The sequence below is a fragment of the Streptomyces sp. Y7 genome (assembly GCF_043195415.1).
GTDB lineage: Bacteria > Actinomycetota > Actinomycetes > Streptomycetales > Streptomycetaceae > Streptomyces.
The window spans coordinates 1-54,694 of sequence record NZ_JBIDDQ010000041.1; the positions used below are offsets into that span (position 1 = coordinate 1).

At 71.3% G+C, this 54,694-nt stretch carries 57 protein-coding genes (1 of these 57 cut by a window edge); 25 read left to right on the top strand and 32 right to left on the bottom strand.

All coding sequences use genetic code 11. From position 1 onward, the window contains the following. Positions 1–374: 374 nt before the first annotated feature. Entirely contained in the window at positions 375–1,025 is a 651-nt protein-coding gene (locus tag ACGFW6_RS43070) for a DNA-3-methyladenine glycosylase (RefSeq protein WP_393522657.1), read from the bottom strand. A 139-nt stretch (positions 1,026–1,164) separates the two neighbouring features. Here ACGFW6_RS43070 and ACGFW6_RS43075 point away from each other — a divergent pair, with 139 nt between their 5' ends. The 3 genes from ACGFW6_RS43075 to ACGFW6_RS43085 all read left to right on the top strand — a co-directional run bounded on the left by ACGFW6_RS43075 (position 1,165) and on the right by ACGFW6_RS43085 (position 3,182). Further along, a complete protein-coding gene (locus tag ACGFW6_RS43075; protein WP_393522660.1) occupies positions 1,165–1,947 on the top strand; it encodes a sporulation protein in 783 nt (260 codons plus the stop codon). A gap of 43 nt (positions 1,948–1,990) precedes the next feature. Continuing rightward, positions 1,991–2,530, top strand: a complete 540-nt coding sequence (locus ACGFW6_RS43080) for a YbhB/YbcL family Raf kinase inhibitor-like protein (RefSeq protein WP_393522663.1) — start codon at positions 1,991–1,993, stop codon at positions 2,528–2,530. A 145-nt stretch (positions 2,531–2,675) separates the two neighbouring features. Further along, entirely contained in the window at positions 2,676–3,182 is a 507-nt protein-coding gene (locus ACGFW6_RS43085) for an HNH endonuclease (protein ID WP_107907322.1), read from the top strand. Positions 3,183–3,314: 132 nt separating this feature from the next. Here the strand turns inward: ACGFW6_RS43085 and ACGFW6_RS43090 are convergent, their stop codons facing one another. The 3 genes from ACGFW6_RS43090 to ACGFW6_RS43100 all read right to left on the bottom strand — a co-directional run bounded on the left by ACGFW6_RS43090 (position 3,315) and on the right by ACGFW6_RS43100 (position 5,739). Next, positions 3,315–4,271, bottom strand: a complete 957-nt coding sequence (locus ACGFW6_RS43090; RefSeq protein WP_107907321.1) for an SPFH domain-containing protein — start codon at positions 4,269–4,271, stop codon at positions 3,315–3,317. Positions 4,272–4,403: 132 nt separating this feature from the next. Continuing rightward, positions 4,404–4,835 (bottom strand): NfeD family protein, encoded by a 432-nt coding sequence (locus ACGFW6_RS43095; RefSeq protein WP_393522666.1) that lies wholly within the window; start codon positions 4,833–4,835, stop codon positions 4,404–4,406. Positions 4,836–4,941: 106 nt separating this feature from the next. Further along, the gene (locus ACGFW6_RS43100) at positions 4,942–5,739 is read right to left on the bottom strand and encodes an ABC transporter ATP-binding protein (RefSeq protein WP_393522669.1); all 798 of its coding nucleotides are present in this window, start codon (positions 5,737–5,739) and stop codon (positions 4,942–4,944) included. Between the two features lie 138 nt (positions 5,740–5,877). Here ACGFW6_RS43100 and ACGFW6_RS43105 point away from each other — a divergent pair, with 138 nt between their 5' ends. Next, a complete protein-coding gene (locus tag ACGFW6_RS43105) occupies positions 5,878–6,666 on the top strand; it encodes a hypothetical protein (protein WP_393522671.1) in 789 nt (262 codons plus the stop codon). A gap of 177 nt (positions 6,667–6,843) precedes the next feature. Here ACGFW6_RS43105 and chpE read toward each other — a convergent pair whose 3' ends face one another. The 3 genes from chpE to ACGFW6_RS43120 all read right to left on the bottom strand — a co-directional run bounded on the left by chpE (position 6,844) and on the right by ACGFW6_RS43120 (position 9,037). Next, positions 6,844–7,089 carry a chaplin ChpE gene (gene chpE / locus ACGFW6_RS43110; RefSeq protein WP_393522674.1) on the bottom strand — a complete coding sequence of 82 codons (246 nt, stop codon included), beginning with the start codon at positions 7,087–7,089 and terminating at the stop codon, positions 6,844–6,846. A 168-nt stretch (positions 7,090–7,257) separates the two neighbouring features. Next, positions 7,258–7,899 (bottom strand): response regulator, encoded by a 642-nt coding sequence (locus ACGFW6_RS43115; RefSeq protein WP_393522677.1) that lies wholly within the window; start codon positions 7,897–7,899, stop codon positions 7,258–7,260. Next, positions 7,892–9,037 carry a GAF domain-containing sensor histidine kinase gene (locus ACGFW6_RS43120; protein ID WP_393522680.1) on the bottom strand — a complete coding sequence of 382 codons (1,146 nt, stop codon included), beginning with the start codon at positions 9,035–9,037 and terminating at the stop codon, positions 7,892–7,894. Before ACGFW6_RS43120 ends, ACGFW6_RS43115 begins: the two co-directional genes overlap by 8 nt. Positions 9,038–9,278: 241 nt before the next feature. Here ACGFW6_RS43120 and ACGFW6_RS43125 point away from each other — a divergent pair, with 241 nt between their 5' ends. From ACGFW6_RS43125 to ACGFW6_RS43135, 3 genes are all read left to right on the top strand, one after another. After that, entirely contained in the window at positions 9,279–9,980 is a 702-nt protein-coding gene (locus ACGFW6_RS43125; RefSeq protein ID WP_393522682.1) for an SDR family NAD(P)-dependent oxidoreductase, read from the top strand. Beyond that, positions 9,977–11,140 (top strand): S-adenosylmethionine:tRNA ribosyltransferase-isomerase, encoded by a 1,164-nt coding sequence (locus ACGFW6_RS43130; protein WP_393522685.1) that lies wholly within the window; start codon positions 9,977–9,979, stop codon positions 11,138–11,140. The genes ACGFW6_RS43125 and ACGFW6_RS43130 overlap by 4 nt, the downstream gene beginning before the upstream one ends. Before the next feature lie 299 nt (positions 11,141–11,439). Beyond that, positions 11,440–12,213 carry a transglycosylase SLT domain-containing protein gene (locus ACGFW6_RS43135; RefSeq protein WP_393522687.1) on the top strand — a complete coding sequence of 258 codons (774 nt, stop codon included), beginning with the start codon at positions 11,440–11,442 and terminating at the stop codon, positions 12,211–12,213. 88 nt (positions 12,214–12,301) lie between these two features. Here the strand turns inward: ACGFW6_RS43135 and ACGFW6_RS43140 are convergent, their stop codons facing one another. Continuing rightward, on the bottom strand, positions 12,302–14,824 hold the full coding sequence (locus ACGFW6_RS43140) for an FHA domain-containing protein (RefSeq protein ID WP_393522690.1): 2,523 nt from the start codon (positions 14,822–14,824) through the stop codon (positions 12,302–12,304). A 239-nt stretch (positions 14,825–15,063) separates the two neighbouring features. Between ACGFW6_RS43140 and ACGFW6_RS43145 the strand changes: the two genes are divergently transcribed. Both ACGFW6_RS43145 and serB read left to right on the top strand, forming a co-directional pair. Beyond that, the gene (locus tag ACGFW6_RS43145) at positions 15,064–17,031 is read left to right on the top strand and encodes a streptophobe family protein (protein WP_393522693.1); all 1,968 of its coding nucleotides are present in this window, start codon (positions 15,064–15,066) and stop codon (positions 17,029–17,031) included. 330 nt (positions 17,032–17,361) lie between these two features. Next, positions 17,362–18,573, top strand: a complete 1,212-nt coding sequence (gene serB / locus ACGFW6_RS43150) for a phosphoserine phosphatase SerB (RefSeq protein ID WP_393522695.1) — start codon at positions 17,362–17,364, stop codon at positions 18,571–18,573. Between the two features lie 366 nt (positions 18,574–18,939). On the opposite strand, the gene ACGFW6_RS43155 is transcribed toward serB, so the two are convergent. The 4 genes from ACGFW6_RS43155 to ACGFW6_RS43170 form a co-directional block, all read right to left on the bottom strand. Next, a complete protein-coding gene (locus ACGFW6_RS43155) occupies positions 18,940–19,458 on the bottom strand; it encodes a SixA phosphatase family protein (protein ID WP_393522698.1) in 519 nt (172 codons plus the stop codon). 65 nt (positions 19,459–19,523) lie between these two features. Then, positions 19,524–19,730: a hypothetical protein gene (locus ACGFW6_RS43160; RefSeq protein ID WP_393522701.1), complete on the bottom strand. Its 207-nt coding sequence runs from the start codon at positions 19,728–19,730 to the stop codon at positions 19,524–19,526. Between the two features lie 193 nt (positions 19,731–19,923). Next, on the bottom strand, positions 19,924–20,040 hold the full coding sequence (locus ACGFW6_RS43165) for an SGM_5486 family transporter-associated protein (protein ID WP_380852303.1): 117 nt from the start codon (positions 20,038–20,040) through the stop codon (positions 19,924–19,926). Between the two features lie 48 nt (positions 20,041–20,088). Then, complete coding sequence (locus tag ACGFW6_RS43170; RefSeq protein WP_393522703.1) at positions 20,089–21,381, bottom strand: CynX/NimT family MFS transporter; 1,293 nt, start codon at positions 21,379–21,381, stop codon at positions 20,089–20,091. A gap of 70 nt (positions 21,382–21,451) precedes the next feature. On the opposite strand from ACGFW6_RS43170, the gene ACGFW6_RS43175 reads away from it, so the two are divergent. Next, positions 21,452–22,144, top strand: coding sequence for a FadR/GntR family transcriptional regulator (locus tag ACGFW6_RS43175; protein ID WP_393522706.1), 693 nt, complete (start codon positions 21,452–21,454; stop codon positions 22,142–22,144). Here ACGFW6_RS43175 and ACGFW6_RS43180 read toward each other — a convergent pair. From ACGFW6_RS43180 to fabG, 3 genes are all read right to left on the bottom strand, one after another. Beyond that, positions 22,122–22,484: a hypothetical protein gene (locus ACGFW6_RS43180; RefSeq protein ID WP_393522709.1), complete on the bottom strand. Its 363-nt coding sequence runs from the start codon at positions 22,482–22,484 to the stop codon at positions 22,122–22,124. The genes ACGFW6_RS43175 and ACGFW6_RS43180 overlap by 23 nt on opposite strands. A gap of 162 nt (positions 22,485–22,646) precedes the next feature. Then, positions 22,647–23,414, bottom strand: coding sequence for an enoyl-ACP reductase FabI (gene fabI, locus ACGFW6_RS43185; protein ID WP_030946156.1), 768 nt, complete (start codon positions 23,412–23,414; stop codon positions 22,647–22,649). A gap of 5 nt (positions 23,415–23,419) precedes the next feature. Continuing rightward, positions 23,420–24,124 carry a 3-oxoacyl-[acyl-carrier-protein] reductase gene (gene fabG, locus ACGFW6_RS43190; protein ID WP_093907345.1) on the bottom strand — a complete coding sequence of 235 codons (705 nt, stop codon included), beginning with the start codon at positions 24,122–24,124 and terminating at the stop codon, positions 23,420–23,422. Positions 24,125–24,365: 241 nt separating this feature from the next. Between fabG and ACGFW6_RS43195 the strand changes: the two genes are divergently transcribed. Genes ACGFW6_RS43195 through tyrS form a run of 3 tightly spaced genes read left to right on the top strand, consistent with a single transcriptional unit; the run spans position 24,366 to position 28,604 of the window. After that, positions 24,366–25,889, top strand: a complete 1,524-nt coding sequence (locus ACGFW6_RS43195) for a TldD/PmbA family protein (RefSeq protein ID WP_393522713.1) — start codon at positions 24,366–24,368, stop codon at positions 25,887–25,889. Further along, positions 25,886–27,280, top strand: coding sequence for a metallopeptidase TldD-related protein (locus tag ACGFW6_RS43200; protein ID WP_393522715.1), 1,395 nt, complete (start codon positions 25,886–25,888; stop codon positions 27,278–27,280). Before ACGFW6_RS43195 ends, ACGFW6_RS43200 begins: the two co-directional genes overlap by 4 nt. A gap of 55 nt (positions 27,281–27,335) precedes the next feature. Then, positions 27,336–28,604: a tyrosine--tRNA ligase gene (gene tyrS / locus ACGFW6_RS43205; RefSeq protein WP_393522718.1), complete on the top strand. Its 1,269-nt coding sequence runs from the start codon at positions 27,336–27,338 to the stop codon at positions 28,602–28,604. 265 nt (positions 28,605–28,869) lie between these two features. Here the strand turns inward: tyrS and ACGFW6_RS43210 are convergent, their stop codons facing one another. Next, positions 28,870–29,151 (bottom strand): GlsB/YeaQ/YmgE family stress response membrane protein, encoded by a 282-nt coding sequence (locus ACGFW6_RS43210; protein WP_393522721.1) that lies wholly within the window; start codon positions 29,149–29,151, stop codon positions 28,870–28,872. Positions 29,152–29,396: 245 nt separating this feature from the next. On the opposite strand from ACGFW6_RS43210, the gene ACGFW6_RS43215 reads away from it, so the two are divergent. Together ACGFW6_RS43215 and ACGFW6_RS43220 are read left to right on the top strand one after the other, a co-directional pair. Beyond that, positions 29,397–29,795, top strand: a complete 399-nt coding sequence (locus ACGFW6_RS43215) for a DUF3099 domain-containing protein (protein ID WP_393522723.1) — start codon at positions 29,397–29,399, stop codon at positions 29,793–29,795. Between the two features lie 213 nt (positions 29,796–30,008). Further along, positions 30,009–30,221 (top strand): hypothetical protein, encoded by a 213-nt coding sequence (locus ACGFW6_RS43220; RefSeq protein WP_393522725.1) that lies wholly within the window; start codon positions 30,009–30,011, stop codon positions 30,219–30,221. A gap of 82 nt (positions 30,222–30,303) precedes the next feature. Here ACGFW6_RS43220 and moaA read toward each other — a convergent pair whose 3' ends face one another. The 3 genes from moaA to ACGFW6_RS43235 form a co-directional block, all read right to left on the bottom strand. Beyond that, the gene (gene moaA, locus ACGFW6_RS43225) at positions 30,304–31,293 is read right to left on the bottom strand and encodes a GTP 3',8-cyclase MoaA (RefSeq protein WP_393522728.1); all 990 of its coding nucleotides are present in this window, start codon (positions 31,291–31,293) and stop codon (positions 30,304–30,306) included. Between the two features lie 149 nt (positions 31,294–31,442). Further along, entirely contained in the window at positions 31,443–33,062 is a 1,620-nt protein-coding gene (locus ACGFW6_RS43230) for a cation acetate symporter (RefSeq protein WP_126901741.1), read from the bottom strand. Then, positions 33,059–33,415, bottom strand: coding sequence for a DUF485 domain-containing protein (locus ACGFW6_RS43235; protein ID WP_393522731.1), 357 nt, complete (start codon positions 33,413–33,415; stop codon positions 33,059–33,061). Before ACGFW6_RS43235 ends, ACGFW6_RS43230 begins: the two co-directional genes overlap by 4 nt. Positions 33,416–33,802: 387 nt before the next feature. Between ACGFW6_RS43235 and ACGFW6_RS43240 the strand changes: the two genes are divergently transcribed. The 3 genes from ACGFW6_RS43240 (at position 33,803) to ACGFW6_RS43250 (ending at position 37,995) form a co-directional block, all read left to right on the top strand. Next, positions 33,803–35,332, top strand: coding sequence for a S8 family serine peptidase (locus ACGFW6_RS43240; RefSeq protein ID WP_393522733.1), 1,530 nt, complete (start codon positions 33,803–33,805; stop codon positions 35,330–35,332). Between the two features lie 23 nt (positions 35,333–35,355). Beyond that, the gene (locus ACGFW6_RS43245; RefSeq protein WP_393522736.1) at positions 35,356–36,723 is read left to right on the top strand and encodes a CoA transferase; all 1,368 of its coding nucleotides are present in this window, start codon (positions 35,356–35,358) and stop codon (positions 36,721–36,723) included. A gap of 327 nt (positions 36,724–37,050) precedes the next feature. Then, complete coding sequence (locus tag ACGFW6_RS43250; RefSeq protein WP_393522785.1) at positions 37,051–37,995, top strand: CopD family protein; 945 nt, start codon at positions 37,051–37,053, stop codon at positions 37,993–37,995. A 33-nt stretch (positions 37,996–38,028) separates the two neighbouring features. Here ACGFW6_RS43250 and ACGFW6_RS43255 read toward each other — a convergent pair whose 3' ends face one another. Continuing rightward, positions 38,029–39,072 (bottom strand): zinc-dependent alcohol dehydrogenase family protein, encoded by a 1,044-nt coding sequence (locus ACGFW6_RS43255; protein ID WP_393522738.1) that lies wholly within the window; start codon positions 39,070–39,072, stop codon positions 38,029–38,031. Between the two features lie 149 nt (positions 39,073–39,221). Beyond that, on the bottom strand, positions 39,222–39,932 hold the full coding sequence (locus ACGFW6_RS43260) for a VIT family protein (RefSeq protein WP_393522741.1): 711 nt from the start codon (positions 39,930–39,932) through the stop codon (positions 39,222–39,224). A 196-nt stretch (positions 39,933–40,128) separates the two neighbouring features. Here ACGFW6_RS43260 and ACGFW6_RS43265 point away from each other — a divergent pair, with 196 nt between their 5' ends. The 5 genes from ACGFW6_RS43265 (at position 40,129) to ACGFW6_RS43285 (ending at position 44,946) form a co-directional block, all read left to right on the top strand. Then, entirely contained in the window at positions 40,129–41,133 is a 1,005-nt protein-coding gene (locus ACGFW6_RS43265; protein WP_393522744.1) for a DEDDh family exonuclease, read from the top strand. 80 nt (positions 41,134–41,213) lie between these two features. Then, positions 41,214–41,447, top strand: coding sequence for a hypothetical protein (locus ACGFW6_RS43270; RefSeq protein WP_037873332.1), 234 nt, complete (start codon positions 41,214–41,216; stop codon positions 41,445–41,447). A gap of 49 nt (positions 41,448–41,496) precedes the next feature. Beyond that, positions 41,497–42,294 carry an SURF1 family protein gene (locus tag ACGFW6_RS43275; protein ID WP_393522747.1) on the top strand — a complete coding sequence of 266 codons (798 nt, stop codon included), beginning with the start codon at positions 41,497–41,499 and terminating at the stop codon, positions 42,292–42,294. Positions 42,295–42,397: 103 nt separating this feature from the next. After that, a complete protein-coding gene (locus ACGFW6_RS43280) occupies positions 42,398–44,185 on the top strand; it encodes a glycoside hydrolase family 15 protein (RefSeq protein WP_393522750.1) in 1,788 nt (595 codons plus the stop codon). Positions 44,186–44,190: 5 nt separating this feature from the next. Then, positions 44,191–44,946: an SDR family oxidoreductase gene (locus ACGFW6_RS43285; protein ID WP_393522753.1), complete on the top strand. Its 756-nt coding sequence runs from the start codon at positions 44,191–44,193 to the stop codon at positions 44,944–44,946. A gap of 25 nt (positions 44,947–44,971) precedes the next feature. Here the strand turns inward: ACGFW6_RS43285 and ACGFW6_RS43290 are convergent, their stop codons facing one another. From ACGFW6_RS43290 to ACGFW6_RS43315, 6 genes are read right to left on the bottom strand one after another with little or no spacing between them, the layout of a single operon-like run. Next, positions 44,972–45,331, bottom strand: a complete 360-nt coding sequence (locus tag ACGFW6_RS43290; protein WP_393522756.1) for a low affinity iron permease family protein — start codon at positions 45,329–45,331, stop codon at positions 44,972–44,974. 42 nt (positions 45,332–45,373) lie between these two features. Then, a complete protein-coding gene (gene amaP, locus ACGFW6_RS43295) occupies positions 45,374–45,961 on the bottom strand; it encodes an alkaline shock response membrane anchor protein AmaP (protein ID WP_393522758.1) in 588 nt (195 codons plus the stop codon). Then, positions 45,958–46,638 carry a DUF6286 domain-containing protein gene (locus ACGFW6_RS43300; RefSeq protein ID WP_393522761.1) on the bottom strand — a complete coding sequence of 227 codons (681 nt, stop codon included), beginning with the start codon at positions 46,636–46,638 and terminating at the stop codon, positions 45,958–45,960. The genes amaP and ACGFW6_RS43300 overlap by 4 nt, the downstream gene beginning before the upstream one ends. After that, complete coding sequence (locus ACGFW6_RS43305; protein ID WP_393522764.1) at positions 46,635–47,033, bottom strand: Asp23/Gls24 family envelope stress response protein; 399 nt, start codon at positions 47,031–47,033, stop codon at positions 46,635–46,637. The genes ACGFW6_RS43300 and ACGFW6_RS43305 overlap by 4 nt, the downstream gene beginning before the upstream one ends. A 5-nt stretch (positions 47,034–47,038) precedes the next feature. After that, positions 47,039–47,230, bottom strand: coding sequence for a hypothetical protein (locus ACGFW6_RS43310; protein WP_393522767.1), 192 nt, complete (start codon positions 47,228–47,230; stop codon positions 47,039–47,041). Positions 47,231–47,275: 45 nt separating this feature from the next. Next, positions 47,276–47,749, bottom strand: coding sequence for an Asp23/Gls24 family envelope stress response protein (locus ACGFW6_RS43315; RefSeq protein WP_393522770.1), 474 nt, complete (start codon positions 47,747–47,749; stop codon positions 47,276–47,278). 88 nt (positions 47,750–47,837) lie between these two features. Here ACGFW6_RS43315 and ACGFW6_RS43320 point away from each other — a divergent pair, with 88 nt between their 5' ends. Continuing rightward, positions 47,838–48,560, top strand: a complete 723-nt coding sequence (locus tag ACGFW6_RS43320) for a nucleopolyhedrovirus P10 family protein (protein WP_393522772.1) — start codon at positions 47,838–47,840, stop codon at positions 48,558–48,560. 11 nt (positions 48,561–48,571) lie between these two features. Here the strand turns inward: ACGFW6_RS43320 and ACGFW6_RS43325 are convergent, their stop codons facing one another. The 3 genes from ACGFW6_RS43325 to ACGFW6_RS43335 all read right to left on the bottom strand — a co-directional run bounded on the left by ACGFW6_RS43325 (position 48,572) and on the right by ACGFW6_RS43335 (position 51,662). Beyond that, positions 48,572–49,375 carry an enoyl-CoA hydratase/isomerase family protein gene (locus ACGFW6_RS43325; RefSeq protein WP_393522774.1) on the bottom strand — a complete coding sequence of 268 codons (804 nt, stop codon included), beginning with the start codon at positions 49,373–49,375 and terminating at the stop codon, positions 48,572–48,574. Positions 49,376–49,506: 131 nt separating this feature from the next. Next, positions 49,507–49,728, bottom strand: coding sequence for a helix-turn-helix domain-containing protein (locus ACGFW6_RS43330; RefSeq protein WP_004002281.1), 222 nt, complete (start codon positions 49,726–49,728; stop codon positions 49,507–49,509). A 335-nt stretch (positions 49,729–50,063) separates the two neighbouring features. Continuing rightward, a complete protein-coding gene (locus tag ACGFW6_RS43335; protein WP_030956529.1) occupies positions 50,064–51,662 on the bottom strand; it encodes an ABC-F family ATP-binding cassette domain-containing protein in 1,599 nt (532 codons plus the stop codon). 256 nt (positions 51,663–51,918) lie between these two features. On the opposite strand from ACGFW6_RS43335, the gene ACGFW6_RS43340 reads away from it, so the two are divergent. Further along, positions 51,919–52,332: a VOC family protein gene (locus ACGFW6_RS43340; RefSeq protein ID WP_393522777.1), complete on the top strand. Its 414-nt coding sequence runs from the start codon at positions 51,919–51,921 to the stop codon at positions 52,330–52,332. 6 nt (positions 52,333–52,338) lie between these two features. On the opposite strand, the gene ACGFW6_RS43345 is transcribed toward ACGFW6_RS43340, so the two are convergent. Both ACGFW6_RS43345 and ACGFW6_RS43350 read right to left on the bottom strand, forming a co-directional pair. Next, positions 52,339–53,742: a hypothetical protein gene (locus ACGFW6_RS43345; protein ID WP_393522780.1), complete on the bottom strand. Its 1,404-nt coding sequence runs from the start codon at positions 53,740–53,742 to the stop codon at positions 52,339–52,341. 280 nt (positions 53,743–54,022) lie between these two features. Beyond that, positions 54,023–54,694, bottom strand: partial view of an alpha/beta hydrolase gene (locus ACGFW6_RS43350; RefSeq protein WP_393522782.1) — the 3' portion only. It continues 444 nt past the right edge of the window; 672 of the gene's 1,116 nt are visible here — the last part of the coding sequence; its start codon lies beyond the right edge, outside the window; its stop codon occupies positions 54,023–54,025.

Here is a 54,694-nt window from a genome sequence, read left to right on the forward strand (position 1 = left end):
TTTTGGCACGCTGTTGAGTTCTCAAGGAACGGACGCTTCCTTTGTACTCACCCTCTCGGGCTTTCCTCCGGGCTTTTCCCTTCGGTCTTGCGTTTCCGACTCTATCAGATCGTTTTCCGATCCGATTCCCTGTCGGGCGGGATTGCCTTGGGCTTTGGGCTTTCGCCCGTCGGCCTTTCGACATTCACTACGTTAGCTGATTCCCCCGGCCGATTCATAATCGGGTTCCGCGGATTCGAATTCGGGCATGCGGGCACGCCGGAATCGACCCCGCTGAGGGGGTGTAGCAGGTAGTGGGTTGGCCGCTCCGGCTGCTGACTTCGCAGTACCCGGTTCAGCGGCTCGGGCCACGTTACGCGTCTCGTCATGGCGCGTCAACTTGAACGACGCTTGGGGACGTGGGCCCGATAGGGGCTGACCGTAGGGTCGTTGGCGATCCAGTAGCGCCAGGGATGCATGTCGCCGTTGCCTCCGTCACCTGCCACTCCGGTCCGTGGACCGTTCCGTACCTGGTCGGAGGGGACCGGAGTGCCGGTGAGGATCCTCAGCGGGGTCTCGCCCGAGGCGCAGGCGTCCGTGCCGTCCAGGGCTCGGTCCACGCCCAGAGCGGTGGCGAGACGGGCGGGGCCTTTGGCCAGTTCCTTGTCGTTGCGGGCCGAGAGTCGACGGGTACGGGCGAGCTCGGCGCCCTCCACGATCTCGCCGGCGCGCAGCAGGACCGCGCTCGCCCGGCCTTCGGGACCGCACACCAGGTTCATGCAGTGCCACATGCCGTAGGTGAAGTAGACGTACACGTGTCCGGGAGGACCGAACATCACGTCGTTGCGGGGGGTGCGGCCGCGATAGGCGTGCGAGCCCGGATCGTCCGGGCCGTCGTAGGCCTCCACCTCCGTGAGGCGGATGGCGATCGGACCGTCCGGGGTCGTACGTACGAGGATCCGGCCCAGGAGGTCGGGGGCCACCTCCAGGACGGGGCGGTCGAAGAAGTTCCGGGGAAGGGGCGTACGGTCGGGGGTCGCGATCATGCCGTCCGAGGGTAGTGGAGACGGGTGGTCGCGACGGGGTGGTCAGGAAGCCTGCGCCTTGCCAGGGTGGGGCGCGGAACCGGCCACGGCCGGATCGCGTTTGTAGGGATCAGGGATCCACTCTGAGAAGAGGAGAGTCATGGCGTTCAAGAAGCTGCTCGCGAGCCTGGGGGCCGGCGGTGCTTCGGTCGAGACGGTGCTGACCGAGGTCAACGTCGTTCCGGGCGGTGTCGTCCAGGGCGAGGTGCGGATTCAGGGCGGGTCCGTGAGCCAGAACATCGAGGGCCTGTCCGTGGGTCTTCAGGCCCGTGTCGAGGTCGAGGGCCAGGACTCGGAGTACAAGCAGGACATCGAGTTCACGAAGATGCAGCTCGGCGGGGCCTTCGAGCTGCAGCCCGGGGCGGTGCACGCGGTGCCGTTCGGGCTGGAGATCCCGTGGGAGACGCCGATCACCACGATCGACGGTCAGACGCTGCGCGGCATGAACATCGGTGTGACGACGGAGCTGGCGATCGCCCGCGCCGTGGACTCCACCGACCTGGACCCGATCAACGTGCACCCGCTGCCGGCGCAGAAGGCGATCCTCGACGCCTTCATCCAGCTGGGCTTCCGCTTCAAGAACGCGGACATGGAGCGTGGCCACATCCGCGGTACGCGGCAGAAGCTGCCGTTCTACCAGGAGATCGAGTTCTTCCCGCCGCAGCAGTACCGCGGGATCAACCAGGTCGAGCTGAGCTTCGTGGCGGACGGCAACGCGATGGACGTCGTCCTCGAGATGGACAAGAAGCCGGGGCTGTTCAGCGAGGGCAGTGACACCTTCCGTTCGTTCCAGGTGGGTCTGCACGACTTCCAGGGGACCGACTGGGCGGCGTACCTCAACCAGTGGCTGTCCGAGGTCGGCAGCAAGCGCAACTGGTTCTAGGCTCGGAACTGCTGATTCCACTGTTTCGTCAGGAGGTATCGAAGTGACCGAGCTCAAGCGGCGGCCGCTGCCCCACGACTTCCATCCGCCCGTGCCGTCCTTCACGGTCACGAGTGAGGACGTCGAGGCCGGCGGGACCCTCAAGGACGCTCAGGTCCACGCGGCCGGCAACACCTCGCCGCAGCTGCGCTGGGAGGGTTTCCCGGCCGGGACCAAGAGCTTCGCCGTGACCTGCTACGACCCGGACGCCCCCACGGGGAGCGGGTTCTGGCACTGGGTCCTCTTCGACATCCCGGCCTCCGTGACCGAGCTGCCGGCGGGTGCGGGCAGCGGCAAGTTCGAGGGGCTGCCGGAGGGTGCCGTACAGGCGCGCAACGACTACGGGTCGAAGGACTTCGGTGGTGCCGCGCCGCCGCCCGGGGACGGGCCGCACCGGTATGTGTTCACGGTGTACGCCGTGGATCAGGAGAAGCTCGGCCCGGACTCGGACGCGAGCCCTGCCGTCGTCGGCTTCAACCTGCGGTTCCACACGCTCGGGCGTGCCCACGTGATCGCCGAGTACGAGGTGCCCGCCGAAGCCTGACGTTCATGGAACGTTTGCCCGCCCCCGGTCATGGAAGTGATCGGGGGCGGGCATTTTTTATTTCGTTGTCCATCTCGGCGTGCCCGGCCAGAGTTGATCCCAGCCCGCCAGGGGGTGGGCAGGTGCGCACGGGAGGTGGGCTGCAATGCGGGACACGCTGGTACTGAACGCGAGCTTCGAGCCGCTGTCGACGGTGACGTTGAATCGAGCCGTCGTTCTGGTGCTCCAGGACAAGGCCGTCGTCGAGCAGGCCCACCCCGAACTGCGTATGCGCGGAGCCGAGGTCGACATACCCGCGCCCCGGGTGATCAGGCTGTGCAGATACGTACGGGTGCCGTTCCGAAGACAAGCGCCGTGGTCGAGGCGGGGTGTTCTGGTGCGGGACCGGCACCGGTGCGCGTACTGCGGGCGCCGGGCCACGACCGTGGACCACGTGGTGCCGCGGTCGCACGGCGGGCAGGACACGTGGCTGAACACGGTCGCCTCGTGTGCGGAGGACAATCACCGCAAGGCGGACCGGACGCCTGAGCAGGCGGGTATGCCGTTGCTGCGGGAGCCGTTCGAGCCGACTCCTGCCGATGCGATGTTGCTGACGCTGGGGGCCGAGGAGTTCGCCGCGCTGCCGGATTGGCTGGCGACGGACGCGGCCTGACCATTCGCCGTGGGCCCATCGGTGGTTCGTGGGCCGCGGGTCCGTTGTGGTTCGTCGCGCAGTTCCCCGCGCCCCTGGAGGCGTTGAGGCCCGCCTTCGTGGAGAAGGCGGGCCTTTTGCGTACGACAGCTCTCAGTCGATCGACGGCTTTTCTCGGCGTTCCGTCGCCTGGCCGGGGATGCCCGGGGATCCGCCGTTGCCCGAACCGCCGCCCAGGCCGCCGAGGTTGCCCATGGCGCCCGACAGGCCCTTGAGGGCGTCGCCGATCTCGCTGGGGACGATCCAGAGCTTGTTGGCGTCGCCCTCGGCGATCTTCGGGAGCATCTGGAGGTACTGGTAGGAGAGGAGCTTCTGGTCCGGGTCGCCGGCGTGGATCGCTTCGAAGACGGTACGGACCGCCTGGGCCTCGCCCTCGGCGCGCAGGGCGGCCGCCTTGGCCTCACCCTCGGCGCGCAGGATCTGGGACTGCTTCTCACCCTCGGCGGTGAGGATCGCGGCCTGACGCGTACCTTCGGCGGTGAGGATCGCGGCGCGCTTGTCACGGTCGGCGCGCATCTGCTTCTCCATCGAGTCCTGGATGGAGGTGGGCGGTTCGATCGCCTTGAGCTCGACGCGGTTGACGCGGATGCCCCACTTGCCGGTCGCCTCGTCGAGGACACCGCGCAGGGCCGCGTTGATCTCCTCGCGGGAGGTCAGGGTGCGCTCCAGGTCCATGCCACCGATGATGTTGCGGAGCGTGGTGACCGTGAGCTGCTCGATCGCCTGGATGTAGCTGGCGACTTCGTAGGTCGCCGCGCGGGCGTCGGTCACCTGGTAGTAGATGACGGTGTCGATGTTCACGACCAGGTTGTCCTGGGTGATCACCGGCTGCGGCGGGAACGGCACGACCTGTTCACGCAGGTCGATGCGGTTGCGGATGGTGTCGATGAACGGGACCACGATGTTGAGGCCCGCGTTGAGTGTCCGCGTGTAGCGGCCGAAGCGCTCGACGATGGCCGCGCTCGCCTGCGGGATGACCTGGATCGTCTTGATCAGGGCGATGAAGACCAACACCACCAGAATGATCAGGACGATGATGACCGGTTCCATCGTCGTTCCCCGTATCCCTTCTCCGCTGCGGCAACTTCGGCAGATCTTATGCTTGTTGAAGATCTTGCTGGTCGAGTCTGACAGACCGTCGCGTACCTCGTGGCGCGTTCGCGCCAGATACGTCGTGCGAGGTCACATGACGATGGCCGTGGCCCCCTCGATGTCCACGACATCCACTTCCTGGCCCACTTCGTAGGCGTGGCCGGTGTCGAGGGCCCGGGCGGACCAGATCTCCCCGGCGAGCTTGATACGGCCGCCGGAGGCGTCGACGCGCTCCAGGACGACGGCCTGTCTGCCCTTCAACGCCTCGATGCCGGTGGCGAGTTGGGGGCGCTGTGCGCGGTGCCGGTTGGCGATGGGCCGGACGACGGCGATGAGTGCGGTGGAGACGACGACGAAGGCCGCGACCTGGACGACGGCGTCACCGCCGAAGACACCGGCGGCCACCGCGGCCGCGACGGCACCGACCGCCAGCATGCCGAGTTCGGGCATCGCGGTGATCACGAGCCCGATGCCGAGCGCCGCCGCGCCGATCAACCACCATACCCACGCGTCGATTTCCACATGGTCATGGTAGGACCGCGGACCCTGTCACCGACAGGGCGCCGATCGTTCGAAGGGCCTTCTTACCGGGGTTCTCCATCAGGGTTTCGCGTGGTGGAGGAGCGGGTCAGGAGAGCGGGAGGCCCTGTGCCGTCCAGCGGTCGCCGACCTGTTCGACGACGAGGGGGAGGCCGAAGCAGAGGGAGAGGTTGCGGGAGGTGAGTTCGAGCTCCATGGGGCCGGCGGCGAGGACCTTGCCCTGGCGGATCATGAGGACGTGGGTGAAGCCCGGGGGGATCTCCTCGACGTGGTGGGTGACCATGAGCATCGAGGGGGCGATCGGGTCGCGGGCGAGGCGGCCGAGGCGGCGGACGAGGTCCTCGCGGCCGCCGAGGTCGAGGCCGGCGGCGGGCTCGTCGAGGAGCAGCAGCTCGGGGTCGGCCATCAGGGCGCGGGCGATGAGGGTGCGCTTGCGCTCGCCCTCGGAGAGGGTGCCGAACTTCCGGTCGGCGTACTCGGTCATGCCGAGGCGGTCGAGGAAGGCGAGGGCGCGCTGCTCGTCGACCTCCTCGTAGTCCTCGTTCCAGGTGGCGGTCATGCCGTAGGCGGCGGTCAGCACGGTCTGCAGGACGGTCTGGCGCTTGGGGAGCTTCTCGGCCAGGGCGATGCCGGCCACGCCGATGCGCGGGCGCAGCTCGAAGACGTCGGTGCCGGGCTTGCCGAGGGTCTCGCCGAGGATGGTCGCGGTGCCCTTGCTGGGGTAGAGGTAGCTGGACGCGACGTTCAGGAGGGTGGTCTTGCCGGCGCCGTTCGGGCCGAGGATGACCCAGCGCTCGCCCTCCTTGACCGACCAGGAGACCTGGTCCACCAGAGCCCGGCCCTCACGGACCACGGATACGTCCTGAAGCTCCAGAACATCGCTCATGAGCGCGTTGTCTCCCCTTGCAGTGTGACCGGTCTCGGCGTCTCGGTGGTCGCGTGCGCCTGTGGGCGCAGCCCTCAACGAAATCTACGCCACCGGTCCACCCCTTCATTCCATCGGTCCGGTCCTTAGGGTGGGGGCATGCTCTCGGAACCACGTTCAGGACGCCTTGCGGCTTGGGGAAATGCCCTTTTGGCCGGACTTGTCTCGCCGGATGACGCTGTGCTGGAGATCGTCGGCGACGACGCCGTCCACCGGGTGGAGGGGCTGCCCGGCGAGTCGGCGCCCGTGGGTCTCACGCTGGGGCTGGGGCGGCTGCGCACGCTCGGGGTGAGCGGGCTGCGGGTCGCGCTGCCCGCGCCGGGGCATCCGCTGGGGCTGAGCGGGCCGCCGGAGTTCAACGCGCGCGCGATGGACGCCGAGGAGGCGGTGATCTGCCACGGTGCCGCGTTGGGACTGGTGCCGGAGGTGTACGAGGCCGGGCCGGACGGCGATGTGCATGTCGAGGTCGTCTGGCAGGTGCTGCCGGTGCGCGAGGCGCCGCCGGCCGACGTGCCGTCGCTGGGCGAGGCCGAGCGAGAGCTGGCGGAGGGCCTGCGGGAGGCGACCGAGGTGCTGTCCCGGCTGGATGTGGCCGGTTCGGGGCCGGTGGCGGAGGCGGCGATCGACGCGTACCGAGCGCGGGCGGAGCGGGGGCGGGAGGTGCTGGCGCCGGGGTATCCGCCGCGGGCCGTGCGGGTGCTGGAGCTGGCGCAGCGGGTGGGGCTGCTGATCTCGCTGGCGCGGGAGAACGGGCACGGGGGTGCGGTGAGCTCCGCGGAGATGGGGGCTCGGACGGAGGCGTTGCGTCCGGTGGAGCGGGTGGCTCGGCGGGCGCAGGTGGCTGCGTACAACGCGTATGTGGAGGAGCGGGAGCGGGGCGTGCGCTGAGCGGTGGCCGCCGGGTGCGGGCGTGGGGGTGACCGTCCCTGAGGGCTCTGCCCTCATGCGCCCGTATCGGCCCTGACCGTGCCTCGTCCGCGAACGCCGGACGGGCCGGCAGCGCAACAGACCGGCCTCCCGGGGGAACCCGGGAGGCCGGAGGTCACTGCCTGTCCTGGGGGGTCGTCACTTGTTGACGGCCAGGTTGCCGAAGGCGGGGTTCAGGATGCCGACGACGTTCACGCTGTTGCCCGAGACGTTGACCGGGATGTGGACCGGGGCCTGGACGACGTTGCCCGAGACGACGCCCGGGGAGCCCACGGCCTGGCCGTCGGCGTGCGCGCCGTCGGTGGCGGAGGCCATTCCGGCACCGGCGGCCAGCAGGCCACCCGCCACCATCGTCACGGCCGCTGCCTTCTTCAGGTTCTTCACTTCTCAGTCCTCCTTGCGATGGCCGCGGCAGTCGCCGCAGCACGCACTGGAGAACGGTGGAGATCCACGAAGGATGCGCCATCCGGGGGACATTCCCACGACGGTATGAATCTCAGTCCGGAGCGGAACCCTCCGTATTGCCGTCCGTCACGCCCTGCGGAGAGCGTTTCAGCCGGTCACGCCATGGCGCACGGCCCACAGGGCGGCCTGGGTACGGTCCGCGAGATCGAGCTTCATCAGGATGTTCGAGACGTGCGTCTTGACGGTCTTCTCCGACAGGACCAGGGCCCTGGCTATCTCCCGGTTCGAGCGGCCGTCGGCGATCAGGCCGAGCACCTCGCGCTCCCGCTCCGTCAGTGACCCCGCTCTTCCCAGGCCCGAGTTGGCCTCCTCCTGGGACAGCAGGGCGCCCGCGACCTCGGGCTGGAGCAGGATGTGGCCGGCGTGGACCGAGCGGATGGCTCCGGCGAGGGCGTCCGGGTCGACGTCCTTGTACACATACCCGGCGGCGCCCGCGCGCAGGGCCGGGATCACCGTGCGCTGTTCGGTGAAGCTGGTGACGATGAGCACGCGCGCGGGGTTGTCCAGCTCGCGGAGCCTGCGCAGGGCGTCGACGCCGTCCATCCCCGGCATCTTGACGTCCATGAGGACGATGTCCGGCTTCAGCTCCTCTGCCCGGGCCACCCCTTCGGCGCCGTCCGCGGCCTCCCCCACGACCTCGATGTCGTCCTGCACTTCGAGGAACGTGCGCAGGCCCCGGCGGACCACCTGGTGGTCGTCGACGAGCAGCACCTTGATTGCGTCAGCCACCAGGGACCTCCATCTCGATCACGGTGCCCTTGCCGGGCGCCGATTCCACGGTCAGCGTGCCGCCGACGCCGCTCGCCCGGTCCCGCATGGAGACCAGGCCCAGATGGCGTCCCGCGCGGCGTACCGTCTTCGGGTCGAAGCCGCTGCCGTCGTCCGTGATCCGCAGGACCGCTCCGCTGCCGCGTCGGTCCAGAGCGACGTCGACGTGCTCTCCCCCGGAGTGCCGCAGCGCGTTGTGCAGGGCCTCCTGGGCGACGCGCAGCAGGGCTTCCTCCTGGGCGGAGGGCAGGGCCTTCACGCCGCGGCCGGCGAAGGTGACGCGGGCGGTGTGGGCGCGGTCGAGGACCTGGATCTGGGTGCGCAGGGTGGCGACGAGGCCGTCCTCGTCGAGGGCGGCGGGGCGCAACTCGACGACGGCCGCGCGCAGTTCGTCGGCGGCCTCGGCGGCGAGCGCGGCGACCTGGTGCAGCTCGCCCTTGGCGCGGGAGGGGTCGCGGTCGATCAGGGCGGTGGCGGCCTGGGCCGTCAGGCGCAGTGAGAACAGCTTCTGGCTGACCGCGTCGTGCAGTTCGTGGGCCAGACGGGAGCGCTCCTCGGCGATCGTCAGCTCGCGGCTGCGCTCGTAGAGGCGGGCGTTGGTGAGGGCGATCGCGGCGTGCTGGGCGAGGATCCCCAGCAGTTCCTCGTCCTCCTCGGTGAAGCCGCAGCTTCCCTCCGGCTTCGGGCAGTTCTTGTTGGCGAGGAACAGGGCGCCGATGACCTCGTCGCCGTCGCGGATCGGCAGGCCCAGGAAGTCGGACATGTCGGGGTGCGCCGACGGCCAGCCCTCGAAACGGGGGTCCTTACGGACGTCGGCCAGGCGCTCGACCTTGGCGTCCTGGAGCATCGCGGCGAGGATGCCGTGCTGGCGGGGCAGCGGGCCGATGGCCTTCCACTGCAGGTCGCTGACGCCGTCGACGACGAACTGGGCGAAGCCTCCGTGGTCGTCCGGCACGCCGAGTGCGGCGTACTGCGCGTCGAGCAGTTCGCGGGCGGAGGCGACGATCGTCTTGAGAACGTCGCGCACCTCCAGATGCCTGCTCATGGCCAGCAACGCGGAGCTCACCGCGGCGAGGCCGGACCTGGGGGCTTGACTCATGCCCTCACGGTACCGGCGGGGTGTGACAGCCGGATCGGACCTGAGGCTGCGGTCGGCTGGGGCGGCGGTCCTAGTCCCTTGGTCCCCCGGTGAGCGGCGTAGGGCGAACGGCCCCGGGTGCGCGGCCTAGGACGAAGGGCCCCGCGAGGTTGCGGCCCGCGTCCGAGGCGGCGGGTAGGGCGCCGTTCCTACGTTGAGGGCACCGCCGATCCGAGGCGGCTGGGACGAGGGGACGGTTGTCATGCCGGTAGCGATCATCACGGGGGCCTCGAAAGGGCTCGGGCGGGCGCTCGCCGAGGCGCTGGCCGCGCGCAGCTGGGATCTGGTGCTGGACGCCCGGACGCCGGAGGTTCTCCAGGAGGCGGCATCCGGGCTGCGGGACGCGCACGGCACGCGCGTGACGGCGGTGCCGGGGGATGTCACGGACGCCGGGCACCGGGCCGCTCTGGTGGCGGCCGCCTGGAAGCTGGGCGGCGTCGATCTGCTGGTGAGCAACGCCAGTGCGCTGGGCGCCGAGCCGCTGGTGCGGCTGGACGCGCTGCCGGTGGAGGGGCTGCGGCGGGCGCTGGAGGTGAACGTGGTCGCCGCGCTGGCCCTGGTGCAGGAGGCGCTGCCGCTGCTGCGGGCGGCCAGGGCGGGCGCCGTGATCACGGTCAGCTCGGACGCGGCCGCCGAGGCGTACGAGACATGGGGCGGGTACGGGGCGTCGAAGGCGGCGCTGGACCATCTCGCGGCGGTGCTCGGGCAGGAGGAGCCCGGGCTGCGGGTGTGGGCGGTCGACCCCGGGGACATGGCCACGGACCTGTATGCGGCGGCCGTACCGGACGACGACGATCCGCGGCCGGCTCCGGCGAGCGTGGCACCGGCGTTCCTGCGGCTGCTGGACGAGCGTCCGGCGAGCGGTCGCTACGGCGCTCCGGCTCTGCTGGAGGGGCGACGATGACGCTGGCGGTGAGGGTGCCGGAGGAGCTGTCGGCGCGGGTTCCGGCCGAGCAGCGCGGGGCGGGACTGGGCCGGGACGCCGTACGGCTGCTGGTGTCGCGGGGCACCGACGTGTCGCATCACGCCTTCCGTGAGCTGCCCCGGCTGCTGCGGGCCGGGGATCTGCTGGTCGTGAACACGTCGCAGACGCTGGCCGCGGCCGTGGACGGGCGGGTCGGGCACGCACGCGTGGTGGTGCACTTCTCCACGCGCGGGGACGACGGGCGGTGGGCGGTGGAGCTGCGGGATCCGGACGAGCGGGGCACCACGCGCGCGTATGTATGGAGCAGTGCGCGAAGCGCTCACTGGAGGGGTGGTGGCGGGCGACGGGCGGGAGGGCCCGCGGGAACCGAGGTGCGGCTGCCGGGCGGGCTGCGGCTGCTCCTGGAGGAGCCGCTGAGCCCGGGCAGCGGGCGGCTGTGGTGGGCACGGGTCACCGGGCCGCTGGAGGGCAGCGGGCACGCGGACGCCGGGATCCTCGGGCTCATGCGGGAGCACGGGCGGCCGATCCGCTACTCCTATACCGAGCGTGATCAGCCGCTGTCCGTGTATCAGACGGTGTTCGCGCTGCCCTCGGCCGATGGTGCGGGCAGTGCGGAGATGCCGAGCGCGGCGCGGCCCTTCACGGTCGGGCTGGTGACGGAGCTGGTCAGCAGGGGGGTGCAGATCGCGCCGATCAGCCTGCACACCGGCGTGGCCTCGGCCGAGGCGCACGAGCCGCCGTATCCGGAGCGGTTCGCGGTGCCGGAGGCGTCCGCCCGGCTGATCAACGCGGTGAAGGCCGGGGACGGCCGGGTCGTCGCCGTGGGCACGACGGCCGTGCGGGCCGTGGAGTCGGCGGCGGACGCCGACGGGGTCGTACGCGCGCGTGCGGGCTGGACGGATCTCGTCGTGACGCCGGAGCGCGGGGTGCGGGTGGTGGACGGGCTGCTGACCGGGCTGCACGAGCCGGAGGCGTCCCACCTTCTGATGCTGGAGGCGGTCGCCGGGCGGGCCGCGATCAGCCGCAGCTACGACGAGGCGCTGCGCGGGCTCTACCTGTGGCACGAGTTCGGCGACGTGCACCTCATCCTCCCGGCGGAGAACCCTCACACAGTGCATTGCTCCAGCAACTGCTGGTGAGACTGGCACCCGGCCGATGTGAGCCCGCGCATAGGGTCCACATCACGTACGAAAGTCCGTAGTAGGCAGTGACGTCCCTTTTGAGCGGGACAGACGGCCCTGTCTGTCCTATTTTGCCCTTCCCGGCTCCACTATCGAGGATCGTACGTCACACCTTTGCCAGGCATTTTTGCGGCCGCTAACAATGGCTCACGTCGCTCAGCGCCGTGGGTTCAGCCCGCGGCGTTTGTGCCGGAAGCACCCGTGTCCCGTGTCGGACAGCGAGCGACCTCCGCGCTATTCGAAGAGGTCCCACTGCCATGCTCAAGAACACCAAGAACCGTGGTCTTAGTCGTTCCATCAACAAGCGTCAGAAGATCGCGATCGCAGGTGTCACCACGCTCGGTGCCGCCGCCCTGGCCATCTCCGCCGTACCTGGAAACGCTCAGACGACCACGGCCGAAGCCCCCGCGGGCAAGGTGGCCTACAGCAGCGAGCAGATCAAGGACGTCAAGGGCAGCGTCACCGACCAGCTCGCCGGCGAGAAGGTGAAGGCCGAGGCGATGGCCGCCCAGCACAAGGCCGCCGTCTCCGCCGCGAAGCACCGGGCCGCCGTGGCTCACGACAAGCACGTGGCCGCCCAGGCCGCCGCCAAGCAGCGGGCCGCCAAGGCCGCCGCCGCGAAGAAGGCCGCTGCCGAGCGCAAGGCGAAGGAGGCCGCCAGCCGGTCCGCCAAGCGCGCCGCGGTCAAGCCGGTCGCCGCCAAGACCTACGCCAACAACCTCGACGGCTGGATCCGTGAGGCCCTGGACATCATGAAGAAGCACGACATCCCGGGCACCTACCACGGCCTGCACAAGAACATCATGCGTGAGTCCTCGGGCAACCCGAACGCGATCAACAACTGGGACATCAACGCCCAGAACGGCGTCCCGTCGATCGGTCTGCTCCAGGTCATCAAGCCCACCTTCGACGCGTACCACGTCCCGGGCACCGCTCACAGCCAGTACGACCCGGTCGCGAACCTCACCGCCGCCGCCAACTACGCGGCCGACCGGTACGGCTCGATCGACAACGTCAACAGCGCGTACTGAGCGAGGTAGGCGCGGGCCTCTGATCCGTACGCCGAAGGGCGGCACCCTCCTGACGGGGTGCCGCCCTTCGGGCGTCTCACGGTGACCGCTACTTGCGCATGACCTCGGGCTCGTGGCGGCGCAGGAAGCGGGCCACGAAGATGCCGCAGATCACGCCGAGGACGATCAGGGCGATCATGTCCATGGCCCAGACACCGACGGTGTGCTCCCACAGCGGGTCGTTGCTCTCGCCCTGACCGGGCGGGCTGATCTTGTTGAAGTCCAGCGTGGCGCCCGCGGCGGCCACCGCCCAGCGCGACGGCATCAGATACGAGATCTGGTTGGCGCCGATGGAGCCGTTGAGGGCGAAGAGGCAGCCGGTGAACACGACCTGGATGATCGCGAACATCACCAGCAGCGGCATGGTCTTCTCGGCCGTCTTCACCAGGGCCGAGATGATCAGGCCGAACATCATCGAGGTGAAGCCGAGCGCCATGATCGGCACCGACAGCTCCAGCAGCGTCAGCTTGCCGAAGACCAGGCCCTCCTCCGGGATCTCCCGGCCGGCGAAGCCGATGACGCCGACCATCAGGCCCTGGAGCACGGTGATGAAGCCGAGCACGAAGACCTTGGACATCAGGTACGCCGAGCGGGACAGGCCGGTGGCGCGCTCCCGCTCGTAGATGACGCGTTCCTTGATCAGCTCACGCACGGAGTTCGCGGCGCCGGCGAAGCAGGCGCCCACCGCGAGGATCAGCAGCACGGTGGTGGCCGTGCCGTTCGGGATGATCCGGCCCGTCTGCGGGTTGGCGGGGTTGGGCAGCAGGCCCTTGCCCGAGTCGATCAGCAGGCTCACCGCGCCCAGGACGCCCGGCAGGATCACCATCAGGGCCAGGAAGCCCTTGTCGGAGACGATCACCGAGACGTAGCGGCGCACCAGCGTGACGAACTGCGACATCCAGCCCTGCGGCTTCGGCGGCTTCATCGCCTGCATCGGCGGCATCTGTACGGACTGCGGAGCAATCGCGTCGATGTCCGCGGCGTACATCTGGTAGTGCTGCGAGCCCTTCCAGCGTCCAGCCCAGTCGTAGTCGCGGTAGTTCTCGAAGGCGGAGAAGACGTCGGCCCAGGTGTCGTAGCCGAAGAAGTTCAGCGCCTCCTCGGGCGGGCCGAAGTAGGCGACCGCGCCGCCCGGCGCCATCACCAGGAGCTTGTCGCACAGCGCCAGCTCGGCCACCGAGTGGGTGACGACGAGGACCGTACGGCCGTCGTCGGCGAGGCCGCGCAGCAGCTGCATGACGTCGCGGTCCATGCCCGGGTCCAGACCCGACGTGGGCTCGTCCAGGAAGATCAGCGACGGCTTGGTCAGCAGCTCAAGGGCCACCGAGACGCGCTTGCGCTGACCGCCGGAGAGGGACGTGACCTTCTTGTCCCGGTGGATGTCCAGCTTCAGCTCGCGCAGCACCTCGTCTATCCGGGCCTCGCGCTCGGCCGCCGTGGTGTCGGCGGGGAAGCGGAGCTTGGCCGCGTACTTGAGGGCCTTCTTGACGGTCAGTTCCTTGTGCAGGATGTCGTCCTGCGGGACCAGACCGATGCGCTGACGCAGCTCGGCGAACTGCTTGTAGAGGTTCCGGTTGTCGTAGAGGACGTCGCCCTGGTTGGCGGGCCGGTAGCCGGTGAGCGCCTTGAGCAGGGTCGACTTGCCGGAACCGGACGGTCCGATGACCGCGATGAGCGACTTCTCCGGGACGCCGAAGGAGACGTCCTTGAGGATCTGCTTGCCGCCGTCGACCGTGACGGTGAGGTGGCGGGCCGAGAAGGAGACCTCACCGGTGTCGACGAACTCTTCCAGACGGTCGCCGACGATCCGGAACGTGGAGTGACCGACGCCGACGATGTCGGCCGGCCCGAGCAGCTGCGAGCCGCCCTTGGCGATCGGCTGACCGTTGACGTACGTGCCGTTGTGGGAGCCGAGGTCGCGGATCTCCATGCGGCCGTCGGGCGTCGAGTGGAACTCGGCGTGGTGGCGGGAGACCTGGAGGTCGGAGACGACCAGCTCGTTCTCCAGCGCACGGCCGATACGCATCACGCGGCCGATGGAGAACTGGTGGAACGTGGTGGGGCTGCGGTCGCCGTAGACCGGCGGCGCCCCCGCGCCACCGCCGGGACCCTGCTGCTGCGGGATGTGCGCGGCCTGCTGCGGCTGCTGCCAACCCTGCTGCTGGGGCTGCTGCTGCGGCGCCGGCTGGGCGGGGGCCTGTTGGGCCCAGCCCGCCTGGGCGCCCTGCGCGGCGTACGGCTGCTGGTGCGGCTGGGCCTGCGGCGTGGCGACGGAGGCCGCGGTGCCGGAGAGGTTCAGGCGCGGTCCGTCGGTCGCGTTGCCCAGGTGCACAGCCGTGCCCGGGCCGATCTCCAGGTGGTGGATCCGCTGGCCCTGCACGAACGTGCCGTTGGTGCTGCCGTGGTCCTCGATGACCCAACTGCGGCCGCTCCAGCTGATCGTGGCATGCCGCCAGGACACCCTGGCGTCGTCGAGCACGATGTCACCCTGCGGATCGCGTCCGAGGGTGTAGGACCTGGACGGGTCGAGCGTCCAGGTCCTTCCATTCAATTCCAGTACGAGTTCCGGCACTCCATGCCCCACTGAGTAGTCCCCCGAGTTACCCCCATCACAGGGAGTCTAGGGATGTCGAACATCGTCGGGAACTATTTCAGGCTCGGCCCCCTGACCGAAAGCCGGGCCTTGTGTCGACCACGCCCGCGCGCTTCGACTGGTTCCGTTGACGGGGTTGAAACCAGCCCGGAGAGTGGTAATCCACGCGAGGGGGACATGCGCGGCGAACGGCCGCGCCGCGGATCGGGGGGTCTGCCATGAGTGCGTCCACGTACGTCGGCACCTCGAAAGACGCGAGGCTGCCCTGGGGAGACATCCTGCTCTCCGCGATCGCCGCGGTGAGCTGGGCGTTGATCGGCATGGCGGGCACTGCGGCGCTCGGCCTGCATCTGCTGGAGGCGGACTCCGCGAGTTCGCTCGGCCCGATGACCGCGGCTGTGGTGGCCCTTGGGGCGGGTGGTTCCGTCACCCCCTCCGGCGATGTGTCCGCTTTCGGCTTGACCGGCGCCGAGGCGGCGACCGCCATCGAGATCACGCCACTCGGGGTGAGCCTGGTCGGCGCGGTCCTGCTGTCGTGGTTCTTCCTACGGTCCCTGCGGGGCGCGGGAGTTGTGATCGCGCCGGCCGAACTCCTCGCGCGCGCGGGCTCGGTGGTCGCGCTGTTCGTCGCGACGCTGGGCGGCCTGGCGTGGGCCGGGCACGACGTCATCACGATCGACGGGAGCGCTCTGGGGCTCGACGACCTGCCGGGCGGGGGTGGCGGGGGCGGACTCGAGATCCCCGGCGTCGGCGACATCGGCGGGCTGCTGCCCGACCAGGTCGGCGATCTCATCGACGCCAAGGCGGCGGTCGGCTTCACCGTGGACACGGCGCCGACGCTGCTCGGCGGGCTGGGCTGGTCCGCGGGCATCCTGCTCATCGCGCTGCTGGCCTCGCGCCGGACCCCGCTCCCGCGCGCCTGGGAGGCCGTGCACCGTGTCGTACGGCCCGCCGCGTCCGCCCTCGTCACGGTGCTGCTGGTGGCGGTCGTGGCCGGGCTCGCGGCGGCGGCGTACGCGGCGACCGGCGACGACCACCCCAAGCGGATCGCGGGCGCCGCGCTGCTCGGTGCGCCGAACGGTGTGTGGCTCGGCATCCCCGTCGGCCTGTTCGTGCCCTTCGACGGCCGGGCGACGGGAGTCCTGGCGGGCCTGCTCCCGGACCCCCTGGACGACCTCCTGAACGGCGGCGCCGACCAGTCCGTGACCCTGAGCCGGCTGGCCGACCTGGACAGCCGGGTGTGGCTGCTGGGCGTCGCCGCGGCGGTGATGATGCTGCTCGCGGGCGTGTTGACGGCTGTGCGGACGCCGCTGGTGTCCGGGGGTGCCGTCGGGGCCGGACCGGTGGGCGGCTCCGGATCCGGGCCGGCTCATGGCACGAGGGCCGCGTCGGTGAGTGGCCCGGGAACCGGGTTCGCCGGTGGCTCGCGGGCCGGCTCCGTGGGCGGCTCGGGTGACGGTGGCCCCGGTGGCCCCGGCGCTGCCGGGGGCGCGCCGGATCCGGGGAGCCTTCGTTTCGCCGGGCGGTGTGCGCTGCGGCTCGGGGTCGCCACGGCGTTGGCGCTGCCGTTGCTGGTGTGGCTGACGGAGGTGTCCGTGGACGCCTCGCTGTCGGTGCTGGGGTTCGACGCGTTCGGTGCCGGGGTGGTGCTGCGGGGGAATCTCGGCATGGCGCTGGTCCTCGGGGCGGCCTGGGGCGCGGGGGCGGGTGCCGTGGGGGCGCTGCTGGCCCGCGCGACGGGGGCCGCGGGGCAGCGGGCGGCGCCGTTGGCCCGGGGAGCGACGGCGGGTGCCGTGGGAGCGGCGGGCGCGGGCGGCGGCGCCGGCTCGGCCGCCGAGGACCCCGGAACCGCGGGGCGCACGAGCCGCTCCGGGCCGTACACCCCCATCACGCCGTACCGGCCCCCGAACCCCGACACGAACCCGTATCTGCGGGTGCCGGACGAGATGCGCGAGCCGGAGGACGCCCGGCCGCCGGGCGGGAACGGGACGCCCGGGGAACCCCCGCCCGACCGGGGCGACGACATGTACGGCGCGCCCACGGTCGTGCGGCCGTTCACTCCTCCCCCGAGGTCGCCCCGGACTCCGCGACGGCGTGACAACGGGTCGTCCGCCGGGGGCGACGGGCCGCCGCCTCCGCCACCCCCTCCTCCCGCCCCGCCGAGGAAGCCGAAGGGACGCCCTTGAGGGTCCGGCAAGGCTCTGACGGCGGCCGTGAGGGTGCGGCCGGCTACCGGAGGTCGGCCGTGAGAGCCCGCCGGACAACCGGAGGGCGGCCGTGAGGGTGCGGCCGGCTTGCGGCCGGCTACCGGAGGGCGGCCGTGCGGGGCCCGCAGGCAACCGGAGGGCGGCCTTGAGGTGTCGGGTCACAGGTGATCCTGGGGCGGTTCACAGCCTCCGGTGCAGAGGTGTCCGGAACGTAAGGCGAGCGCCACCCGGTCGACACCCAGTGTTCCGTGTCCGCTAGACGGACCTCGGGGGCGGCAGGCACTGGGTGCCGGATACGGTGGAAGCACCATGAGCGCTTCGCAGACCTCTGAGATCCCCACACTTCTCGTCAAGATCTTCGGGAAGGACGGGCCGGGTATCACCGCCGGCCTCTTCGACACGCTGGCCGCCTACTCGGTCGACGTGGTCGACATCGAGCAGGTCGTCACCCGAGGCCGGATCACGCTGTGCGCGCTCGTGACGCAGCCGCCGGCCGGCATGGAGGGGGATCTGCGGGCGACCGTCCACAGCTGGGCGGAGTCCATGAAAATGCAGGCGGAGATCATCTCCGGCCGCGGTGACAACCGCCCGCGTGGCGTCGGGCGCTCCCTGGTGACCGTGCTCGGACACCCCCTCACCGCGGAGGCGACGGCCGCCATCGCCGCCAGGATCACCAAGTCCGGCGCCAACATCGACCGTATCTTCCGGCTCGCCAAGTACCCCGTGACCGCGGTGGAGTTCGCTGTCTCCGGCGCGGAGACCGAGCCGCTGCGCACCGCCCTGGTGACGGAGTCCGCGGCACTGGGTGTCGACATCGCGGTGGTCGCGGCCGGGCTGCACCGCCGCGCCCAGCGTCTGGTCGTGATGGACGTGGACTCCACGCTCATCCAGGACGAGGTGATCGAGCTGTTCGCCGCGCACGCGGGCTGCGAGGACAAGGTGGCCGAGGTGACGGCGGCCGCGATGCGCGGGGAGCTGGACTTCGAGCAGTCGCTGCACGCGCGGGTGGCACTGCTGGCGGGGCTGGACGCCTCGGTGGTGGAGAAGGTGCGCAGCGAGGTGCGGCTGACGCCGGGCGCCCGCACGCTGATCCGTACGCTGAAGCGGCTCGGCTATCAAGTGGGAGTCGTCTCGGGCGGGTTCACGCAGGTCACCGATGATCTGAAGGAGCGGCTCGGGCTCGACTTCGCCCAGGCGAACACGTTGGAGATCGTCGACGGCAGGCTCACCGGCAAGGTGACCGGCGAGATCGTGGACCGGGCGGGCAAGGCGCGGCTGCTGCGCCGGTTCGCCGCCGAGGCGGGTGTCCCGCTGTCGCAGACGGTGGCGATCGGTGACGGGGCCAACGACCTGGACATGCTCAACGCGGCCGGCCTCGGTGTCGCCTTCAACGCGAAGCCGGTGGTGCGGGAGGCCGCGCACACGGCGGTCAACGTGCCGTTCCTGGACACGGTCCTCTATCTGCTCGGCGTCACCCGCGAAGAGGTCGAGGCCGCGGACATGCACGACGACGAGGACTGACGACCCGCACCGGCACCGCGCGACCGGCCGGACCGTGCGACCGGCCCCGTGACCGGGCAGACCGCGCGACCGGCCCCGTGACCGGGCAGACCGCGCGACCGGCCCGTGACCGGGCAGACCGCGCGACCGGCCCGTGACCGGGCAGCCCGTGCGACCGGCCCCGTGACCGGCCGGACCGCGAGGCGGCCCGTGCGACCGGACGGCCCGTCGACCGGCCCGTCGACCGGCCCGTCGACCGGCGCGTGCGACCGGACGGGGCCGTACGACCGGCCCGACCGCGAGCGCGGCCCGTGTGGGAGGCCCGGAAGGACTACGTGCGAAGGGGCCCGGCACCGTGGCGGTGCCGGGCCCCTCTGTGCGGGTCGGTCACTCCGAGGGAGCCCAGTAGTCGAGCAGCGTGGCCACGCCGGGCTCCAGGGTCTTCCAGGTGCCGCTGAAGGACAGGACGGCGAAGGCGGCGGCCGGGAAGCCGCGGCGGCTCATCCGCTCGCGTGCGTCGTCGTCGGCCGTGCCGGAGAGGACCTCGGCGAGGCCCTGCACGCCGGGGTTGTGGCCGATCAGCAGGACGTTGTGCGCGTCGTCCGGGGTCTCGTTGAGCAGGGCGATCAGTTCACCGGGCGAGGCCTCGTAGACCCGCTCCTCGTACACGGTCTTCGGCCGGTGCTGGAACTCGTGGACGGCGAGCTTCCAGGTCTCCCGGGTCCGGGTCGCGGTGGAGCAGAGGGCCAGGTCGAAGGGGATGGCGGTGTCGGCCAGCCTGCGGCCGGCCTCCGCCGCGTCCATGCGGCCCCGCTCGGCGAGCGGCCGCTCATGGTCGGTCACCTGTGGCCAGTCGGCTTTCGCATGCCGGAAGAGGACGATCCTGCGGGATTCTGCGACGCTCATGAGATCCAGCTTCGCATGAAACAGGCCATGGGGCGCAGGTAGTTGACGGGCGTCTCCGGGGGCGCTCAGTGCGTGATCAGCTGCTGTATGCGTTCGAAGAGCTGGGTGATCGCCGGCTCGGCGGTGGCGGCCTGCGCGTCCGCGGGGTTGAGGATCAGCGTCAGCAGCGTGATGAAAGCGAGTGTCGGCAGGGCCAGGGCCCACCAGGGCAGCCGGATCTCGGCACGGCCCGTGGACACCGGCTGGGTCGGGGTGTGCGTACGGGCCGACATGATGCCTCCGCGGATCTTCGAGTGGTCGGTGTCCGCCTGTCGCGGCCACACTTCGAAGTTACGGACGGATCGGCCCTCAACCCATCCGGTGATCCACCCAGTTGACCCTGACACTCACCCCCTAGGGGATGGTGGTGCTAGCCCCACCATCGGCCGCCGAGGCGGGGCCCGGGGCATCCCCCGGGGCGCCGGTTCAGGGTGAGGCGATCGTCGCGATGACGCCGATGATCACGAAGATGGCGAAGAACGCGCCGAAGACGAGCAGCAGCTTCTTCTGGCCGTTCTGGGGGTTCGGGTCGAGCACTGGCATACGGGCAGTGTCCCACCCGCCGCCGGGGCCCGCCGCGCCGGGGTGAGGTCAGCGGGCCGCCTCCTCCTCCACCACGCGGTTGCGTCCCGCGAGGACCCCTACCGCCATCTGCGGGATCATCAGGCCGGCCATGAGCGCGATCGGCAGCCCCCAGCCGCCGCTGTGCTGGTAGAGCACGCCGACCAGGAGCGGACCGGGGATGGAGATCAGATAGCCGGTGCTCTGCGCGAAGCCCGACAGCTGGGCCACGCCCGCGCTGGACCGGGCGCGCATGCCGACCATGGTGAGGGCCAGCGGGAACGAGCAGTTGGAGATGCCCAGCAGCACGGCCCAGACCCAGGCGCCGGAGACAGGGGCGAGGTACAGGCCGGCGTAGCCGACGAGGCCGCAGGCGCCCAGCGCGAGCACGATCGGCCCCTGGTGCGGCAGCCTGGCAGCGAGGCGCGGGATGACGAAGGCCAGCGGCACGCCCATCACCATGGTGACGGCGAGCAGCAGCCCCGCCGTGCCGGCGTGCACCCCGGAGTCCCGGAAGATCTGCGCCATCCAGCCCATCGTGATGTAGGCGCCGGTGGCCTGGAGTCCGAAGTAGACGGCGAGGGCCCAGGCGGTGCGGCTGCGGGTGATGCGCACCGGGGGCGCGTCCACGCGCGCGTGCTTGTCGTTCGCGGCCGTGCCGGGCGCCGCGGCCCGGTCCCGCACGAAGGGGATCCACGGCACCACGGCGGCCACCGCGAGGCCCGCCCACACCGCGAGGCCGCTGTGCCAGTTCCCGCCCAGCAGATCGGTCATCGGCACGGTCACGGCCGCGGCGGAGGCGGTGCCCAGGGCCAGGGCCATCGAGTACAGGCCGGTCATGGAGCCGACCCGGTCGGGGAACCAGCGCTTGACGATGACCGGCATCAGGACGTTGCTGACCGCGATGCCCATGAGGGCGAGCGCGGTGGCGGCCAGGAAGCCGGCCGTGCCGCCCACGTACGGTCGGACGAGCAGGCCCGTGGCGATGGCGACCATGCCGGCGCACACCACGGCGCCGGGGCCGAAGCGGCGGGCCAGGCGCGGGGCGGCGACGCCGAAGACGGCGAAGCACAGCGGGGGCACCGAGGTGAGGAGCCCGGCCACGCTGCCGCTCATGCCGAGGGCGTCACGGACCTCCTCCAGGAGGGCGCCGAGGCTGGTGATGGCGGGGCGGAGGTTCAGCGCGGTCAGCACGATGCCGGCCACGAGGAGCCGCATCGTCCACGCGCGCGTGGCGGGTTCCGAGAGGGTCTGTGTCTCGGGGGTGCGTATGCGCATGGACGTCACCGTCCGGGTTTCCTCGCTTGCCATGAGACCCATCATAGAATCATGGGATGATTGGTTGTCCACCCCCGGGCCGTACGGTCCCGGTCCTCACGTGCGAAGGTGTGCCATGCCCCTGAGCCACCCCCGCCGCTCGGCGCTGTCCGAGCAGGTCATCGCGGCTTTGCGGAACCAGATCGCGTCGGGCGAGTGGCCCGTCGGCTCCCGCATCCCGACCGAGCCCGAGCTGGTCGAGCAGCTCGGCGTGGCCCGCAACACGGTCCGCGAGGCGGTCCGCGCACTCGCGCACAACGGCCTGCTGGACATCCGGCAGGGCTCCGGCACCTACGTGGTGGCGACCAGCGAGCTGGCCGGTGTCATGCACCGCCGCTTCACCGACGCGGACCCCCGGCACATCGCCGAGCTGCGCTCCACGCTGGAGTCGGGCGCCGCGAAGCTGGCCGCGGTACGGCGTACCGAGAAGGACCTCAAGCAGCTGGACACGCTGCTGGCGCGGCGCGAGGAGGCCTGGGAGTCGGGCGACACGGAGACGTTCGTGGCAGCGGACGCGACCTTCCACCTGGCGGTGGTCGCGGCCTCCCACAACGACGTCATGACCGCGATGTACGCGGATCTGGGCGAGGTCCTGGTGGACTGGCTGCGCGACGACGTCGGCACGGAGCTGACGCCGGAGACGTATCTGGACCACGCACGGCTGGTCGACGCGATCCGCGCGGGCGACGCGTCGGCCGCCGCGGACGAGGCGGCGGGGTATCCGTTCCACTGCCGGCCGGGGCGCGTCAGCCCTCCTGACGGTGGCTGACCCACGCCGAGTCGATCTCCTTCCAGCAGCGCGCCGTCAGCCGCACGGTCTGCGCGGGCTCGGCGTCCACCGAGGCGCCGTCGCTGTCCAGGTCCCACCAGCGGGCGCACTCCACATGCAGGCGCACGCTGTCGGTCTCCGGATACGGGTTGTGGCAGAACGCGGTCACCCGGGAGCCGGCGACGCTGATCCGGCAGGCGGCACCGAACGGCTCCTCGGGCTCCGTCTCGGTGACCGCTCGAGCGGGGTGCACACGCGCGTGGGCCATCGCCGCGCAGGACACGGGCAGGACGAGTGCGACGGCGACGGTCGTTGAGGCCAAGCGGCGGGACAAGCGCACAACGGGACCTCCTCGGCCGTACGGGAGAGGGGTTCGCGTGAGGAACGCGTACTTCAGGGTGCGGGGCCGAGGGCCCCGGCCGCCTCGCCGGATGGGCCGAACGGGTGACGCCCCGCTCCCCGCGCGGCGGCGGGAAACGGGGCGTCGAGGTGGTGCGGGAGATCAGGCGCCGATGGCGTGCAGGCCGCCGTCCACGTGGACGATCTCGCCGGTGGTCTTCGGGAACCAGTCGCTCAGCAGGGCGACGACGCCCTTGCCGGCCGGCTCCGGGTCCTTCAGGTCCCACTCCAGCGGGGCGCGGGTGTCCCAGACGGAGGCGAGCTCCGCGAAGCCCGGGATGGACTTGGCGGCCATCGAGCCGATCGGGCCGGCCGAGACGAGGTTGCAGCGGATGTTCTGCTTGCCCAGGTCACGCGCCATGTAGCGGCTGGTGGCCTCCAGGGCGGCCTTGGCCGGGCCCATCCAGTCGTACTGCGGCCAGGCGTACTGCGCGTCGAAGGTGAGGCCGACGACCGAGCCGCCGTTCTGCATCAGCGGCAGACAGGCCATGGTCAGCGACTTCAGGGAGTACGCCGAGACGTGCATGGCCGTGGCGACGGACTCGAACGGCGTGTTCAGGAAGTTGCCGCCGAGGGCGTCCTGCGGCGCGAAGCCGATGGAGTGCACGACGCCGTCGAGGCCGCCGAGCTCCTCACCGACGACGTCGGCCAGCCGGCCGAGGTGCTCGTCGTTGGTGACGTCGAGCTCGATGACCTTGGTGGGCTTGGGGAGCTTCTTGGCGATGCGCTCGGTCAGCGTGGGCCGCGGGAAGGCGGTCAGGATGATCTCGGCGCCCTGCTCCTGGGCCAGCTTGGCGGTGTGGAAGGCGATGGAGGACTCCATCAGCACACCGGTGATCAGGACGCGCTTGCCCTCGAGAATTCCGCTCATGGTGATCAGTGACCCATTCCCAGTCCGCCGTCAACGGGGATGACGGCTCCAGTGATGTACGAGGCGTCGTCCGAGGCGAGGAACCGCACCGTCGCGGCGATCTCCTCGGGCTGCGCGTAACGACCGAGCGGCACCTGCTTCACGATGCCCTCACGCTGCTCGTCGGTGAGCACCTTGGTCATGTCGGTGTCGACGAAGCCGGGCGCGACGACGTTGAAGGTGATGTTGCGCGAGCCCAGCTCACGGGCGAGGGAGCGCGCGAAGCCGACGAGGCCGGCCTTGGAGGCGGCGTAGTTGGCCTGGCCGGGACCGCCGAACAGTCCGACGACCGACGAGATCAGCACCACGCGGCCCTTCTTGGCGCGCAGCATGCCGCGGTTGGCACGCTTGACCACACGGAAGGTGCCGGTGAGGTTGGTGTCGATGACCGAGGTGAAGTCCTCCTCGGACATGCGCATCAGGAGCTGGTCCTTGGTGACGCCCGCGTTGGCGATGAGCACCTCGACCGGGCCGTGCTCGGCCTCGATCTCCTTGTAGGCCTGCTCCACCTGCTCGGTGTCGGTGATGTCGCACTTGACGGCCAGGAAGCCGGCCGGCGGCTCACCCGAGCGGTATGTGATCGCGACCTTGTCGCCGGCGTCGGCGAAAGCGCGGGCGATGGCGAGGCCGATGCCCCGGTTGCCTCCGGTGACGAGAACCGAGCGGCTCAACGGATCACCCTTTCGATAGGGGTCTGAACACACCCGCCCGAACAGCTGGGTGACAGGCGGCTTCTCCGAAAACCTATCGGTCGCGTCCCGGCCGCGGACATTCGGGCACCGACAGTGGCGTACGGGAGTCCCTGTCGGGTCCCTACAGAAAGATGCCGACTCCAGCCGGAAACGTGTGGTCCACGGGCCCGCCCGCGCGACATGATCGGTGCCGACAGGCCACGACAGCAGGGAGACCTCCGTGCCTCATACGATCGACGAAGCCTTCACGGCGCTTCCGCTACGCGCCCTGGCCGACGCGGCGCTGGCACGCGCGCGTGCCCTCGGTGCGGAGCACGCGGACTTCCGGTTCGAGCGGGTGCGCAGCGCGTCCTGGCGGCTGCGGGACGCCCGGCTCGCCGGGTCCTCGGACACCACCGACCTCGGCTACGCGGTGCGCGTGGTGCACGGCGGGACCTGGGGCTTCGCCTCCGGGGTGGACCTGACGCTGGACGCCGCCGCGAAGGTCGCCTCGCAGGCGGTCGCCATGGCGAAGCTGTCCGCGCAGGTCATCAAGGCGGCGGGCTCGGACGAGCGGGTGGAGCTCGCCGACGAGCCCGTGCACGCCGACAAGACGTGGATCTCGTCGTACGAGATCGATCCCTTCACCGTGCCCGACGAGGAGAAGTCGGCGCTGCTGGCGGACTGGAGCGCGCGGCTGCTGGCCGCGGACGGCGTCAACCACGTGGACGCCTCACTGCTGACGGTCCACGAGAACAAGTTCTACGCCGACACCGCCGGGACCGTGACCACCCAGCAGCGGGTCCGGCTGCACCCGCAGCTGACCGCCGTCTCGGTCGACGAGTCGAGCGGCGAGTTCGACTCCATGCGCACGATCGCGCCGCCGGTCGGCCGGGGCTGGGAGTACCTGACGGGGACCGGCTGGGACTGGGAGGGCGAGCTGGAGCAGATCCCCGGGCTGCTCGCCGAGAAGATGCGGGCGCCGAGCGTGGAGGCGGGGCCGTACGACCTCGTCGTGGACCCCTCCAACCTGTGGCTGACGATCCACGAGTCCATCGGGCACGCCACCGAGCTGGACCGCGCCCTCGGCTACGAGGCCGCCTACGCCGGCACCTCCTTCGCCACCTTCGACCAGCTCGGCAAGCTCCGGTACGGCTCGGACCTGATGAACGTCACCGGTGACCGCACCGCCGAGCACGGTCTCGCGACGATCGGGTACGACGACGAGGGCGTCGCGGGCCAGTCCTGGGACCTGGTCAAGGACGGCACCCTGGTCGGCTACCAGCTCGACCGGCGCATCGCGAAGCTGACCGGGTTCGAGCGCTCCAACGGGTGCGCGTTCGCCGACTCCCCCGGGCACGTGCCGGTGCAGCGCATGGCGAACGTCTCGCTCCAGCCGGATCCGGCCGGGATGTCGACCGAGGACCTGATCGGCAGCGTGGACCGCGGCATCTACGTCGTCGGCGACCGGTCCTGGTCGATCGACATGCAGCGCTACAACTTCCAGTTCACCGGGCAGCGCTTCTTCAGGATCGAGAACGGGCGGATCACCGGCCAGCTGCGGGACGTGGCCTACCAGGCGACCACCACCGACTTCTGGGGCTCGATGGCGGCGGTGGGCGGTCCGCAGACCTATGTCCTCGGCGGCGCCTTCAACTGCGGCAAGGCGCAGCCGGGCCAGGTCGCGGCGGTCTCGCACGGCTGCCCGTCGGCCCTCTTCAAGGGCGTCAACATCCTTAACACCACGCAGGAGGCCGGTCGATGAGCGCCCGTACCAACAAGCCGCACGAGATCGTCGAGCGGGCCCTGGAGCTGTCGCGGGCCGACGGGTGTGTCGTCATCGCCGACGAGCAGTCGACCGCCAATCTGCGCTGGGCGGGCAACGCGCTGACGACGAACGGCGTCACGCGCGGGCGGACGCTCACCGTCGTCGCGACCGTCGACGGCAAGGAGGGCACGGCCTCCGGTGTCGTCTCCCGCTCGGCCGTGACCCCACAGGAACTGGAGCCGCTGGTGCGGGCCGCCGAGGCCGCCGCGCGCTCCGCCGGGCCCGCCGAGGACGCGCAGCCGCTCGTGACGGACGTACCGGCGTCCCAGGACTTCACCGACGCCCCGGCCGAGACGTCGTCGACGGTGTTCGCGGACTTCGCCCCGGCCCTGGGCGAGGCGTTCGCACGCGCGCGTGCGGGCGGTCGGGAGCTGTACGGCTTCGCCAACCACGAGATGGTCTCGACGTACCTGGGCACGTCCACCGGGCTGCGGCTGCGGCACGACCAGCCCAACGGGACGCTGGAGCTGAACGCCAAGTCGCCGGACCGCACCCGCTCGGCCTGGGCGGGGCGTGCCACCCGGGACTTCAAGGACGTGGACCCGACAGCGCTCGACGCCGAACTGGCCGTACGTCTGGGCTGGGCGGAGCGGCGGCTGGAGCTGCCGGCGGGCCGGTACGAGACGCTGCTGCCGCCGACCGCCGTGGCCGACCTGCTGATCTACCAGCTCTGGTCGGCGTCGGGACGGGACGCGGCCGAGGGCAGGACCGTGTTCTCCAAGCCGGGCGGCCGCACGCGCGTGGGCGAGCAGCTGAGCGAGCTGCCGCTGACGCTGCGCAGCGATCCGAACGAGCCGGGTCTGGAGTCCGCGCCCTTCGTGATCGCGCACGCCTCCGGGGGCGACCAGTCGGTGTTCGACAACGGTCTGCCGCTCACGGCCACCGACTGGCTGCGCGAGGGCGAGCTGCGGCACCTCACGACCACCCGGCACAGCGCGGGCCTGACCGGGCTGCCGCTCGCTCCGGCGGTCGACAACCTGATCCTGGACGGCGGCGAGGACCGCTCGATCGAGGAGATGGTCGCGAGCACCGAGCGCGGGCTGCTGCTGACGTGCCTGTGGTACATCCGCGAGGTCGACCCGGCGACGCTGCTGCTCACGGGCCTGACCCGGGACGGCGTCTACCTGGTCGAGAACGGCGAGGTGACCGGCGAGGTCAACAACTTCCGGTTCAACGAGTCGCCGGTGGGCCTGCTGGGGCGGGCGACGGAGGCGGGGCGCACGGAGAAGACCCTGCCCAGGGAGTGGGGCGACTGGTTCACCAGGGCCGCCATGCCGGCTCTGCGCGTCCCCGATTTCAACATGAGCTCTGTCAGTCAGGGCGTATAACCTCGTAGTCGGCTGTCACCCGACTGCCCGAGATCATCAAGGAGACACGAGAACCGTGACGGACATCGTCGACGAGCTGAAGTGGCGTGGCGTGATCGCCCTGTCCACTGACGAGGACGCATTGCGCAAGGCGCTCGCGGACGGTCCCGTCACGTTCTATTGCGGTTTCGACCCGACCGCGGCCTCGCTGCACGTCGGCCACCTGGTCCAGGTCCTCACCATGCGCCGCCTCCAGCAGGCGGGCCTGCGCCCGCTCGCGCTGGTCGGCGGTGCGACGGGCCAGATCGGCGACCCACGTCCGACGGCCGAGCGCACCCTGAACGACCCGGAAACGGTCGCGAACTGGGTGACCCGGCTGCGCGGCCAGATCGAGCCCTTCCTCTCCTTCGAGGGCGACAACGCCGCGGTGATGGTGAACAACCTGGACTGGACGGCCGGTCTGTCGGCCATCGAGTTCCTGCGGGACATCGGCAAGCACTTCCGCGTCAACAAGATGCTCACCAAGGACTCCGTCGCCCGCCGGCTCCAGTCCGAAGAGGGCATCAGCTACACGGAGTTCAGCTACCAGCTGCTCCAGGGCATGGACTTCCTGGAGCTGTACCGTCGGTACGGCTGCACGCTCCAGCAGGGCGGCAGCGACCAGTGGGGCAACCTCACGGCGGGTCTGGACCTGATCCACCGGCTGGAGCCGCACGCGGGTGTGCACGCGCTGGCGACGCCGCTGATGACCAAGGCGGACGGCACCAAGTTCGGCAAGACCGAGGGCGGCGCCATCTGGCTCGACCCGGAGATGACGACGCCGTACGCGTTCTACCAGTTCTGGCTGAACGCGGACGACCGGGACGTCTCGACGTACCTGCGCATCCTGTCCTTCAGGTCCCGTGCGGAGCTGGAGGAGCTGGAGAAGCAGACGGAGGAGCGTCCGCAGGCCCGTGCCGCGCAGCGTGCGCTGGCCGAGGAGCTGACGACGCTGGTGCACGGCGCCGACCAGACGGCCGCCGTGATCGCCGCGTCCCGCGCGCTCTTCGGGCAGGGCGAGCTGACGGATCTGGACGATGCGACGCTGGCGGCGGCGCTGTCCGAGGTGCCGCACGTCCAGGTCGCCGAGCTCGGCCCGGTGGTCGACCTGTTCGCCGAGGTCGGGCTGGTGGCCAGCAAGTCGGCCGCTCGGCGCACCGTGAAGGAGGGCGGGGCCTACGTGAACAACGTCAAGGTCGCCGGCGAGGACGCGGTGCCCGCGAAGGAGGACCTGCTGCACGGGCGCTGGCTGGTGCTGCGGCGGGGGAAGAAGAACCTGGCGGCGGTGGAGTTCACCGGCGCGTAGCGCTCCGCGGGGGCGCCGGATCGGGGGCCTCGTAGGGGTGCGGTGATCTGCGGGGTGCGGCCTTCGTCGTGGCTGGTCGCGCAGTTCCCCGCGCCCCTTGACGGCGTGCGGTGATCTGCGGGGTACGGCCTTCGTCGTGGCTGGTCGCGCAGTTCCCCGCGCCCCTTGACGGCGTGCGGTGATCTGCGGGGTGCGGCCTTCGTCGTGGCTGGTCGCGCAGTTCCCCGCGCCCCTTGAGGGCGTGCGGTGCGGGGCGTCGATCAGGTCACGTCTGCTGCACCTTCTTCTTGCCGATCGTCGCCACGTAGAGCATGTCGCCCAGGTAGACGATGATCACGGCGGCGACGATCTGGAAGATGTGGCGGCTCCAGTCGATGCCGCGGGTCGACTCGACGCCGAACGCGCGGGCGATGGAGTTGCCGACGATGGCGCCGAGGATGCCGAAGATCGTGGTCAGCCAGAGGGGGCTGTGCTGCTTGCCGGGGATGATCAGCTTGGCCAGCAGGCCCAGCACGAATCCCACGATGATCGCCCACAACCAGCCCATGGCTGCCTCCTCGTACGGCTCGGGGTGAGCAGTACGCCCAGTCTTGGTCCGGCCCCGGTACGCCGCATGCGGGGTACCGCCGTACGCGTTACGGCTCAGCGCGTTCCCCCAGGTGGCAGGGGCCCCGGTCTCGTAGGCGGCGGAGACGAGGCGTACCGTGGAGAGTGTCCCGGCCCGGTCCCCCGACCGGGGACGAAGGGGTACGGGCAGGGGGAGAGTCCGATGCGGGCGGATGGTGGAATGTGATGCGGAAGCTGCACGCGAGCGGCAACACCGAGGTGTTCCGGATCACCGGCGCCCGTACGGGCCTCCAGGACGACGTGCGCGGCCGGCAGCGCCGGTACGTCATCTCGATGTCGATCCGCACCCTGTCGGTGATCCTCGCGGCCTCACTGTGGAACGTCGAACGGCACGTGGCGATCGTGGCATTGGTGCTGGGCGTGATCCTGCCGTACATCGCGGTGGTGATCGCGAACGCGGGGCGGGAAAATGCGCCGGGTCTGCCGTCGACGTTCGTGAGCGCGCCGATGCGGACGATGATTGCGCCGCCGCGGACGAACGACGGTTTCGCGGAATCGGTCCCGGAAGATGTGGTGGACGACTCGGGGACCGGCGCACAAAGCAAACCGCGCGACGGTGCGTGACGCCGCGGACCGATAGGTTCCGAAAGACGACTCCGCGCCAAGCTCAGGAAAAGCTCAGATCAATAGTGTTGTTCAGGTGCCGGGCGGCGGGTTACCCGTGACATACTTCGTAGGCGCTCCGCATCCCCCGTCGGAGCGACGGACCGACGCCGGGCAGCTCCCCCCGTGGCTGCTCGGCGTCGCCTTTTTGTGCGCGAGTTGTGAGACGAATCTGTGAGTGACACGCCCATCTGTTCTGCCAAGGGATGTCGCGCCGATGCCGTGTGGGTGCTGGCGTGGAACAATCCCAAGATTCATACGCCGGAGCGGCGCAAGACGTGGCTCGCGTGCGAGGAACATCGCGAGCATCTTTCGCAGTTTCTCGGCGTACGGGGGTTTTTGAAGGACGTCGTCCTGCTGACGGAGTGGGAAGCGCGGGAGGTCTGAGATCTTCCGCCGCCGGCCGTCTCTGGCTGGTCGCGCGGTTCCCCGCGCCCCCTTCCGGGGGCGCTTTCGAGGGCGCTTCCGGTCAACCGCCGATCGCGGACATCGGCCGGTCCGGCTGTACGAACGAGGGGTCGTCCAGGCCGGCGCCCGCCTTCTTGCCCCACATCGCCAGACGCCAGATGCGGGCGATCTCCTCGTCGGGGGCGTCGGAGCGCAGGGCGGCTCGCAGATCCGTCTCCTCGGTCGCGAACAGGCAGGTGCGTACCTGGCCGTCGGCGGTCAGGCGGGTGCGGTCGCAGGCCGAGCAGAACGGGCGGGTGACGGAGGCGATGACGCCGACGACATGCGGGCCGCCGTCCACCACCCAGCGCTCCGCCGGGGCCGAGCCACGCTTCTCCGCGCCCTCGGCGGTCAGCTCGAAGCGGGTGCGCAGGGACGTCAGGATGTCACCGGCGGTGATCATGCCGTCGCGCTTCCAGCCGTGCTGGGCGTCCAGGGGCATCTGCTCGATGAACCGCAGCTCGTAGTCGTTCTCCACCGCCCAGGCCAGCAGGTCCGGGGCCTCGTCGTCGTTCAGGCCCGGCATCAGGACGGAGTTGACCTTGACCGGGGTCAGGCCGGCGGTGCGGGCGGCGTCGAGGCCCTCGAGGACGTCCTTGTGACGGTCGCGTCGGGTGAGGGTCTTGAAGACGTCGGGGCGCAGGGTGTCCAGGGAGACGTTGACCCGGTCCAGGCCGGCGGCCTTGAGGGCGGCCGCGGTGCGCTTGAGGCCGATGCCGTTCGTCGTCAGGGACATCTGGGGGCGCTGGGCGAGCCCGGCGACCCGCTCGACTATGCCGACCAGGCCGGGGCGCAGCAGGGGCTCGCCGCCGGTGAAGCGGACCTCCTCGATACCGAGCGAGGTGACGGCGATGTCGATCAGGCGGACGATCTCGTCGTCGGTGAGCAGGTCCGGCTTGGCCAGCCACTGCAGTCCCTCTTCAGGCATGCAGTACGTGCACCGCAGGTTGCAGCGGTCGGTCAGCGAGACTCTCAGGTCGGTGGCCACCCGGCCGTAGGTGTCGATGAGCACGTGGGCCCCCTCCCTCGACGCGACCAGTTTCAACTTCCGTCACCTGCGAGCCTACGTGACCGCACTGACAGTGACACAGGCCCGATCCCACGACGTAAGACGCGGCCGCGTCGTAGGTCCCTACGACGCGGCCGCTTCCGAGGGCCTGCTCAGTGGGCGCCGGTGCCGGTCAGGGACCGGACCTCCAGCTCCGCGTACTTGCCGGCGTCGGGCTCCTCCTTGGACAGGACCGTGCCGAGCCAGCCCATGAGGAAACCGAACGGGATGGAGATGATGCCCGGGTTCTTCAGCGGGAACCAGGCGAAGTCGACGTCCGGGAACATCGCCTTCGGGTCGCCGGAGACGACCGGCGAGAACAGCACCAGGCCGACGGCGACGATCAGACCGCCGTAGATCGACCACAGCGCGCCCTGGGTGGTGAACCGCTTCCAGAACAGGCTGTAGAGGATCGTCGGCAGGTTGGCGGAGGCCGCGACCGCGAAGGCCAGGGCGACCAGGCCGGCGACGTTCAGGTCGCGGGCGAGGGCGCCGAGCAGGATGGAGACGGCGCCGATGCCGATGGTGGCGAGGCGGGCCGCCCTGATCTCCTCCTTCTCGGTGGCCTGGCCCTTCTTGATCACGTTCGCGTAGATGTCGTGGGCGAACGACGAGGACGAGGCCAGTGTCAGACCGGCGACGACCGCGAGGATCGTCGCGAAGGCCACCGCGGAGATGGTGGCGAGCAGGATCGCGCCCCATGCCGAGTCGACGCCGCCGAGATGCAGGGCGAGCAGTGGTGCCGCCGTGTTCCCGGACGGGTTGGACGCGATGATCTCGTCCTGTGAGATGAGCGCGGCGGCGCCGAAGCCGAGGGCAATGGTCATCAGGTAGAAGCCGCCGATGATGCCGATCGCCCAGTTCACGGACTTACGGGCGGCCTTGGCGTTGGGCACCGTGTAGAAGCGGATCAGGATGTGCGGCAGACCGGCGGTGCCCAGAACCAGGGCGATGCCGAGGGAGATGAAGTCCAGCTTGGAGGTGCCGGTGGCGCCGTACTGGAGGCCGGGCTCCAGGAAGGCGGCGCCCTTGCCGCTGTTCTCGGCGGCCTTGCCCAGCAGATCCGAGATGTTGAAGTTGAACTTCAGCAGCACCAGGAACGTAATGAGGATCGTGCCACCGATGAGCAGCACGGCCTTGACCATCTGGACCCAGGTGGTGCCCTTCATGCCGCCGATGGAGACGTACACGATCATCAGGACGCCGACGAGGGCGACGATCAGGATCTTGCCGGCGTCGGTGGTGATGCCGAGCAGCAGCGAGACCAGGACACCCGCGCCGGCCATCTGGGCCAGGAGGTAGAAGATCGACACGACGATGGTGGAGGTGCCGGCCGCGGTGCGCACAGGGCGCTGGCGCATGCGGTACGCGAGCACGTCACCCATCGTGTAGCGGCCGGAGTTCCTGAGCGGCTCGGCCACCAGGAGCAGGGCGACCAGCCAGGCGACCAGGAAGCCGATGGAGTACAGGAAGCCGTCGTAGCCGAAGAGGGCGATCGCGCCCGCGATGCCGAGGAACGACGCGGCGGACATGTAGTCGCCGGAGACGGCGAGGCCGTTCTGGAAGGCGCTGAAGGACCGGCCGCCCGCGTAGAAGTCGGCGGCGTCCTTGGTCTGGCGGCCCGCCCAGACGGTGATGAACAGCGTCGCCACCACGAAGCAGGCGAACAGGGTGATGATCAGCGGCCGGTGCTCGCTGGCCTCGTTCGCGGCAAGGGTCATCGCGGGGCTCATGCGCCGCCCTCCATACGGGTCTTGATCGCCTCGGCCTTGGGGTCGAGCTTGCTGCCGGCGTGGCGGGAGTACCACCAGGCGATGAGGAACGTGGTCACGAACTGGGCGATACCGAAGACGAACGCGACGTTGATGTTGCCGAACAGCTTGGTGCCCATGAAGTCGCCCGCGTAGTTCGACAGCAGGACGTACAGCAGGTACCAGGTGATGAAGGCGACGGTCAGCGGGAAGGCGAAGGAGCGGTAGGAGCGGCGCAGTTCACCGAACTCCGCACTCTGCTGCACCTCGGTGAACTCCTCGGTGGAGGGGAGTTGGTGTTGCTCTTTCGAGGGGGGCGGTGCGTCGGTAGCCACGGAGTCTCCTCGCGTTGCGGGCGCTGTTGCGACGGTGGACGGGGACGGTTGGGGGGTTGGGGACGGTTCAGAGGTGGGGGACGGGTCGGGTGCGGACATGGCGGCTCTGTTCTTCGAAGTGACATGGATCACTTGAGCCGGCTGGCGATGTTAGGGCCCCGGCGCGTGATCCGACAGGGGGCTCGATCGTGCTCGCGCCTCCTGTCCAAGGTCACGGCGCCACGCGAGGACCGGTTCAACTCCCGGGGCTTCTTTCCGAAGTCGCCTCGGCCGGATTGCTGGCCAGCAGGTTCAGGGATAGCTTCACCCCAGCACCACTCGTCATGTACCTGCCCGAGCGCCACACGCGGCTCGGGCGGTTCCGGTTCCGGATGATGTGGAGATCCCATGGCTCATCTGCGGTCCAGACGGCGACTCGCCCTCGCCGTCCCGCTCGTTCTGTCGCTGACCGCCTCGCTCGGCTTCCTGCCGACGGCGGCCTCGGCGGCACCGTCCACGGAGCCCGTCGCACGGGCCGCGGACGGGCCCACGCTGGCCTATGTCGTCAACACCAGGCCGGACCACCGCACGGTGCAGTCGGTGCGCAAGGCGATCGAGGCGGCCGGGGGGACCGTCGTGATCGCGTACGAGCGGATAGGCGTGATCGTCGTCCATTCGGCGCACTCCGACTTCGCCACGGTGATGCGCGAGGTGCACGGCGTGCAGTCGGCGGGCGTGACACGGACGACGCCGCTGACCGCCGCGGGGACGACGGACGAGGGTCCCGTCCAGGTCCTGACGGAGCAGCAGGCCGCGAGGACCGCGCGGGCGTCGAACGCGGCGGGCGCCGCCGAGCCGCTCGAGGCCGACCAGTGGAACCTGCGCGCCATAGGCGCCGACAAGGCCGCCACGATCAACCCGGGCAGCCCGAAGGTGACCGTCGCCGTGATCGACAACGGCGTCGACGACACCCACCCCGACCTCGCGCCGAACTTCTCCGCCGCCCAGTCGGCGAACTGTGTCGGCGGCAAGGCGGACACCGGCGCGGGCGCCTGGCGGCCGTACACCAGCACCGACTCCCACGGCACGCACGTCGCGGGCGAGATAGCCGCGCCCCGCAACGGCATCGGCATCGCGGGCGTGGCACCCGGCGTGAAGGTCTCCGCCATCAAGGTGAGCGACCCCGTCAACGGCCTCTATTACCCCGAAAGTGTCGTGTGCGCCTTCGTGTTCGCCGCCGACCACGGGGTGGAGATCACGAACAACAGCTACTACGTCGACCCGTGGCTCTACAACTGCGTGGACGACCCCGACCAGCGGGCCATCGTGGACGCCGTCAACCGGGCCCAGCTCTACGCCCAGCGCAAGGGCACCCTGAACCTGGCGTCGGCCGGCAACTCCAACCACGACCTCGACTCCGACGCGCTCGTCGACGACAGCAGCCCCGACGACTCGACGCCCGTCGAGCGCACCATCGACCCGCACGAGTGCTTCGACGTGCCGACCCAGCTGCCGGGCATCGTCACGGTCAGCGCGACGGGCGTGAAGAACCTCAAGTCGTACTACTCCTCGTACGGTTACGGCGTGGTCGACATCGCGGCTCCCGGCGGCGACCGGCTCTACCAGATCCCCGACACGCCGTCGAAGAACGGCCGCATCCTGGCCACCCTCCCGAACAACCAGTACGGCTACCTCCAGGGCACGTCGATGGCCTCCCCGCACGCCGCGGGCGTCGCCGCGCTGCTGAAGTCCCGTTACCCGAAGGCGACTCCGGACCAGCTGCAGGCGCTGCTGAAGGCCCAGGCGGACAACCCGGGCTGCCCGGAGTCCTACGACCAGAACGGCGACGGCACCCCGGACGCGGTGTGCGTGGGCGGCAAGCGGGTCAACGGGTTCTACGGATTCGGGATCGTCGACGCCCTGGACGCCGTCGACTGAGACCCGTACTGCATAGTGCGGTCATGACTGCACTCGGTACTGCCTGGTCCGCGGTGGGCGGCGACGCCGCCCTGCTGCCGCGGGTGTCGACCGTGGTGCGGGAGGGCGCGCTCGACGCGCGCCTTCCCGTACGGGAGTTGGCGCGCGCCTGTGTGGGCGCGTGCGCGCTGGCCGCCGCCGAGCTGGGGGCGCGGCGGGCCGGGCGGGCCGAGGTGCCGCGGGTGCGGCTGGACGACGGGGCGGTCGCCACGGCGTTCGTGAGTGAGCGGCATCTGCTGGTCGAGGGGCGCGCGCCGGTCTGGTTCGCGCCCCTGTCCCGGTTCTGGCCGACGGCGGACGGCTGGGTGCGTACGCACGCGAACTATCCGCACCACCGGGCCGGGCTGCTGGCCGGGCTGGGCCTGACGCAGGACGATCCGGACGCCGTCGGGGCTGCGCTCGCCGAACGGTCCGCATCCGAGGTGGAGGAGGCCGTGTACGCGGCCGGCGGGCTGGCCGTCGCTCTGCGTACCCCGCGGGAGTGGGCGGCGCACGAGCAGGCGGTGGCGGTGGCCCGGCGGCCCCTCGTCGAGCACGAGCGGCTGGACACGGCACGCGCGCGTGAGCTCCCGCCGCTCGACGGCACTCCCCTGCTGCCCGCCGCCGGGGTACGTGTCCTGGATCTGACGCGGGTCATCGCGGGACCCGTCGCCACCCGCACACTGGCGCTGCTCGGCGCGGACGTGCTGCGCCTGGACGCGCCGCGGCTGCCCGAACTGGTCGACCAGCACACCGACACGGGCTTCGGTAAGCGCTCGGCGATGCTGGACGTGGCGGCGGACCGGCGCGCCTTCGAGGAACTCCTCGCGGCGGCTGACGTCGTCGTCACCGGCTACCGGCCGGGCTCTCTCGACCGGTTCGGCCTGTCGCCGCAGGCCCTGGCGGAGCGGCGGCCCGGACTCGTCGTGGCGCAGTTGTCGGCGTGGGGCGCGTACGGGCCGTGGGGCGGGCGCCGCGGCTTCGACAGCCTCGTGCAGGTCGCCACCGGGATCGCCGCGACCGAGGGCTCGCCCGAGCGTCCCGGCGCCCTGCCCGCGCAGGCCCTCGACCACGGCACCGGCTACCTGCTGGCGGCGGCCGTCCTGCGGGCGCTGACCGAGCGGGCGGAGCGGGGCGGCGGGCGTTGCGTACGGTTGGCCCTGGCCCGTACGGCTCTCTGGCTGACGGAGGGGATCCGGCCTGGCCCGCCGGGCGAGGTGCCGTACGAGGCTCCCGACGCCTGGCTCGGCGAGCGGGACAGCGCGCTCGGGCGGCTGCGGTACGCCATGCCGCCGGTGTCGTTCGAGGACGGTCCCCGCGACTGGGCGCGACCGCCCGGGGTGTGGGGCGCGGATCCGGCGCGCTGGCACTGAGCGCCACAACGCGGATCCGGCGCGCTGGCACTGAGCGCCGCAACGCGGATCCGGCGCGCTGGGGCCGAGTCCCGGCACCGCGTCGGCGCGCTGGGACCGAGTCCCGACAACCCGCCGACGCGCTGGGACCGAGTGCCGGCAACCCGCCGACGCGGTGGGACTGAGTGCCGGCAACGCCGGAGCCGTATCCCGGGGCGGAATGCTCTGCCCCCACTTGTTTTCCGGCACTTGCCCGGCTCTGCGTTGATTTGTGAAGATCTTGAGGTGACGTTGACAAGATCCTCCACCGGCGTGTCCGACGGGAGCGCGCCCGGACCGCGCCCCGGTATGGCGCGCGCCGTCGCCGTGGTCGCCCTGGTGGCGCTCGCGGCGCTGATCCCGCTGCTCGGGCCGTCGGCCGCGCTGCACGGCACCGGGGAGGCCGCCGCGCCCGGCACGGGCGGCATCGCGCTGCTGCGTGCAGTGCTGTTCGCCGCGCTGTGCGTTGCGCTGGGGGAACTGTTCGTGGACCGGCTGGCCCGGTCCGTGCCCGGCGCTCCCGCGGTCCGGCCGCGCGGCTGGGCGCCGTATGCGGCGGGCGTCGGCTTCGTCGCCGCGCTAGGGCTGGCCTCCGTCGTCTCCACCGGCAACCTCGTGCCGCACAGCCCGGCCGACCTCGACATCGGCGGCCTGTACGCCACGCGCGACGGCAAGCTCGCGCTGCTGGAGGTCAACGCCTTCGCCGCGGCCGGCCTGTGCGCCCTCTCCCGCCGGCCGGCCTCCCAGATCTGGCCGCTGGCCGCCGTGGTGGTGGCCGAGGCGCTGCGCGCGCACCCCGCGACCGAGCACGGCCCGCTGCTCGGCACGGGTCTGACGCTGGTGCATCTGACCTGTGCGTCGCTCTGGGTGGGCGGGCTGCTGTACGCCCTGCGGACCCTGCGCGGGTGGGGCGCCGGGGAGGCGGGCGCGGCGCTGCTGGGCCTCTACGCGCGCGTGGCGGCCGTTCTGCTCGCCGCCATCACCGCGACCGGGGTGTGGAGTTCGCTGCGCCGGATGCCGTCGCACACGATCCTCGACCAGCTGAGCGGGACGGCGTACGGGCGGGCCCTGCTGGCCAAGGTGCTGCTGGTGGCCGCCGTGGCCGCGCTGGCGCTGTGGGCGCGGATCCGGCTGCGCCGCGCCGCCGACCCGCTGACCGCCTGCTCCCCGGCGCGGGCCGAGGTCGTCGCCCTGGGCGTGGTGGTCGCGCTGTCGGGGCTGCTGACGGCGCTGCCGGTGCCGATCCGCTGGTGAACCGTCACGCCGTCAGCCGGCCCCGCGCCCGGCTCAGTTGGTGACCAGGACCTTCAGGGCGGTGCGCTCGTCCATCGCCTTGTAGCCGGCCGGGACCTCCTCCAGGCCGACGGTCAGGTCGAAGACCGGCGACGGGTCGATCGTGCCGTTAAGGACGTCGGGCAGCAGCTCGGGGATGTAGGTGCGGACCGGCGCGACACCTCCGCGCAGCGCGATGTTCCCGTCGAACATGACGCCGAGGTCGAGCCCGGTGCCGCTGCCGTGCGGCACTCCGACGAAGCCGATGGCGCCGCCGTCGCGGGTGATGTTGACGGCCGTCCGCATGGACTGCTCGGTGCCGACGGCCTCGATGACGGCGCGTGCGCCCTGCCCGCCGGTCAGTTCGCGCACCGCCTCGACGGCTGCTTCGCCGCGCTCGGCGACGACGTCGGTGGCGCCGAAGCGGCGGGCGATGTCGGTACGGACCTGGTGGCGGCCGAGCGCGATGATCCGCTCGGCGCCGAGCCGCTTGGCGGCGAGCACCGCGCACAGTCCGACGGCGCCGTCCCCGACGACGGCGACCGTGGCGCCCGGGCGGACCCCGGCGCCGAGGGCGGCGTGGTGGCCGGTGCCCAGGACGTCGGACAGCGTCAGCAGGGCGGACAGCAGGTGCTCGTCGGAGGCGGCGTCCTTGGGCAGCCGGACGAGCGTGGCGTCGGCGAAGGGGACGCGCACGGCCTCGCCCTGGCCGCCGTCGGAACCGACGGAGCCCCAGAAGCCGCCGTGCTCGCAGGAGGTCGTCAGGCCCTCCCGGCAGTACTCGCAGACGCCGTCGGACCACATGAAGGGCGCGACGACGAGGTCGCCCCTCCTCACGCCGCTCACCTCGGAGCCGGTCTCCTCCACGACGCCGAGGAACTCGTGGCCGATCCGCTGGCCCGGCTGCCGGGCCGCCTCGCCCCGGTACGCCCACAGGTCGCTGCCGCAGATACAGGCCCGCAGCACCCGGACCACGGCGTCGGTGGGCTGGTGCACCGCGGGGTCGGGCACGTCCTGGACGCGCATGTCGAAGGGGGCGTGAATGGTGGTGGCGCGCATCGCGAGGGTCCTTCTCGTCTCTTGGCCGTACGAGCGCTCAGGGGGTGGTGAGCGCGTCTCTCACCGTACGTCGGGGTCGGCACCCGGCGCGCCCCGAGGGTGCGGGCAGCACCGCTGAGCTGCGGACAAGGCAGGTGGGTGATCGAGCCCTACGCCCCCGCCACGTCCAGCAGCGATCCCGCCGCATAGGTGACCCCCATGGCGAGCGCGCCGCCCGCCACGTTGCGCAGTATCGCCCGGGCCGGGGCGGCGGCGCCGAGGCGGGCGCTGCTCCAGCCGGTCAGGGTGAGTGCGGCCAGGACGGAGACGACGGTGACCGTCAGCCGCCCCTGGGCCGGCGGCAGCACCATGGCCAGCAGCGGCAGCAGCGCCCCGGCCGTGAACGCCAGAAAGCTCGCCCAGGCCGCGTGCCACGGGTTGGTCAGCCGGTCGGGGTCGATGCCGAGCTCCACGCGCGCGTGCGCCCTCAGCGCGTCGCGTTCCGTCAACTGGACCGCCGCCTCCCGGGCCACGTCCCGGGACAGCCCCCGGCGCTCCAGCAGTTCCGTCAGCTCCTCCAGCTCCGCCTCCGGCCGTTCCCGCAACTCCCGCCTCTCCTGGGCGAGCGCGGCCTTCTCCGAGTCGCGCTGCGTGGAGACCGAGACGTACTCCCCCGCCGCCATCGACATCGACCCGGCGAGCAGCCCGGCCAGTCCGGCCGTGAGGAGGGCGTCCCGGTCGTCCGTCGCGCCGGCCACGCCGACGACGAGGCCCGCGGTCGACACGATGCCGTCGTTGGCGCCGAGGACGGCCGCGCGCAGCCAGTTCAGCCGCTCCGCCAGCGCGCCGCCGTGCGCCTCGCCATGCGTTGGTTCGGTCATATGCGGAGGATCGCACCGCGCGGGGCATCGGGGACGTACCGACGCTCGACGCCCGTCGGCGGACCCCGGCACACACGGCAACGGCGGGCGCCCGCCGCACGGTTGGCGAACCCGCGTCCGCGGGGGTCGAACAGGCAGGCGGGGCAAGGTACCTGACGGCGAGGACTGTCAGTGGCGGCCCGTATCCTCAGTGACCATGCTCGAAGACCGTACGCCCGCAGCGTCCTCCCCCACATCGTGGCCGGCCGTGTATCCCCAGGGATACGCGGTCGTTGACGTGGAGACCACCGGACTGGCCCGGGACGACCGGATCATCTCGGCGGCCGTCTACCGGCTGGACGCGCGCGGCGAGGTCGAGGACCACTGGTACACGCTGGTCAACCCGGAGCGTGACCCGGGCCCGGTCTGGATCCACGGTCTGACGAGTGACGTACTGGAGTCGGCGCCGCTGTTCCAGGAGATCGCCGAGGAGTTCTCGGCCCGGCTCGACGGCCGGGTGCTCGTCGCGCACAACGCCGTCTTCGACTGGCAGATGATCGCGCGGGAGTACGCGCGCGCGGAGCGCGAGGCCCCGGTGCGGCAGCGGCTGTGCACCATCGCGCTGTCCAAGGAGCTGGCACTGCCGCTGCCCAACCACAAGCTGGAGTCGCTCGCCGCGCACTTCGGCGTCGTGCAGCAGCGGGCGCACCACGCGCTGGACGACGCGCGCGTGCTGGCCGAGGCGTTCCGGCCGAGTCTGCGGGCCGCGGCGGCGGGCAGCGTGCGGCTGCCGCTCCAGGAGTGCCGGCCGCTGACGGAGTGGCGGGACACCGCCACTCCCAGGATCGGGCAGCAGGCGGGGGGCTACGGCGGCTACAGCGGCGGCTACCGGCCGACCAGTTGGCGCCCGTCCCGCAAAAGGCCCGCATGCCCCCATCCCAACCCAGGGCGTTACGAAGAGGGCAAAAGGCTCAAACAGGGCATGCGGGTGGCCTTCTCGGGAGACACGTCGATCGAGCGCGACCTGCTGGAGGACCGCGCGGTCGAGGCCGGGCTGCATGTGGCGACGAGCCTGTCCCGGCTGACCAGCCTGCTCGTCACGAACGACCCGGACTCGGGCACCTCGAAGGTGGTCAAGGCCCGGCAGTACGGAACACCGGTGGTGGACGAGGCGGCCTTCGGACAGCTCCTTCGCGACGTCGAACCCGCGTCGGAGCGGTGACCGTACGGACGGGTGATTGCCGGGCGACTCGCCCGGGGCCGTCCCGCCCCGCACCGCGGTGAACGCTCACCCTGTGGCGCATGGCGACATGTGAAGTCTGCGGAAACGACTACGGCATGACCTTCGAGGTGCACGCGCAGGGCGCGGTGCACGTCTTCGACTGCTTCTCCTGTGCGATCCACCGCATGGCACCCATCTGCGAGCACTGCCGTGTGCAGATCATCGGGCAGGGCGTCGAGGTCGACGGTCAATGGTTCTGCGGCGCTCATTGCGCCCGCGCGGAGGGAAAGGCGGGGATCGTCGACAAGGTGTGACCAGGTACCCGGCTGCCGGCACCCCACGACCGAGTTGTACGGTCGTGGGGTGTACCGCTTCCTGTTGTCCCGGCAGTGGGTGATCCTCACGCTGATCGCCCTGATCCTGATCCCCACGATGATCAGGCTGGGCTTCTGGCAGATGCACCGCTACGAGGAGCGCAGCGCCCGCAACCAGCTGGTCGCCGACGCGCTGGAGGCGAAGCCGGTACCGGTGGAGAGGCTGACGTCCCCGGGGCACACGGTCACCACCAAGGAGCGGTATCGCACGGTGACCGCGCAGGGCCGCTTCGACTCCGAGCATGAGGTCGTGGTCCGGCGGCGCGTCAACGCCGACGAGGAGGTCGGCTTCCACGTCCTGACCCCCTTCGTGCTGACGGACGGCAAGGTGCTGCTGGTCAACCGCGGCTGGATCCCCGCCGACGGTCCCAGCCAGACGGCCTTCCCCAAGGTCCCCCCGGCGCCGGCCGGCACCGTCACGGTCACCGGGCGGCTGATGCCGGACGAGACGACCGAGGCGAGCGGCATCAAGAACCTCCAGGGGCTGCCCGACCGGCAGGTCATGCTGATCAACAGCGAGCAGGAGGCCGGTCGGCTGGACGCTCGGGTGCTCGGCGGATACGTCGTCCTCAAGGCGCCCGAGCCCAAGGGGGACACTCCGGAACTGATCGGCAAGCCCGGCAACGAGAACGCCCCGCTGAACTACGCGTACGCCTTGCAGTGGTGGTTGTTCGCGGCCGGGGTGCCCATCGGGTGGGTGATCCTGGCTCGGCGTGAGGCGCGGGACCGGGAGGCTGCCGCCGCGGTGCCGGAGGAGTCGGAGGAGTCGGCGCCGGCAGGGGTGTAGCGGTTTCGCCGCGAGGGCTCCGGCTCCGGCTCCCCGCAGGACATTTCACTCCCCCGGCCGCACCCCTGATTGGCCCAGCGTCCCCTGGGGAACCCGCAATTGCGTGCACCCGCGCATCGAGGACTACGCCCTCATCGGCGACGAGCAGACGGCCGCCCTGATCGGCAGGGACGGCTCCGTCGACTGGCTGTGTCTGCCCCGCTTCGACTCGGGGGCCTGCTTCGCCAGGATCCTCGGCGACGAGAACAACGGGCACTGGCGCATCGCGCCCAAACACTCGGAGGGCCACTGCACGCGCCGCGCCTACCGCCCGGACACCTTGGTGCTGGACACCGAGTGGGAGACCGACGACGGCGCGATCCGCGTCACCGACCTGATGCCCCAACGCGACCGCGCGCCCGATCTGGTCCGCATCGTGCAGGGCCTGCGGGGCCGGGTCACCGTGCACAGCGCCCTGCGGCTCCGCTTCGACTACGGCTCGATCGTGCCCTGGGTGCGCGAGTCCGACGGGCACCGGGTGGCCGTCGCCGGACCGGACTCGGTCTGGCTGCGCAGCGAACCCGAAGTGCACACCTGGGGCGAGAACTTCGGCACCCACTCGGAGTTCACCATCGAGGAGGGCGAGCAGGTCGCGTTCGTCCTCACCTACCACCCCTCGCACGAACCGCGCCCGCCGCTCATCAACCCGTACAAGGCGCTGCACAACAGCGTCCGGGACTGGCACAAGTGGGTCGGGCACTGCCACTACGACGGCCCGTACCGCGACACCGTCATCCGCTCCCTGATCACCCTGAAGGCACTCACCTACCGGCCGACCGGCGGCATCGTCGCCGCCCCCACCACCTCGCTCCCCGAGGAGCTGGGCGGGGTCCGCAACTGGGACTACCGCTACAGCTGGCTGCGCGACTCCACCCTCACCCTCAACGTGGGCCTCTCGGCCGGCTACCGCTTGGAGGCCGAGGCGTGGCGTGACTGGCTGCTGCGCGCGGTCGCGGGCGATCCGGCCGACCTCCAGATCATGTACGGCATCGCGGGTGAGCGCCGGCTGCCCGAGTTCGAGGTGCCGTGGCTGTCCGGCTTCGCCGGCTCCTCCCCCGTGCGCATCGGCAACGAGGCCGTGAAACAGCTCCAGTTGGACGTGTACGGCGAGGTCATGGACTCGCTGGCGCTGGCCCGGGACGCGGGGCTGCCCACCAAGCCGCACATGTGGGCGATCCAGACGGCCCTCGTCGAGTGGCTGCGCTCGGCCTGGCGGCAGCCGGACGAGGGGCTGTGGGAGGTGCGCGGCGGCCGGCGGCACTTCGTGCACTCGAAGGTGATGGTGTGGGTGGCCGCGGACCGCGCGGTGCGCACCCTGGAGAAGAACCCGGAGCTGGAGGGCGACCTCGACGGCTGGCGGAAGTTCCGCGACGAGGTGCGCGGCGAGGTGCTGGAGAAGGGCTACGACGCCGAGCGGAACACCTTCACGCAGTCCTACGGCTCCCGTGAACTGGACGCCGCACTGCTGCTCATCCCACGCGTCGGCTTCCTGCCGCCCGACGACCCGCGCGTGGTCGGCACCATCGACGCGATCCGCGCCGAGCTCAGTCACCAGGGGTTTCTGCGCCGCTACAGCACCGACCGGACGGCCGTCGACGGACTGCCCGGCGACGAGGGCACGTTCCTCGCCTGCTCGTTCTGGCTGGCGGAGGCGCTGCACATGACGGGCCGCACGCAGGAGGCACGCGAGCTGTTCGACCGGCTGGTGGGGCTCACCAACGACGTGGGCCTGCTGGCCGAGGAGTACGACCCGGTCTCCGGCCGCCACCTCGGCAACTTCCCGCAGGCGTTCAGCCACATCGGTCTGGTGAACACCGCCCTCGCCCTGTACGGGGGCGAAGGGGCAGGATAGGGGCCATGGATCTTGGACTGAGGGACCGGGTGTACGTGGTCACGGGGGCGACCCGTGGACTGGGCAACGCGGCGGCGCGTGAGCTGGTGGCCGACGGGGCGAAGGTCGTCGTGACCGGCCGGGACGAGAAGCGGGTCGCCGACGCGGCGGCCGAACTGGGGCCGAACGCGCTCGGGGTGGCCGTCGACAACGCGGAGCCGGACGCCCCGGCCCGGCTCATCGCCGCCGCCCGGGACGCCTTCGGCGGCTTCGACGGCATCCTGGTGAGCGTCGGCGGGCCGCCGGCCGGGTTCGTCGCGGACAACACGGACGAGCAGTGGCAGTCCGCGTTCGAGTCGGTGTTCCTCGGCGCGGTGCGGCTCGCCCGGGCGGCAGCGGCGGAGCTCGACGAGGGCGGGGTCATCGGGTTCGTGCTGTCGGGGTCGGTGCACGAGCCGATTCCCGGGCTGACCATTTCGAACGGTCTGCGGCCGGGGCTCGCCGGGTTCGCCAAGTCGCTCTCCGACGAACTGGGGCCGCGCGGGATTCGGGTGGTCGGGCTGCTGCCGGCCCGAATCGACACGGACCGGGTGCGCGAGCTGGACGGGATGTCGGCGGACCCCGAGGCGACACGGGCCGCGAACGAGGCGCGGATTCCGTTGCGGCGGTACGGCAACCCGGAGGAGTTCGGGCGGGCGGCGGCGTTCCTGCTGTCGCCGGCGGCGTCGTATCTGACCGGGATCATGCTGCCCGTGGACGGCGGGATGCGGCACGGGTTCTGAGTCGCCGCCCGAGCCACCGGCGCGCTCAGACGTCCTCGTCCAGCCTGATGGCTCGCCGCAGATCCTCGGTGGCCTCGCTGGTCCTGCCCTCACGTTCCTCCAGGAGCGCGGCCGCGATGGCGTCCAGTTTCCGCTGGATCGCGAGCTCGGCGCGTTGCTCGGAGTTCTTCAGCAGGGCCAGGAGCAGCAGGGTCACCGCGGTCATCATGTCCCCGGCCAGGAACAGCCAGGTGTCCCCCAGTCCCGCCACGTGCGCGACGATGAAGAAGCACACCAGCGCCACGCACAGGAGGTAGAAGGGCAGGGAGCTGGTGAAGTGGGCCGCCGCCTCGGACAGACGCTTGAACCGTCCGCCCGCCTGCGCGGCGGGATGCCGAACCGTCATGGGCGCTGCCTTCCACGCGGTGGCCGGGGCGACCACGTCGTCTCAACTGACCCTTTCGGCCCCGTGCTTGACGCCCTTCAGGCGGACCTCCGCCGGCAGTGACGCCAGGCCCGCCGAGGTGCGGGCGTGGGCCAGGGCCTGGGCGGTGAGGTCGCTCAACGCCGTCCCCGGGTTCACATGGGGCGCCAGCAGGAGCCGTACCCGGGTCTCCGGGGTGCTGCGCCGGCCCGTCAGGTGCACATGGGCGCGCTGGACGCCCTCCTGGCCCGCCGCCTCGTTCGCCAGCACGCTCTCCAGGGCCCGGCCCCGCAGCAGCGCGCCCTCGCCGTCCCCGGTGTCCACGAGGACCTCCGTGAGGCGGCGCCGGCGCAGGTTCGCGGTCAGCCACCACAGAGCGAGCAGGACCAGGACCACCAGGACCGCGATGACCGTCGGCCACCACCAGCCGTCGTCGCGCCAGCGCGTCCGCTCGGCGTCGCTGAGCAGCACGTCGTGGCGGTCGTCGTGGATCCACCAGGAGGGCGCCGGGGCGCCCAGACCGACGGCGAGCACCGAGCCGCCGAGCACGAGCAGCACCAGTCCGACGAACCCGATCAGCAGCCGGTTGACGACCCTGAGCACGGCCCTCACCCCTTCCGTCCGAGCCGGCGGACATGCACCGACAGCGCCGGCGGGCGGGACAGTCCCAGGCCCCTGATCGCGTCGGCGAGCGTGGCGTCCAGGTCGGCGCGTACGTCGTCCAGGTCGCGGAAGTGCGAGACCGCGCGGACGTCGGCCTTGGTCCGCTTCATCCGTACCCGGACCGACTGGACGCCGGAGATCTCCATGGCCCGGTCGCGCAGGACGAGGGCGGCCAAGTCGCGGTGGAGGCCGGCGCGTACGTCGGCGTGGGTGCGCCGCATCGGCAGCACCTGACGCAGGCCGGGCGTCGCGGTCAGCACGAGCAGCCACAGGCCGAGGGCGGCGGCGACGCCCGCGCCGACCAGTACCCAGATGTCGTCGAGGGGGCGCTCGGCGAGCTGGTGGGCCAGTTCACGGCGCCAGGCCATCGGGGGCCGGCCGGCCCGCACCGAGGCGATGTCGTACAGGAAGACGACCGCGAGGAACAGCAGCACGAGCGCGGTGATCGCGGCCGGGATCCGGCGGGCCGACCAGAAGCGGCGCTCACGGCCGCCCTCGCCGTCGAGCACGGCCGGGGGCTCGTAGTCCGCCGCCGACGCCGACTGGTCGAGAGGCTCCGGGCCGGCCTCCTTCTCCAGAACCGGAAGTGGCTGTGTGCCGCCCTCGGACCCCTGGGACTCGCTCATCGCGTCCTCCGCTGTGCCGCGCCCTGTCCGGGCGCCGGGTGCAGCCGCTCCACGTGCACGGCGACCTCCGGCACCTCCATGCCCACCAACGCGCCTACCCGTTCCACGACCCGCCGACGCACGGCCGCGCACCGGGAGCCGATGTCGGTGGGGTAGTCGAGTTCGACGTGGACGCGGACCCGGGCGGCCTCGACAGCGGTCCCCTGGGACGCCTGGGGGCGGACGGCGACATGGGCGTAGGCGCGGGCGGCGTCCTTGGGCAGCCGGCCCACGGCCTCGCGGGCCGCCTGGGAGGCGATCTTCGTGACGACCCGGTCGGCGATCCTGGTCGCCCCGCGGTCACCGGCCGGGACGACGGGCGAAGGCCTGCCCGGGTCCGCGGCCTGGGCGCTCACGGACGTCACCGCCGTTCGCGCCGGCCGTCACGCTGGCGGAAGAAGTCGCCGAGTTCGTAGTCCCCCTCCGCGAACCGGCCGACGGCGAGGCCGACGGCGCCCAGGGCCGCCACCAGCAGGAAGGCTCCGAACCCGCCGAAGTACCCGGCGAAGCCCAGCGCCATGCCGGCGATCATGCCGACCACGGCCATGCTCATGATGCCCTCCGATCGGTTGCCGCCGGCGCCTCACCGCGTCCCTGCTCACTGAATCCGGGGCTGCGCCGGCTCTTCTTCCTCTTCCTCGGGAAGCTTCACATCACTCACCGCGATGTTGACCTCGACGACCTCCAGGCCCGTCATCCGCTCGACGGCGCCGACGACGTTCTCCCGAACGGCGCGTGCCACGTCGGCGATCGACACGCCGTAGTCGACGACGATCTCCAGATCGAGCGCGGTCTGCACCTCGCCGACCTCCGCGCTGACGCCACGGGTCACGGACTTCGACGTGCCGGGTACCCGTTCCCGTACGGCGCCGAAGGTGCGGCTGATCCCGCTGCCCATGGCGTGCACGCCGACCACGTCGCGGGCCGCCATTCCGGCGATCTTTTCCACGACACCGTCGGCGATGGTGGTCCGCCCTCGGCCGGCCGGGTCGCCGCCACCACGCTTGGTGGTCCGGCGCGACTGCGCCATCTCCTCAGGGTTCTGCGTCCGGTTCTGCTCCGTGTCGGTCATCGCCGTCCGTCCCTTCGGCCTTTCGTTCCTTCGACCACCGTAAGCGCGGTTGCCGCACCGCGCTTCAGGGATGGGGCAGGCTGGAGGAATGACGACGGCGGACAGGTGGACTCAGGCGGTCCGGCAGCAGGTGAGGCTCGGGAGGCTGCTTCCGCTCGGGGGCGCCACCGACGGCGCGTGGATCTTCGAGCAGGCGGCCGCGGCGGTCCTGCGGCGCGCGGCCGGAGACGTGCGCGGGGTACGGGTGGAAGCGCTGCGGATCGCGCTCAGCGACCCGGAGGACACCCACGAGGCGGCCGTACCGGCACCGCCGAGCGCCCTGCCGCCGGGCCCGCTGCGGGTGACGGCCGACTTCGCGGCGACGCCGGCCGAACCGCTGCCGATGGCGGCGGACCGGCTGCGCGCACTGCTGACGGCCGCGGCGAGGGAACGCCTCGGCCTGAGGGTGACGGAGGTGGACCTACGGGTGACGGCCCTGCTCGACGAGGAGGCCGAGCCTGATTCCGTACGGCCGCCGGAGCCGGCGGCCGCCGCCGAGCCCGCGAACCCCGACGAGGAACGTGTCGCCGCGGCGGCGCTGGCGGTGCCGGGGGTGGGCCGGCTGACCGCCGCCCTGGGCGGGCTGGGTCACCCGGCGCACATCGAGGAGCGGCAGGGCACGGCCGCCCTGCCGCACCGGCATGTGCGGGTCGAGATCGCGGTGAGCGGGGACCACCGGGCCCTGGACGTGGCCCGGGAGGTCCGCAGAAGGGTGCACGAGGCACTGACGGACCGTCCGACGGTGGCCGTGCTGGTGACGGCCGTCGGCTGACCGCCCTCGTGCTACTCGCCGAGGCCGGCCAGATCCCGCAGCCGGCGTGCCTGCGCGGCGCGCTCGGCGCCCCGCTGCTCGTCGTACGTACGGTCCACGGCGCCACGGATCAGCGCCTTGGTCTCGATGACGGCGTCGCGCGGCGCGGCGACGATCGCCCCCGCCAGATCCCGTACGGCGTCGTCGAGCTGGTCGGCGGGCACCGCGAGGTTGGCGAGGCCGCTGCTCACGGCCTCCTCGGCCAGCACGAAGCGCCCCGTCACGCAGATCTCCAGCGCGCGGCCGTAGCCGACCAGTCCGACGAGCGGATGCGTGCCCGTCAGGTCCGGCACGAGGCCGAGGCTGGTCTCGCGCATGGCGAACTGCACGTCGTCGGCGACGACGCGCACGTCACAGGCGAGCGCGAGCTGGAAGCCCGCCCCGATGGCATAGCCCTGCACGGCGGCGATGGACACGATGTCGTTGCGCCGCCACCAGGTGAAGCCGTCCTGGAACTCGGCGATGGCAGCGTCGAGTTCACCGTCGCTGCTGCGCGCGAGTTCCACGAAGGACGGCTCGCCCTCGATCCCCTCGGGGGTGAACATCTGCCGGTCGAGTCCGGCGGAGAAGGCCTGGCCCTCGCCGCGCAGCACCACGACCCGCACGTTGCCCGGCAGGATCTGCCCGGCCTCCGCGAGCGTCCGCCACATGGCGGGGCTCTGCGCATTGCGTTTGGCCGGGTTCGTCAGGGTCACCGTGGCGATCGCGCCGTCGACGGTGAGCCGTACGCCGTTCTTGTCGAGCAGGGGAGCGAGTTCCTGGTCGGGCGAAGCCATGCGGTGCCTCCGATGCGTGCGGTCATTCCGGGATGCCGGAGAGGCACCCACTAAGTGACTGCACAGTAACCACCCGGCCAGTCAACCGACCGACCGGGTGGCCACCATCGAAGCCGATGGGCCGCCCGGGCTCAGGACGATGCGGCCTTCTTGCCCCGCGTCGCCCCGCCACGCCCACGGAGCGTGACGCCCGATTCGCTGAGCATCCGGTGAACGAAGCCATACGAGCGACCGGTTTCCTCGGCCAGCGCCCGAATGCTCGCACCGGAGTCGTACTTCTTCTTCAGGTCTGCCGCGAGCTTGTCGCGCGCGGCGCCGGTTACCCGGCTGCCCTTCTTCAGAGTCTCGGCCACCCGTGCCTCCTCATGGGAAGTGCGCTCTGGTCTCCTCATGATCACCCCTCCGGGCCTTCATGGCCACCCATTCGGCAAGGTCCGTGAGACATGGTTGTGACGACAGGAGCACATCCCCACATGCGGAATCTCGAATTCCGACCTGTTCTGTCCGTACGGCCGAACGGGTTCTTTCACGAAGGCCCAGGTCAGGGCAGCACGACGGCCGAGCCCTTGTCGATAAAGGACTCGGCCGCGAATTCGATGTAGCACACACCTCGGTACGAGGAGATCTCACACAGATGATGGATCACCGATGGGCCGAATGATCCATAGCCTGTTGATCACGCATTCGATCAAGCGAGGGCGACGAGATCCGCGTAATCGGCGCCCCACAGGTCCTCGACGCCGTCCGGCAGCAGAATGATCCGCTCCGGCTGAAGCGCCTCGACGGCGCCCTCGTCGTGGGTGACCAGGACGACGGCGCCCTTGTAGGTGCGCAGCGCGCCGAGGATCTCCTCGCGGCTGGCCGGGTCGAGGTTGTTCGTCGGCTCGTCGAGGAGCAGCACGTTCGCCGACGACACCACGAGGGTGGCGAGGGCGAGGCGGGTCTTCTCACCGCCGGAGAGGACACCGGCCGGCTTGTCGACGTCGTCACCGGAGAACAGGAACGAACCGAGCACCTTGCGGACCTCGACGAGGTCCAGGTCGGGCGCGGAGGAGCGCATGTTCTCCAGGACCGAGCGCTCCGGGTCGAGGGTCTCGTGCTCCTGCGCGTAGTAGCCGATCTTGAGGCCGTGGCCGGGGATCACGGCGCCGGTGTCCGGCTGCTCGGCACCGGCGAGGAGCCGGAGCAGGGTGGTCTTGCCGGCACCGTTGAGGCCGAGGATGACGACCCGGGACCCCTTGTCGATCGCCAGGTCGACGTCGGTGAAGATCTCCAGTGAGCCGTACGACTTCGACAAGCCCTCGGCGGTCAGCGGGGTCTTGCCGCAGGGCGCCGGCTCCGGGAAACGGAGCTTGGCGACCTTGTCGGAGACGCGTGCCGCTTCGAGCCCGGCGAGCAGCCGGTCGGCACGCTTGGCCATGTTCTGCGCGGCGACCGTCTTGGTGGCCTTGGCGCGCATCTTGTCGGCCTGCGAGTGCAGTGCGGCGGCCTTCTTCTCGGCGTTCTGCCGCTCGCGCTTGCGGCGCTTCTCGTCGGCCTCGCGCTGCTGCTGGTAGAGCTTCCAGCCCATGTTGTAGACGTCGATCTGGGCGCGGTTGGCGTCCAGGTAGAACACCTTGTTCACGACCGTCTCGACCAGGTCGACGTCGTGGGAGATCACGATGAAGCCGCCGCGGTAGGTCTTCAGGTAGTCGCGCAGCCAGACGATCGAGTCGGCGTCGAGGTGGTTCGTGGGCTCGTCGAGCAGCAGGGTGTCCGCGTCGGAGAACAGGATCCGGGCGAGCTCGATACGGCGGCGCTGACCACCGGAGAGGGTGTGCAGCGGCTGGCCGAGCACCCGGTCGGGCAGGTTGAGCGCGGCGGCGATGGTGGCGGCCTCGGCCTCGGCTGCGTACCCGCCCTTGGTGAGGAACTCCGTCTCCTGGCGCTCGTACTGCCTGAGTGCCTTCTCGCGGGTGGCGCCCTGGCCGTTGGCGATGCGCTGTTCGTTGTCGCGCATCTTGCGGATCAGTACGTCCAGGCCGCGCGCGGAGAGGATCCGGTCGCGGGCGAGGACGTCGAGGTCGCCGGTGCGGGGGTCCTGCGGGAGGTAGCCGACCTCGCCGGAGCGGGTGATGTTGCCGCCGGCGGGGATGCCCTCGCCCGCGAGGCACTTGGTGAGAGTGGTCTTGCCGGCGCCGTTGCGGCCGACCAGGCCGATGCGGTCGCCCTTGGCGACGCGGAAGGTCGCGGACTCGATGAGGACGCGCGCACCGGCGCGCAGCTCGATACCGGAGGCGGAGATCACGGACAGACTCCAGGCAGGGGTAGGTGGCGGGATGGGCGGCTGAGGACGTTCCCGCCGTCTAATGCGCGAGGAGAATGGCCATGAGGCCAGTCTAACGGGGCCGTGCAACCACTTTTTCTGGGATCGGGTGTTCGGGCGCCCTGCCGTGACGTACGGCACTTCGGGGGGTGTGCGTTCGGTTCGCGGGCCGTTGTCAGTGGTCGCTGCCAGACTGGGCGCATCCATCAGAGGTGGGGATCACAAAGGGGTGATCGGCATGACAGGCACCGGTGAGGGGCGTCCGAGCATCTACCCGACGCTGCTGTACAAGGACGCGAAAGCGGCGATCGAACAGCTTACGGAGGCCTTCGGGTTCACGGAACTCGCGGTGTACGAGGGCGAGGACGGCAAGGTGGCGCACGCCGAGCTGGCACAGGGCAACGGCGCGGTGATGCTCGGTTCGAAGGGCACCGGCAGCGCCTTCGACAAGGTGATGAAGGACTCGGGCACCACCGGGGTGTACGTCGTCGTGGCGGACGTCGACGCACACCACCGCAGGGCCGTGGAGCACGGCGCGGAGATCCTGATGCCCCCGACGGACCAGGACTACGGCTCGCGGGACTACATGGCCCGGGACCTCGAGGGCAACGTATGGAGCTTCGGGACCTACGCCCCCGAGATCAAGGGCTAGGCCCCCTCAGCTCCCCCCGGTGTGCACCTGGAAGGCGGCGCGGCGCACCGCCTTGGCCAGGGCGGGGTCGGGGTGCGCGGCGGCGAGCGCGACCAGGACCTGCACGGTGCGGGGGTGCCCCACGGCACGCATCGCGTCCAGGAGCGCGGGGACGGTCGGCTGGAGCGCGGACTCCAGGTGCCGCACCAGCATCGGGGCCTCGCCGTGGTCGGTGACGGCGGCGGCGGTGTCGACCCACAGCCAGGTGGCCTCTTCCCGGGTGAGCACCTCGTGGGCGTCCTCCGGGTCGACGCCGTCGTGCTCGGCCAGCCACAGCAGGGCGTAAGGGCGCAGAGTGGGCTCGTCGACGACGGCGCGTACGTCGGGCTCGGCGGGGGCGCCGACGACGCGCAGCGCCTCGAAGGCGAGGCCGCGCAGGAGGGCGTCGTCGCCGCGGGCGGCGACCAGGAGTTCGGTGACGGCGCTGCCGACGGGGCGGGCGGCGAGCCAGGCGCGGTACTCGTCACGGGCGGCGTTCGGGCGCAGCTGGGCACAGCCGCGCAGCATGTCCTCGGCGGCCTGCTCGATGTTCCCGGCGGGGCTCTGGGCGGCGACGCAGATCTGCTCCAGCTTGACCCAGACGGCCCAGCTGCCGAGCGGGGTGAGCGTGGCCTGTCCGTCACCGCAGGTGAGGGCGCCGACGGAGGAGAGAGCGTGCAGGGCCCAGTCCAGCAGCGGGGCGAGGGGCGTGTCCACGACGGCGGCCGGGGCGGTGATCGGCTCGGGGCGCGGCCCGTAGGGAATCTCGCACCGCTCGGTGCGCAGTTCCGTGACGCGCTGCTCCAGCAGGTCCAGCAGCTGCTCCACGGGGACGGGCCCGGCGGACAGCTGGAGGAAGGAGAGCACCTGGGGCAGGGCCGAGACGACGTCGGCGACGGCGCCGTGCTCGAAGTGGTCGGGTTCCGGGTGGGCGAGCGACCAGGCGTCGAAGAGGGCCACCCAGCCGCGCAGTACGGCACTGTCGTCGCGGTCCCAGGCGCGCAGTCGCCAGCCGGGGCGGGCGCTGTCGCCGTGCACCTCGACGAGACCGGCGAGCCGCGCGGTGTCCCAGTCGGCGCGCACCTGAGCCACGGTCAGGCCCAGGTCGGTGGCCGCCCGTTCGGCGGTCGCGTCGGAGAGGGTGCCTCTGCCGTCGGAGTCGGTGCCGCCGCGGCCGGGACGCAGGGCGGTGTCGGCCCAGTGGGCGACACGGGCCGCGGCGGCCAATCCGGAACGAGCCATTCTGGCCAGCTCGGCGCGGGCCGGTGTGCCCTCCGGGGGGCGTGGGGCGGGGCGCCGGGGGCGCCGCTGGTTCACGGCTCGGGGGGCGGCGGCCAGGGGTCGCGGGCGGACGAGTCGAAGCCTGGAGTCGCGCGGGATACGGGACGTCACGGGTGCAGTCTTCCGGTTGACGGTCCGAAAACCCAAACGGAATGTCACGAGGGGCGACGGGGATGGCCAACGCACGGGGTCCGGCGAGCAGCTGAGGGCCGATATCAGGCCACTCGTACGCCCTTAAACGGAATCCCCCGGACCGCTGCCTGAGGGGCCGTGCGGACGGCTCGTCGATGCTCCGCAAAAGGTGCGGTCAGCACGGACGCGGGGAGCGCCGCAAACGCACCGCGACGGTCCCCGGAAGGCCGTACGAGCAGTCTCAAGGCGCCCCGGGACATCACATGAGCGGCGTCATGAAGCGGCGCAGGGACTCCTCGTAGGACTCCGGGTCGGCGTTCCACATGGCCGCGTGGGGGGCGCGGTCGACCCTCTGGAGGGTCACCAGGTTGGGGTGGGCGTCGGCCAGGCGGCGGGACAGGTCCCAGGGGGCCACCCGGTCGTCGGGGCCGTGGAAGACGAGGGTGGGGACGGCCGGCGCGGCGAGAGCCCGGCCGTCGGAGCTCATACCGGTGCGGCCCTGTGCGGCGCGGACCGCGAGCGGCAGCAGCGCGCTGGGCGTGTGGCGGGCCGTGGCGAGAGCACGGAGCGTGGTCTCCCAGCTCAGGACCGGGGAGTCCAGCACCAGGCCGGAGACCCGGTCGCGCAGTCCTGAGCGCGCGGCGGCCCGCAGCGCCATGGTCGCGCCGGTGGACCAGCCGAGCAGCACGAGCTGCTGGGCGCCGTACCGCATGGCGTAGCGCATCGCCGCGTCCAGGTCCCGCCACTCGGTCTCACCGAGGTGGTTGAGGCCGTCCGTCGGGCGGGGTGCGCCCAGGTCGCCGCGGTAGGCGAGGGCGAGGACCGGGAAGTGGCGGCCGCTCAGGAACCGCATGACGTTCATGGCCTGTTCGCGTGTGGTGCCGAGGCCGTGCACGGCGATGACCCAGGTGTCCCGGGCGCCGGGGACGAA

What these genes read in the sequence shown, in the direction of transcription:
- ACGFW6_RS43070 (WP_393522657.1), bottom strand. Translation starts at nt 1,025, where the DNA reads ATGATCGCGACCCCCGACCGTACGCCCCTTCCCCGGAACTTCTTCGAC.
- ACGFW6_RS43075 (WP_393522660.1), top strand. Translation starts at nt 1,165, where the DNA reads ATGGCGTTCAAGAAGCTGCTCGCGAGCCTGGGGGCCGGCGGTGCTTCG.
- ACGFW6_RS43085 (WP_107907322.1), top strand. Translation starts at nt 2,676, where the DNA reads ATGCGGGACACGCTGGTACTGAACGCGAGCTTCGAGCCGCTGTCGACG.
- ACGFW6_RS43090 (WP_107907321.1), bottom strand. Translation starts at nt 4,271, where the DNA reads ATGGAACCGGTCATCATCGTCCTGATCATTCTGGTGGTGTTGGTCTTC.
- ACGFW6_RS43100 (WP_393522669.1), bottom strand. Translation starts at nt 5,739, where the DNA reads ATGAGCGATGTTCTGGAGCTTCAGGACGTATCCGTGGTCCGTGAGGGC.
- ACGFW6_RS43105 (WP_393522671.1), top strand. Translation starts at nt 5,878, where the DNA reads ATGCTCTCGGAACCACGTTCAGGACGCCTTGCGGCTTGGGGAAATGCC.
- ACGFW6_RS43120 (WP_393522680.1), bottom strand. Translation starts at nt 9,037, where the DNA reads ATGAGTCAAGCCCCCAGGTCCGGCCTCGCCGCGGTGAGCTCCGCGTTG.
- ACGFW6_RS43125 (WP_393522682.1), top strand. Translation starts at nt 9,279, where the DNA reads ATGCCGGTAGCGATCATCACGGGGGCCTCGAAAGGGCTCGGGCGGGCG.
- ACGFW6_RS43130 (WP_393522685.1), top strand. Translation starts at nt 9,977, where the DNA reads ATGACGCTGGCGGTGAGGGTGCCGGAGGAGCTGTCGGCGCGGGTTCCG.
- ACGFW6_RS43135 (WP_393522687.1), top strand. Translation starts at nt 11,440, where the DNA reads ATGCTCAAGAACACCAAGAACCGTGGTCTTAGTCGTTCCATCAACAAG.
- ACGFW6_RS43145 (WP_393522693.1), top strand. Translation starts at nt 15,064, where the DNA reads ATGAGTGCGTCCACGTACGTCGGCACCTCGAAAGACGCGAGGCTGCCC.
- serB (WP_393522695.1), top strand. Translation starts at nt 17,362, where the DNA reads ATGAGCGCTTCGCAGACCTCTGAGATCCCCACACTTCTCGTCAAGATC.
- ACGFW6_RS43155 (WP_393522698.1), bottom strand. Translation starts at nt 19,458, where the DNA reads ATGAGCGTCGCAGAATCCCGCAGGATCGTCCTCTTCCGGCATGCGAAA.
- ACGFW6_RS43160 (WP_393522701.1), bottom strand. Translation starts at nt 19,730, where the DNA reads ATGTCGGCCCGTACGCACACCCCGACCCAGCCGGTGTCCACGGGCCGT.
- ACGFW6_RS43165 (WP_380852303.1), bottom strand. Translation starts at nt 20,040, where the DNA reads ATGCCAGTGCTCGACCCGAACCCCCAGAACGGCCAGAAGAAGCTGCTG.
- ACGFW6_RS43170 (WP_393522703.1), bottom strand. Translation starts at nt 21,381, where the DNA reads ATGATGGGTCTCATGGCAAGCGAGGAAACCCGGACGGTGACGTCCATG.
- ACGFW6_RS43175 (WP_393522706.1), top strand. Translation starts at nt 21,452, where the DNA reads ATGCCCCTGAGCCACCCCCGCCGCTCGGCGCTGTCCGAGCAGGTCATC.
- fabI (WP_030946156.1), bottom strand. Translation starts at nt 23,414, where the DNA reads ATGAGCGGAATTCTCGAGGGCAAGCGCGTCCTGATCACCGGTGTGCTG.
- ACGFW6_RS43200 (WP_393522715.1), top strand. Translation starts at nt 25,886, where the DNA reads ATGAGCGCCCGTACCAACAAGCCGCACGAGATCGTCGAGCGGGCCCTG.
- ACGFW6_RS43210 (WP_393522721.1), bottom strand. Translation starts at nt 29,151, where the DNA reads ATGGGCTGGTTGTGGGCGATCATCGTGGGATTCGTGCTGGGCCTGCTG.
- ACGFW6_RS43215 (WP_393522723.1), top strand. Translation starts at nt 29,397, where the DNA reads ATGCGGAAGCTGCACGCGAGCGGCAACACCGAGGTGTTCCGGATCACC.
- ACGFW6_RS43230 (WP_126901741.1), bottom strand. Translation starts at nt 33,062, where the DNA reads ATGAGCCCCGCGATGACCCTTGCCGCGAACGAGGCCAGCGAGCACCGG.
- ACGFW6_RS43240 (WP_393522733.1), top strand. Translation starts at nt 33,803, where the DNA reads ATGGCTCATCTGCGGTCCAGACGGCGACTCGCCCTCGCCGTCCCGCTC.
- ACGFW6_RS43245 (WP_393522736.1), top strand. Translation starts at nt 35,356, where the DNA reads ATGACTGCACTCGGTACTGCCTGGTCCGCGGTGGGCGGCGACGCCGCC.
- ACGFW6_RS43250 (WP_393522785.1), top strand. Translation starts at nt 37,051, where the DNA reads ATGGCGCGCGCCGTCGCCGTGGTCGCCCTGGTGGCGCTCGCGGCGCTG.
- ACGFW6_RS43255 (WP_393522738.1), bottom strand. Translation starts at nt 39,072, where the DNA reads ATGCGCGCCACCACCATTCACGCCCCCTTCGACATGCGCGTCCAGGAC.
- ACGFW6_RS43260 (WP_393522741.1), bottom strand. Translation starts at nt 39,932, where the DNA reads ATGACCGAACCAACGCATGGCGAGGCGCACGGCGGCGCGCTGGCGGAG.
- ACGFW6_RS43265 (WP_393522744.1), top strand. Translation starts at nt 40,129, where the DNA reads ATGCTCGAAGACCGTACGCCCGCAGCGTCCTCCCCCACATCGTGGCCG.
- ACGFW6_RS43270 (WP_037873332.1), top strand. Translation starts at nt 41,214, where the DNA reads ATGGCGACATGTGAAGTCTGCGGAAACGACTACGGCATGACCTTCGAG.
- ACGFW6_RS43285 (WP_393522753.1), top strand. Translation starts at nt 44,191, where the DNA reads ATGGATCTTGGACTGAGGGACCGGGTGTACGTGGTCACGGGGGCGACC.
- ACGFW6_RS43290 (WP_393522756.1), bottom strand. Translation starts at nt 45,331, where the DNA reads ATGACGGTTCGGCATCCCGCCGCGCAGGCGGGCGGACGGTTCAAGCGT.
- ACGFW6_RS43300 (WP_393522761.1), bottom strand. Translation starts at nt 46,638, where the DNA reads ATGAGCGAGTCCCAGGGGTCCGAGGGCGGCACACAGCCACTTCCGGTT.
- ACGFW6_RS43310 (WP_393522767.1), bottom strand. Translation starts at nt 47,230, where the DNA reads ATGAGCATGGCCGTGGTCGGCATGATCGCCGGCATGGCGCTGGGCTTC.
- ACGFW6_RS43315 (WP_393522770.1), bottom strand. Translation starts at nt 47,749, where the DNA reads ATGACCGACACGGAGCAGAACCGGACGCAGAACCCTGAGGAGATGGCG.
- ACGFW6_RS43320 (WP_393522772.1), top strand. Translation starts at nt 47,838, where the DNA reads ATGACGACGGCGGACAGGTGGACTCAGGCGGTCCGGCAGCAGGTGAGG.
- ACGFW6_RS43325 (WP_393522774.1), bottom strand. Translation starts at nt 49,375, where the DNA reads ATGGCTTCGCCCGACCAGGAACTCGCTCCCCTGCTCGACAAGAACGGC.
- ACGFW6_RS43340 (WP_393522777.1), top strand. Translation starts at nt 51,919, where the DNA reads ATGACAGGCACCGGTGAGGGGCGTCCGAGCATCTACCCGACGCTGCTG.